57 protein-coding genes (1 of these 57 running past the window's edge) are annotated in these 56,255 nt (G+C 67.2%); 33 read left to right on the plus strand and 24 right to left on the minus strand.

All coding sequences use genetic code 11. The features are described 5' to 3' along the window. Positions 1-77: 77 nt before the first annotated feature. A complete protein-coding gene (locus A5758_RS06880) occupies positions 78-686 on the plus strand; it encodes a hypothetical protein (protein WP_067738380.1) in 609 nt (202 codons plus the stop codon). An 11-nt stretch (positions 687-697) separates the two neighbouring features. Here A5758_RS06880 and car read toward each other — a convergent pair whose 3' ends face one another. Beyond that, complete coding sequence (gene car / locus A5758_RS06885) at positions 698-4,288, minus strand: carboxylic acid reductase (RefSeq protein WP_082939609.1); 3,591 nt, start codon at positions 4,286-4,288, stop codon at positions 698-700. A gap of 116 nt (positions 4,289-4,404) precedes the next feature. Next, a complete protein-coding gene (locus A5758_RS06890; protein WP_067738093.1) occupies positions 4,405-5,160 on the minus strand; it encodes a L,D-transpeptidase in 756 nt (251 codons plus the stop codon). A 333-nt stretch (positions 5,161-5,493) separates the two neighbouring features. Here A5758_RS06890 and A5758_RS06895 point away from each other — a divergent pair, with 333 nt between their 5' ends. Beyond that, on the plus strand, positions 5,494-6,426 hold the full coding sequence (locus A5758_RS06895) for a LysR family transcriptional regulator (RefSeq protein WP_067738385.1): 933 nt from the start codon (positions 5,494-5,496) through the stop codon (positions 6,424-6,426). On the opposite strand, the gene oxc is transcribed toward A5758_RS06895, so the two are convergent. After that, on the minus strand, positions 6,410-8,143 hold the full coding sequence (gene oxc / locus A5758_RS06900; protein ID WP_067738096.1) for an oxalyl-CoA decarboxylase: 1,734 nt from the start codon (positions 8,141-8,143) through the stop codon (positions 6,410-6,412). The two genes, A5758_RS06895 and oxc, sit on opposite strands and share 17 nt — an antisense overlap. Before the next feature lie 251 nt (positions 8,144-8,394). Between oxc and A5758_RS06905 the strand changes: the two genes are divergently transcribed. Then, a complete protein-coding gene (locus tag A5758_RS06905) occupies positions 8,395-9,960 on the plus strand; it encodes a FadD7 family fatty acid--CoA ligase (RefSeq protein WP_067738388.1) in 1,566 nt (521 codons plus the stop codon). Between the two features lie 12 nt (positions 9,961-9,972). Here A5758_RS06905 and A5758_RS06910 read toward each other — a convergent pair whose 3' ends face one another. Both A5758_RS06910 and A5758_RS06915 read right to left on the minus strand, forming a co-directional pair. Further along, complete coding sequence (locus tag A5758_RS06910) at positions 9,973-12,132, minus strand: elongation factor G-like protein EF-G2 (RefSeq protein ID WP_067738100.1); 2,160 nt, start codon at positions 12,130-12,132, stop codon at positions 9,973-9,975. 154 nt (positions 12,133-12,286) lie between these two features. Beyond that, positions 12,287-12,703: a TIGR03668 family PPOX class F420-dependent oxidoreductase gene (locus A5758_RS06915; RefSeq protein WP_067738103.1), complete on the minus strand. Its 417-nt coding sequence runs from the start codon at positions 12,701-12,703 to the stop codon at positions 12,287-12,289. 139 nt (positions 12,704-12,842) lie between these two features. Between A5758_RS06915 and A5758_RS06920 the strand changes: the two genes are divergently transcribed. From A5758_RS06920 to A5758_RS06935, 4 genes are all read left to right on the plus strand, one after another. After that, positions 12,843-13,892, plus strand: a complete 1,050-nt coding sequence (locus A5758_RS06920) for a S1C family serine protease (RefSeq protein ID WP_067738106.1) — start codon at positions 12,843-12,845, stop codon at positions 13,890-13,892. Positions 13,893-14,013: 121 nt separating this feature from the next. Continuing rightward, positions 14,014-15,798 carry a maltose alpha-D-glucosyltransferase gene (treS, locus tag A5758_RS06925; protein ID WP_067205040.1) on the plus strand — a complete coding sequence of 595 codons (1,785 nt, stop codon included), beginning with the start codon at positions 14,014-14,016 and terminating at the stop codon, positions 15,796-15,798. Beyond that, positions 15,795-17,144 carry a maltokinase gene (locus A5758_RS06930; protein ID WP_067204891.1) on the plus strand — a complete coding sequence of 450 codons (1,350 nt, stop codon included), beginning with the start codon at positions 15,795-15,797 and terminating at the stop codon, positions 17,142-17,144. Before treS ends, A5758_RS06930 begins: the two co-directional genes overlap by 4 nt. A gap of 45 nt (positions 17,145-17,189) precedes the next feature. Then, positions 17,190-17,891 carry a YoaK family protein gene (locus tag A5758_RS06935; protein WP_067738108.1) on the plus strand — a complete coding sequence of 234 codons (702 nt, stop codon included), beginning with the start codon at positions 17,190-17,192 and terminating at the stop codon, positions 17,889-17,891. 37 nt (positions 17,892-17,928) lie between these two features. Here the strand turns inward: A5758_RS06935 and ag85C are convergent, their stop codons facing one another. The 7 genes from ag85C to A5758_RS06970 all read right to left on the minus strand — a co-directional run bounded on the left by ag85C (position 17,929) and on the right by A5758_RS06970 (position 25,206). Next, positions 17,929-18,960, minus strand: a complete 1,032-nt coding sequence (gene ag85C / locus A5758_RS06940; protein WP_067738111.1) for a diacylglycerol acyltransferase/mycolyltransferase Ag85C — start codon at positions 18,958-18,960, stop codon at positions 17,929-17,931. A gap of 235 nt (positions 18,961-19,195) precedes the next feature. Further along, positions 19,196-20,014 carry an ABC transporter permease gene (locus A5758_RS06945; RefSeq protein WP_067738391.1) on the minus strand — a complete coding sequence of 273 codons (819 nt, stop codon included), beginning with the start codon at positions 20,012-20,014 and terminating at the stop codon, positions 19,196-19,198. Then, complete coding sequence (locus A5758_RS06950; protein WP_067738114.1) at positions 20,004-20,819, minus strand: ATP-binding cassette domain-containing protein; 816 nt, start codon at positions 20,817-20,819, stop codon at positions 20,004-20,006. The genes A5758_RS06945 and A5758_RS06950 overlap by 11 nt, the downstream gene beginning before the upstream one ends. Then, positions 20,816-21,277, minus strand: coding sequence for a MarR family winged helix-turn-helix transcriptional regulator (locus tag A5758_RS06955; RefSeq protein WP_067738117.1), 462 nt, complete (start codon positions 21,275-21,277; stop codon positions 20,816-20,818). The genes A5758_RS06950 and A5758_RS06955 overlap by 4 nt, the downstream gene beginning before the upstream one ends. A gap of 60 nt (positions 21,278-21,337) precedes the next feature. Further along, positions 21,338-21,832 carry a metallophosphoesterase gene (locus A5758_RS06960; protein WP_067738120.1) on the minus strand — a complete coding sequence of 165 codons (495 nt, stop codon included), beginning with the start codon at positions 21,830-21,832 and terminating at the stop codon, positions 21,338-21,340. 27 nt (positions 21,833-21,859) lie between these two features. Continuing rightward, positions 21,860-24,778, minus strand: a complete 2,919-nt coding sequence (locus A5758_RS06965) for an RND family transporter (protein ID WP_067738123.1) — start codon at positions 24,776-24,778, stop codon at positions 21,860-21,862. Further along, positions 24,775-25,206 carry an MmpS family transport accessory protein gene (locus A5758_RS06970; protein WP_067204868.1) on the minus strand — a complete coding sequence of 144 codons (432 nt, stop codon included), beginning with the start codon at positions 25,204-25,206 and terminating at the stop codon, positions 24,775-24,777. The genes A5758_RS06965 and A5758_RS06970 overlap by 4 nt, the downstream gene beginning before the upstream one ends. A 233-nt stretch (positions 25,207-25,439) precedes the next feature. Here A5758_RS06970 and A5758_RS06975 point away from each other — a divergent pair, with 233 nt between their 5' ends. The 4 genes from A5758_RS06975 to A5758_RS06990 all read left to right on the plus strand — a co-directional run bounded on the left by A5758_RS06975 (position 25,440) and on the right by A5758_RS06990 (position 27,647). After that, positions 25,440-25,724, plus strand: a complete 285-nt coding sequence (locus A5758_RS06975; RefSeq protein WP_067204865.1) for a metal-sensitive transcriptional regulator — start codon at positions 25,440-25,442, stop codon at positions 25,722-25,724. A gap of 29 nt (positions 25,725-25,753) precedes the next feature. Next, positions 25,754-26,368: a DsbA family protein gene (locus A5758_RS06980; protein ID WP_067738129.1), complete on the plus strand. Its 615-nt coding sequence runs from the start codon at positions 25,754-25,756 to the stop codon at positions 26,366-26,368. Between the two features lie 73 nt (positions 26,369-26,441). Next, positions 26,442-26,840: a DUF302 domain-containing protein gene (locus tag A5758_RS06985; protein ID WP_067204860.1), complete on the plus strand. Its 399-nt coding sequence runs from the start codon at positions 26,442-26,444 to the stop codon at positions 26,838-26,840. Between the two features lie 351 nt (positions 26,841-27,191). Next, positions 27,192-27,647 (plus strand): MaoC family dehydratase, encoded by a 456-nt coding sequence (locus tag A5758_RS06990; protein ID WP_067738132.1) that lies wholly within the window; start codon positions 27,192-27,194, stop codon positions 27,645-27,647. Positions 27,648-27,736: 89 nt separating this feature from the next. Here the strand turns inward: A5758_RS06990 and A5758_RS06995 are convergent, their stop codons facing one another. Both A5758_RS06995 and A5758_RS07000 read right to left on the minus strand, forming a co-directional pair. Next, the gene (locus A5758_RS06995) at positions 27,737-29,074 is read right to left on the minus strand and encodes an acyl-CoA dehydrogenase family protein (RefSeq protein WP_067738134.1); all 1,338 of its coding nucleotides are present in this window, start codon (positions 29,072-29,074) and stop codon (positions 27,737-27,739) included. A 39-nt stretch (positions 29,075-29,113) separates the two neighbouring features. Continuing rightward, complete coding sequence (locus A5758_RS07000; protein WP_067738394.1) at positions 29,114-29,812, minus strand: GAF and ANTAR domain-containing protein; 699 nt, start codon at positions 29,810-29,812, stop codon at positions 29,114-29,116. A gap of 103 nt (positions 29,813-29,915) precedes the next feature. Here A5758_RS07000 and A5758_RS07005 point away from each other — a divergent pair, with 103 nt between their 5' ends. Continuing rightward, the gene (locus A5758_RS07005) at positions 29,916-30,356 is read left to right on the plus strand and encodes a hypothetical protein (RefSeq protein ID WP_197503794.1); all 441 of its coding nucleotides are present in this window, start codon (positions 29,916-29,918) and stop codon (positions 30,354-30,356) included. Here A5758_RS07005 and A5758_RS07010 read toward each other — a convergent pair. After that, positions 30,353-31,450, minus strand: a complete 1,098-nt coding sequence (locus A5758_RS07010; protein WP_067738137.1) for a F420-dependent hydroxymycolic acid dehydrogenase — start codon at positions 31,448-31,450, stop codon at positions 30,353-30,355. The genes A5758_RS07005 and A5758_RS07010 overlap by 4 nt on opposite strands. Before the next feature lie 66 nt (positions 31,451-31,516). On the opposite strand from A5758_RS07010, the gene A5758_RS07015 reads away from it, so the two are divergent. Both A5758_RS07015 and A5758_RS07020 read left to right on the plus strand, forming a co-directional pair. Further along, entirely contained in the window at positions 31,517-32,122 is a 606-nt protein-coding gene (locus A5758_RS07015; protein ID WP_067738140.1) for a GNAT family N-acetyltransferase, read from the plus strand. A 47-nt stretch (positions 32,123-32,169) separates the two neighbouring features. After that, positions 32,170-32,574, plus strand: coding sequence for a hypothetical protein (locus A5758_RS07020; RefSeq protein WP_067738397.1), 405 nt, complete (start codon positions 32,170-32,172; stop codon positions 32,572-32,574). A gap of 40 nt (positions 32,575-32,614) precedes the next feature. Here A5758_RS07020 and A5758_RS07025 read toward each other — a convergent pair whose 3' ends face one another. Continuing rightward, complete coding sequence (locus tag A5758_RS07025; RefSeq protein WP_197503788.1) at positions 32,615-33,262, minus strand: TetR family transcriptional regulator; 648 nt, start codon at positions 33,260-33,262, stop codon at positions 32,615-32,617. 96 nt (positions 33,263-33,358) lie between these two features. On the opposite strand from A5758_RS07025, the gene A5758_RS07030 reads away from it, so the two are divergent. Genes A5758_RS07030 through A5758_RS07045 form a run of 4 tightly spaced genes read left to right on the plus strand, consistent with a single transcriptional unit; the run spans position 33,359 to position 37,226 of the window. Continuing rightward, the gene (locus A5758_RS07030; protein ID WP_067738143.1) at positions 33,359-34,462 is read left to right on the plus strand and encodes a ferredoxin reductase; all 1,104 of its coding nucleotides are present in this window, start codon (positions 33,359-33,361) and stop codon (positions 34,460-34,462) included. Positions 34,463-34,488: 26 nt separating this feature from the next. Continuing rightward, the gene (locus A5758_RS07035) at positions 34,489-35,595 is read left to right on the plus strand and encodes an acyl-CoA desaturase (RefSeq protein WP_067738145.1); all 1,107 of its coding nucleotides are present in this window, start codon (positions 34,489-34,491) and stop codon (positions 35,593-35,595) included. A gap of 51 nt (positions 35,596-35,646) precedes the next feature. Beyond that, positions 35,647-36,171, plus strand: a complete 525-nt coding sequence (locus tag A5758_RS07040) for an SRPBCC family protein (RefSeq protein ID WP_197503796.1) — start codon at positions 35,647-35,649, stop codon at positions 36,169-36,171. Then, positions 36,171-37,226: an LLM class flavin-dependent oxidoreductase gene (locus tag A5758_RS07045; RefSeq protein ID WP_067738149.1), complete on the plus strand. Its 1,056-nt coding sequence runs from the start codon at positions 36,171-36,173 to the stop codon at positions 37,224-37,226. Before A5758_RS07040 ends, A5758_RS07045 begins: the two co-directional genes overlap by 1 nt. Here the strand turns inward: A5758_RS07045 and A5758_RS07050 are convergent. Both A5758_RS07050 and A5758_RS07055 read right to left on the minus strand, forming a co-directional pair. After that, entirely contained in the window at positions 37,223-38,335 is a 1,113-nt protein-coding gene (locus A5758_RS07050; protein WP_067738152.1) for a DUF1214 domain-containing protein, read from the minus strand. The genes A5758_RS07045 and A5758_RS07050 overlap by 4 nt on opposite strands. Continuing rightward, positions 38,332-38,907, minus strand: coding sequence for a TetR/AcrR family transcriptional regulator (locus A5758_RS07055; protein WP_067738155.1), 576 nt, complete (start codon positions 38,905-38,907; stop codon positions 38,332-38,334). Before A5758_RS07055 ends, A5758_RS07050 begins: the two co-directional genes overlap by 4 nt. A 28-nt stretch (positions 38,908-38,935) precedes the next feature. Here A5758_RS07055 and A5758_RS07060 point away from each other — a divergent pair, with 28 nt between their 5' ends. Together A5758_RS07060 and A5758_RS07065 are read left to right on the plus strand one after the other, a co-directional pair. Beyond that, complete coding sequence (locus tag A5758_RS07060) at positions 38,936-40,171, plus strand: sulfotransferase (protein WP_067738157.1); 1,236 nt, start codon at positions 38,936-38,938, stop codon at positions 40,169-40,171. Between the two features lie 29 nt (positions 40,172-40,200). After that, positions 40,201-41,091, plus strand: coding sequence for an alpha/beta fold hydrolase (locus A5758_RS07065; protein ID WP_067738160.1), 891 nt, complete (start codon positions 40,201-40,203; stop codon positions 41,089-41,091). A gap of 62 nt (positions 41,092-41,153) precedes the next feature. Here the strand turns inward: A5758_RS07065 and A5758_RS07070 are convergent, their stop codons facing one another. The 3 genes from A5758_RS07070 to A5758_RS07080 all read right to left on the minus strand — a co-directional run bounded on the left by A5758_RS07070 (position 41,154) and on the right by A5758_RS07080 (position 43,122). Next, positions 41,154-42,197, minus strand: coding sequence for a zinc-binding dehydrogenase (locus A5758_RS07070; RefSeq protein ID WP_067738163.1), 1,044 nt, complete (start codon positions 42,195-42,197; stop codon positions 41,154-41,156). Between the two features lie 4 nt (positions 42,198-42,201). After that, positions 42,202-42,414, minus strand: a complete 213-nt coding sequence (locus A5758_RS07075; RefSeq protein WP_066949331.1) for a molybdopterin-binding protein — start codon at positions 42,412-42,414, stop codon at positions 42,202-42,204. 96 nt (positions 42,415-42,510) lie between these two features. After that, on the minus strand, positions 42,511-43,122 hold the full coding sequence (locus A5758_RS07080) for a TetR/AcrR family transcriptional regulator (protein WP_067738403.1): 612 nt from the start codon (positions 43,120-43,122) through the stop codon (positions 42,511-42,513). A 130-nt stretch (positions 43,123-43,252) separates the two neighbouring features. On the opposite strand from A5758_RS07080, the gene A5758_RS07085 reads away from it, so the two are divergent. Beyond that, on the plus strand, positions 43,253-44,578 hold the full coding sequence (locus tag A5758_RS07085) for a cytochrome P450 (protein WP_067738166.1): 1,326 nt from the start codon (positions 43,253-43,255) through the stop codon (positions 44,576-44,578). A gap of 11 nt (positions 44,579-44,589) precedes the next feature. Here the strand turns inward: A5758_RS07085 and msrA are convergent, their stop codons facing one another. Continuing rightward, positions 44,590-45,102, minus strand: coding sequence for a peptide-methionine (S)-S-oxide reductase MsrA (gene msrA, locus A5758_RS07090; protein ID WP_046185495.1), 513 nt, complete (start codon positions 45,100-45,102; stop codon positions 44,590-44,592). Positions 45,103-45,174: 72 nt separating this feature from the next. Here msrA and A5758_RS07095 point away from each other — a divergent pair, with 72 nt between their 5' ends. Genes A5758_RS07095 through A5758_RS07110 form a run of 4 tightly spaced genes read left to right on the plus strand, consistent with a single transcriptional unit; the run spans position 45,175 to position 47,979 of the window. Continuing rightward, entirely contained in the window at positions 45,175-45,681 is a 507-nt protein-coding gene (locus A5758_RS07095; RefSeq protein ID WP_067205020.1) for a nuclear transport factor 2 family protein, read from the plus strand. After that, entirely contained in the window at positions 45,651-46,703 is a 1,053-nt protein-coding gene (locus tag A5758_RS07100) for an NAD-dependent epimerase/dehydratase family protein (protein WP_197503798.1), read from the plus strand. The genes A5758_RS07095 and A5758_RS07100 overlap by 31 nt, the downstream gene beginning before the upstream one ends. Positions 46,704-46,723: 20 nt before the next feature. After that, positions 46,724-47,539: a class I SAM-dependent methyltransferase gene (locus tag A5758_RS07105; RefSeq protein ID WP_067205016.1), complete on the plus strand. Its 816-nt coding sequence runs from the start codon at positions 46,724-46,726 to the stop codon at positions 47,537-47,539. 59 nt (positions 47,540-47,598) lie between these two features. Further along, complete coding sequence (locus A5758_RS07110; protein WP_067738172.1) at positions 47,599-47,979, plus strand: DUF427 domain-containing protein; 381 nt, start codon at positions 47,599-47,601, stop codon at positions 47,977-47,979. On the opposite strand, the gene A5758_RS07115 is transcribed toward A5758_RS07110, so the two are convergent. Continuing rightward, positions 47,976-48,374: a nuclear transport factor 2 family protein gene (locus A5758_RS07115; RefSeq protein ID WP_067738175.1), complete on the minus strand. Its 399-nt coding sequence runs from the start codon at positions 48,372-48,374 to the stop codon at positions 47,976-47,978. The genes A5758_RS07110 and A5758_RS07115 overlap by 4 nt on opposite strands. 51 nt (positions 48,375-48,425) lie before the next feature. Here A5758_RS07115 and A5758_RS07120 point away from each other — a divergent pair, with 51 nt between their 5' ends. Next, positions 48,426-49,337 carry a DNA-3-methyladenine glycosylase gene (locus A5758_RS07120; protein WP_067738179.1) on the plus strand — a complete coding sequence of 304 codons (912 nt, stop codon included), beginning with the start codon at positions 48,426-48,428 and terminating at the stop codon, positions 49,335-49,337. A 94-nt stretch (positions 49,338-49,431) separates the two neighbouring features. After that, the gene (locus A5758_RS07125) at positions 49,432-49,977 is read left to right on the plus strand and encodes a Dps family protein (protein WP_067738182.1); all 546 of its coding nucleotides are present in this window, start codon (positions 49,432-49,434) and stop codon (positions 49,975-49,977) included. Here the strand turns inward: A5758_RS07125 and A5758_RS07130 are convergent. Next, on the minus strand, positions 49,974-51,392 hold the full coding sequence (locus tag A5758_RS07130) for a chloride channel protein (RefSeq protein ID WP_067738406.1): 1,419 nt from the start codon (positions 51,390-51,392) through the stop codon (positions 49,974-49,976). The genes A5758_RS07125 and A5758_RS07130 overlap by 4 nt on opposite strands. Positions 51,393-51,563: 171 nt before the next feature. On the opposite strand from A5758_RS07130, the gene A5758_RS07135 reads away from it, so the two are divergent. The 6 genes from A5758_RS07135 to A5758_RS07160 form a co-directional block, all read left to right on the plus strand. Further along, positions 51,564-52,547 carry a pirin family protein gene (locus tag A5758_RS07135; RefSeq protein ID WP_067204802.1) on the plus strand — a complete coding sequence of 328 codons (984 nt, stop codon included), beginning with the start codon at positions 51,564-51,566 and terminating at the stop codon, positions 52,545-52,547. Positions 52,548-52,549: 2 nt separating this feature from the next. Then, entirely contained in the window at positions 52,550-53,185 is a 636-nt protein-coding gene (locus tag A5758_RS07140; RefSeq protein WP_067204798.1) for a TetR/AcrR family transcriptional regulator, read from the plus strand. A 74-nt stretch (positions 53,186-53,259) separates the two neighbouring features. Next, positions 53,260-54,201, plus strand: coding sequence for a class I SAM-dependent methyltransferase (locus A5758_RS07145; RefSeq protein ID WP_067738185.1), 942 nt, complete (start codon positions 53,260-53,262; stop codon positions 54,199-54,201). Positions 54,202-54,239: 38 nt separating this feature from the next. Continuing rightward, positions 54,240-55,172: a class I SAM-dependent methyltransferase gene (locus tag A5758_RS07150; RefSeq protein ID WP_156622527.1), complete on the plus strand. Its 933-nt coding sequence runs from the start codon at positions 54,240-54,242 to the stop codon at positions 55,170-55,172. Further along, positions 55,172-56,098, plus strand: a complete 927-nt coding sequence (locus A5758_RS07155) for a class I SAM-dependent methyltransferase (protein WP_067204789.1) — start codon at positions 55,172-55,174, stop codon at positions 56,096-56,098. Before A5758_RS07150 ends, A5758_RS07155 begins: the two co-directional genes overlap by 1 nt. Before the next feature lie 131 nt (positions 56,099-56,229). Beyond that, positions 56,230-56,255: the 5' end (the start) of an aldehyde dehydrogenase family protein gene (locus A5758_RS07160; protein WP_067738194.1), read on the plus strand. Its footprint extends 1,402 nt past the window's final position; only the first 26 of its 1,428 coding nucleotides appear in the window; its start codon is at positions 56,230-56,232; the stop codon falls past the right edge of the window.

Genomic DNA, 56,255 nt, shown 5'->3' on the forward strand with positions numbered 1-56,255 from the left:
GGAAAACGGGTACCCAGTGGCCGTCGCGCGTGCGTATGTTCGAGTGCGCCGCCGGCTAGGACCTGGAAGGAATGGCCATGGAGGTTGCTCGCATCGGTGTCGCCGGATGGGCGATCGCCACCGTCGTGGCCGGCGCGGCGCTTACCGGCTGCGGGGGCAGCAACAACGCGTCCCCGACTGACTCGAGTTCCGCTGCGCCCTCGACAAGTTCCAGCGTCGCCAGCCCGTCGCCGGGACAACCCACGGATTACAGCGCACTACTGATCAAGCCGGCCGACATCGGCGGCGATCTCACCGCCCCGCAGCCGCCGGTGCTGAACCCCAACAATGCGCCCGGGGTGGCTCAGCTGTTCGCGAGCGCCGATAACAGCCGGCGAATCGGCGACAGCATCCTGATTGTCGCCGATCCCGCGACGGCGGCGGCCGGAATCGCCAGGACCAGGGCCAATTACGGCGGCAAGGTCAACGGCACGTGGCAGCCGATCGACGTCGGCTCCAACGGGACCATGATCTCCGGTACGTCGCCCGACACCGCACGAGCGGTGACGGTGTTGCTGTTCAGCGAGGGCAGGGCCCTGATTAATCTCGAATTCCACAGCGCGCCCGGCGATCCGATCGATCCGGCCATGGCCGCCGATATCGGGCGCAAGCAGGACGCCGTCATCAAGAAGGCTCTGCCCGGCTAGGCCCGCCTCATCTACAGCAGGCCGAGCAACCGCAGATCGAAAACATACTTGGCGATCAAGTCCGCCGATAGATGCGGAATGTCTTTATCCGCACCGAGTTTGGCGGCCTGGACCGCTCCGCGGAAGACTTCCGTCGGGGCCGGCGCGCCACGCAGTGGCCTCTCCGGCTTCCGGTACGCGTCCAGCAACGGCAGCACGGACTGTTGGCGCTGTTTGTCCGGGAGGGCTCGAAGCGCGGTGCCGAAGCGACCGAGCCACTCGTCGTAGTTGTCGATGCGCCGGATATCGTGGCGGTCGGCGATCAGCCAGTCCACGAACACGTCCAGGGAGATCCCGTCGTCGTGCGGGTTCATCACGTCATAGGAGCGAAACACCCCGGCGGATCCCGCATCGTCGGCGCCGGTCGCGATCTGCTCGCCGAGCGCGGTCACCGCTTCGGCCACGAAGTCGGCGGGCAGCCCGTCGTAATGTGCGACTGGCCGGCCACCGCCGTCGGTGGTTTCGTAGAACGACGACGGCGCGATGCCGGTGACGAGCAAGCTGAAGATCAGCCGCGTGAAGGCGTCCGGCACGTTCAGCTGTCCGGCGTAGCGGCTGTGGGCGAGGATCATGTCGGACCGGAAGACGGCGACGGGCAGCTCGCACAGGTCGTGTGCCTCGCGCAGCAGCACCTCGCCGGCCCACTTGCTGTTGGCGTACCCGTTGGCGTAGCTGCCCTCGACCGGCCGGACCGGGCTGATCGTGCGGATGTCGCCGTCCTCTTTGAAGTCGGCCGGGTCAACTGACATGGCCACCGCGACCGTCGACAGGTAGGTCACCGGCTTGATGCGGGTGGTGATCGCCAGGCGGATAATCTCGGCGGTGCCAACGACATTGGGCCCGAACAGCTGGTCGTAGGGCAGGATGTGGTTGACCAGCGCCGCCGGGTGGACGATCAAGTCCACGGTGCGGGCCAGCCCGTCCCACGTCGCCTGGTCCAGCCCCAGATTCGGCTCACCGATATCGCCGGCGATGACCTCGAGATGATCGGCCGCGAGCTCGCGGAACCGCTCGAGCAGGTGCGGATCGCCGCTGCGGTAGACATCCTCGAGCCGCTTGGCGGCGGCCGCGGCGTCGGTGCCGCGCACGATGCAGACCAGTTTTCCGCCCGTCTCGGCGAGCCGCTCCAGCCATTCCAGGCACAGGAAGCGGCCCAGATAGCCGTTGGCACCGGTCAACAGGACGGTGTGCGGCGTGCCGGTGGCTCGCGGCAGGACCGGGGCGCCGGCCAACGTTTTCGCGTCGATGAACTTGTCAAGGGTGAGGTCGGCGGCGCGGACCTCGGTGGCGTCCCGCCCGTGCACCGACCCGAATGTCGTTCGCCTGGATGCCGTTCGGCGTTCGACCTCAACGTATTCCGCAAGCTGACCCAAATCGGTGGCCGGGCCGATGATCATGCCCACCGGCACCTCGACGTCGAAGATGTCCTGCAACAGGTTGGAGAAGGTCAAGGCCGACAGGGAATCTCCGCCGAGTTCGATGAACAGGGCATCGGGTTCGGGCGGGCCGCCGGCCAGGCCGAGCAGCGCTTCGGCGGCGCGGGCCAGCGTGTCGATGACCGGGCGGTCGGCCGCCCCCTCGCGCAGCGCGCGGAGCTCGGTCACCCGGTTGGCGGCCAGCTCCGCATACAGCTGCTCGAGCCGGTCGCCGTAGTGCTCCTTGAGCTTCGGCCGGAGCAACTTGCCCACGCCGGACAGCAGCCCGTTGTCCTCGCTGAACGGCTCGGCCTCGACGAGAAAGTCGACGGGCACCTCGTAGGACTGCAGCTCGGCGAGTTTGCCTGACTGGCGCAGTGATTCGCGCAGGGCAGCCTTGAGCCCGTCGGGGTCGCCGGCGAACCTGTCCAGCGCGTCGGCGGTCGGCACCACGACGGCCAACAGATACGGGCGTTCGCTGTTGCCGTAGATGAAGATCTGGCGGACCAGGGCCGCGCTGCTGAACACGGCCTCCAGGCGCGCGACGGCGACGAATTCGCCTTGGGCGAGCTTCAATACGTTGTTGCGCCGGTCGACGTAGGTGAGCCGACCCGGCTCCAGCTCGGCCATCACGTCCCCGGTCCGGTAATAGCCTTGTTCGTCGAAGGCATTGGCGGTGACATCCGGGCGCTTGAAGTATCCGGGCGTCGCCGTCAGCGACTTGACCAGCAGCTCGCCCCGCGGGAACGGTTTGTCGGTAAGGAAATAACCCAGTTCGGGGACGTCGATGAGCTTGTATCCCAGAACCGGCGGCGCGGCGATCCGGCCGTCCTTGGTCACCATCCCGACCTCCGTCAGCCCGTAGCCGTCGAGGACGTGCACGTCCAGGCAGGTCTCCACAAAGCTGCGCATCTCCGCCGCAAGCGGCGCGGTGCCACAGAACGCGGTGATGATGCGTCCGCCCAGAACCTCCTCGCGCAACTCAGCCCGCGCCTCGGCCTCGGCGAATGCCGGGTCGGTCCCCTGGAAGACCCGCCGGTCGACGGCGCTTTGGTAGCGCTGGTACAGCATCTCCGCCACCCGCGGCACCAGCCCCATTTCGGTGGGGCGCACCAGGTTCCAATCTTCGAAGAGTGTGGACAGGTCACTTTCGGGAACGAAGTAACTGGTGCCGCCCGCTTGGAACGCGGTCGACAACGGTATCCGGCCACCGAGGTGATTGAGCGGCATGAAGTTGACGTTGAGCACGGGCGTGTCCGCGAAGTCGGGCATCAGCTCGTTGGTCCACAGCTTGCACAGCATGCGCTCGGTGTACATGGCGCCCTTGGGCAGTCCGGTGCTCCCCGATGTGTACATGATCATGGCCAGACGCTGGTCGGTGTCGCCGGTGTACCCCGGCTCGGGCGGCAGGGCGCGACCCCGCTCGATCAACTCGTCGAACGTCTCGATCGTCACCGCCATCCCGGCCGCCGACAGCTTCGCGCGAGCGCGCTCCAAAGCCTCGCGCTGATCGTCGATTTGGGGGGAGTAGTCGAAAACCACCAACCGCCGCAACGACGTGCTGCCCAGCGCTGCCTCGACAGCCAGGTCCAGGTAGCCGGCGCCAGCCGCGAGCACCCGTGGCTCCACCTCGGCGACGATCGGCTGCAACCGTGAGGCCGCCGCGTTGTGCTGCAGCGGCACCGCCACCAGGCCGAGATAGGCGCACACCAGATCGAGGGTCAGGTACTCCGCGCTGGCGAAACCGACTGTGGCGACGAAGTCTCCAGGTGTCACAGGATCGGCCGCGTCGTGCCGCCAAGCGCTGGCGATCGCGCCCACGTTGGCCCACAGGTCGCGGTAGCTGATGGTGTCGAACCGGGGGAGTAGCTGCGCGGTGATGCGGCCGGTCGCCGGATCGGTGACGAGCGACCGCGCCCGCCAACCCAGCGCCGGACGATCGGCATAGCCCTCGACGAAGGTCTGCAGGATCTGTGTCAGGCGAAGCTCCGGTTCGCGGGCCGCTCGTTGCAGTGCGGCATTCGGTTTGGTGCTGCGGAACTGTTCGTCCGTCGCGTCCAGTCGGCGAATGCGTTCGGCAACCCGCTTCCGCGCCGGACCAATCGAACCCGCGATGGTGGATTCTTGTTGTTCCGCATCACCGGTCATGGCCAGCCTCCCGTTCGGATCCTCGTCTACCGGGAACCCACCGGTACGGGCCAGTCTTCCGTTCAATGGTTGTGACGGTTGTCACACCAGCGAGCGGAGGGGTGCGGGCAGCGCCCCTATGCCACGACCTGGATGGGGTCGCCCACGTTCACCTGGTTGAAATACCAGGCGGCGTTATCAGGGCTGAGGTTGATGCAGCCATGGCTCACGTTGGCGTAACCCTGTGAGTCAACCGACCAGGGGGCCGAGTGCACGTAGACGCCGCTCCAGGTGACGCGAACCGCATAACTGGCGGTGATCTTGTACCCCTCGGGCGAGCTGAGCGGGATGCCGATGGTCCGTGAGTCCATGACCACGGTGCGCTGCTTTTCCAGGGCGGTGAAGCTGCCGATCGGTGTGGGCCGGCTGGGCTTGCCCATCGACGCCGGCATGGTGCGCAGCACTTCTCCGTTCCGGCTGACGGTGAAGGTGTGCGCGGAGATGCTGGCGACACCGAGTAACGCGTCACCGGTGTCGAATCCCGTGGTCAGGGCCTGAATGCCCACCGAGACGTGGGTGTGGGCGGGCCAGTACTGGTTCGGAACCCACTGCACGACGTTGTTCTCTACCCACTCGAAGTGTCCGGGCGTGTTGCTCGGTGACATGACGTGGATGGACCGCTCGGCGGCGTCTCGATCCCTGATCGGCGCGGTGAACGTCACCACGACCGGGTGCGCCACGCCCACGACCGAGCCGTCAGCCGGCAAAACCGAGGCAACCGCCGGGGCGGGCGGCGGTACCGGGACGGACGCGTGGCTGCGGCCGATCGGTCCGATCAAACCCAACGCCGTGATCGCGACCATAACAAATAGATAACGAACACCTCGACGCATAGCGCCCGCCCTTCGAGATGGTGCGATTAACACGACTGTATTCTACCGGCTGCTCCCGCACTGCCGCTTTCAGCAAACTTTTGCGGGTGCGCCGGTCGCCACGATAACGATCCGGCCGCCGTTTCGGTTCGACGGTGTTGCGAAGCCGGCGCCGAATTGCGCCGGACGGGCGCGATCACCAGCGCCTTGCCGGCGGTTCGATGCCCGCACAGGCGCTTTGGCGGCCGCGGGCGATCCGCGATGGCATGTCGGTCGCGCATCGAGGCTCCGGATTGGCCGGCGCGCCGGCGACGCGTTAGCCTCAGCAACAATCCGGGGGCAGAGGAGGTGCGGGTGCTCTTCCGTCAGCTGGAGTACTTCGTCGCGGTCGCGCAGGAGCGCCACTTCGCTCGTGCTGCCGAGAAGTGCTATGTATCCCAACCCGCGCTGTCCGCCGCGATCGCCAAGCTGGAACGGGAACTGAACGTCACGCTGATCAATCGCGGGCACAGCTTCCAGGGTCTCACGCCTGAGGGTGAGCGGTTGGTGGTGTGGGCCAAGCGGATTCTGGCCGAGCACGACGCCTTCAAGTCCGAGGTGCATGCCGTCCGGTCGGGCATCACCGGCATGCTGCGGCTGGGCACGGTCCCCACCGCCTCGACGACCGCCTCCCTGGTGCTCTCGGCGTTCTGTTCGGCGCACCCGTTGGCAAAGGTACACATCCTTTCCCGGCTGTCCGGCACCGAACTGTACCGGCGGCTACGCGAATTCGAACTGGACGCCGCGATCGTGCACGCGGCGCCCGACGAGGCCCACGACGTGCACCTGGTGCCGCTGTATGAGGAGCACTATGTGTTGTTGTCGCCCGCGGACATGCTGGGATCCGCCGGCTCGACGATGACCTGGCCGGAGGCCGCGCAGTTGCCGCTGGCGTTGCTCACGCCCGAGATGCGGGACCGCCAGATCATCGACAAGGCCTTCGCCGACCACGCCATCGAAGTGGCCCCGCAGGTCGAAACCGACTCCGTTGCTTCGCTGTTCGCGCAGGTCGCCGCGGGGAACTGGGCATGCATCGTGCCGCACACCTGGTTGTGGACCTCGCCGCTGGGGCGGGAAGTCCGCGCGGTGGAGATGGTCGACCCGGTGCTCAAGGCCGACGTCGCGCTGGCCACCAGTTCCGCCGGCCCGGGGTCGCCCATCGCCCGCGCGCTCGCCACCTCCGCGGCTCAGCTGTCGCTGAACGAGTTCTTCGACGCGCAGTTATCGCGAATCACGCACGGGCGCTGACCGCTACCGCGCTGGTCGGGTTCAGGCTCGCCAGATGCCCGCTTTCCACCCCGGCCGCCCGGTCGAGCTCGCAGTCGATGATCGACGGCGTCCGGGAGCCGATCGACTCGGACAGCGCCGACTGCAGCTCCGCCGGGGTGATGACGTGATATCCCTTGCCGCCGAAGGCTTCCGCGAGTAACTCGTGATGGGCCCGCGCGTTAAGGACGGTGGGCGCCGGATCCGATCCCTGCGCTGCTTCGTCGCCGCGGTAGACGCCGCCGTTGTTGAGAATGACGACGGTCACCGGAAGCCGGTAGCGGCAAATGGTCTCGATTTCCATTCCGCTGAAGCCGAAAGCACTATCACCCTCGATCGCGACCACGGGGTCACCGGTTTCGACGGCGGCCGCGATGGCGTAGCCCATACCGATGCCCATGACGCCCCATGTTCCCGTGTCGAGCCGGTGCCGCGGCACCTCCATGCCGATGACGTTGCGGGCCAGGTCCAGCGCGTTGGCTCCCTCGTTGACCACGTAAGCGTCCGGGTTTTCCTGCAGCACAGCGCGGATCGCGCCCAGCGCGTTGTAAAAGCGCATGGGATGGGGGTTTTCGGTCAGGCGTTCGCGCATCTTGGCGTCGTTGCGTACGGTGCGCTCGGCCAGCTCACTGGTCCATTCGGCGGGCACCGTGAGGGGGTGGGCGACCAGGCCGTCACGCAGCGCCGACATCACCGAGCCGATGTCGCCGACCAGTGGCGCGGCGATAGGCTGGTTGCTGTCGAACTCCGACGGGGCGATATCGACCTGGACGAACTTGGCGCCGGCGGACCATTGCGGCGAGTCCCCGTGGCCGAGTAGCCAGTTCAGCCGGGCGCCGACCAGCAACACGACGTCCGCGCGCGCGACCGCGAGCGAGCGTGCGGCCGCGGCGGACTGCGGGTGGGAGTCCGGGAGCAGACCCTTGGCCATCGACATGGGCAGGAAAGGAATGCCGCTGGCCTCGACAAACTCGCGAATCACGTTGTCGACCTGGGCATATGCCGCACCCTTGCCGAGCACGATCAAGGGTCGCCGCGCCTTCGCCAGCACTCGCAGCGCGCGCTCGACCGCGTCGGGCGCCGGCAGCTGCCGGGGCGCGGGGTCGACGATCCGCCAGACCGTCTCCGCACCGGCCACCGCGTCCATGGCTTGCCCCAACACGTCGCCGGGGATGTCGAGGTAAACGCCACCGGGACGGCCGGAGATCGCGGTGCGGATGGCACGCGCGACGCCGCGCCCGATGTCCTCGACCCGGCTGATCCGATAGGCCGCCTTTGCGAAGGGCCGTGCGGCGTTGAGCTGGTCGATGTCCTGGTAATCACCGCGTTGCAAATCGACCAGCGCCCGGTTGCTGGAGCCCGAGATCTGGATCATCGGGAAGCAGTTCGCCGTGGCGTTGGCGAGCGCCGGCAACCCGTTGAGGAAACCGGGCCCCGATGTCGTAAGGCACACGCCGGGTCGGCGGGTCAGGAATCCGGCGGCGGCGGCGGCGTTGCCGGCCGACGTCTCCTGCCGGAAACCGATGTAGCGGATTCCGGACGCCTGCGCGACGCGGGCGAGGTCGGTGATCGGGATGCCGACGATCCCGTAGATGGTGTCCACGTCGTTGGCCTTGAGCGCTTCCACCACCAGGTGGAAGCCGTCGATCAAGCGCGTGGACTCGTGCTCCTGGCCGGGAGACGCCGAAACTGCGGTCATGGTGCCGACTCCTCGTGTGTGGTCGGAGGTGAAGTAGAGCCTCAGCCCATACTCTGGCGCGGCCGCCCCGCGGGTGTCCAAGACCAAGCCGCTATGCCGCGATTCACGCCGTCTATCGGCGCTGGCCAACCGGGTTCCGCGACGTCGATAGCCAACGGTTATCGGTCGTGAGTGAATCGATATTGGACGCGCCGGACGGCCACCCGGCATGGTTCGAGCAGGTGGACGACGAAGACAGAAGGAGCGCGGCGATGAAATCTGAGGCGATCATCGGCGGCCATGCCACGGCGGAGATGCCGGGCCCACGCATCGCCGATCTGGTCGAGGAGGCGGCACGCCGCTCTCCAGGGGTGCCCGCGTTGGTCGCCACCTCCGACCGGGTACCGGTCAGCTACCACGATCTGCTCCGGCTGGTGGACGACCTGGCCGCGCAGCTGAAGCGGGCCGGGCTGCGGCCCGGCGATCGCGTCGCGCTGCGCTCCGGGAGCAACGCGGAATTCGTCGTCGGACTGTTGGCGGCCTCGCGGGCCGACCTGGTCGCGGTCCCGCTGGACCCGGCCCTTCCCGTCGGCGAACAGCGCGCCCGCAGCGAGGCGGTGGGCGCCCGGGCGGTGCTCATCGACGGCGAAGCGCCCGTCGATCAGGGAGAACCGGGCCTGCCGTGGTGGCCACTCGCGGTGACGGTCGGCGCCCCAACGGTGCGCTTGGACGTGACCGGGGCTCCCGCACAACACTTTTCGACGCCGGAGGGGCTGCGCGACGACGACGCCGTGATCATGTTCACCGGCGGCACCACCGGGGTGCCGAAGATGGTCCCCTGGACTCGCGGCAACATCGCCGCCTCGGTGCGGGCCATCATCGCCGGTTACGGGCTCGGCCCCAGGGACGCCACGGTGGCGGTGATGCCGCTCTACCACGGGCACGGGCTACTCGCCGCGCTGCTGGGGACCCTGGTGTCCGGGGGAGCGGTGTTGCTGCCCGCGCGGGGACGGTTCTCGGCCCACACCTTCTGGGACGACGTCGGCGCCGTCCGCGCCACCTGGTACACGGCGGTCCCGACGATTCACCAGATCCTGTTGGAGCGGGCCGAAACCGACCGACCGGGCGACGCCGGACTGCGGTTCATCCGCAGCTGCAGCGCCCCCCTCACCGCCGAGACGGCGCAGGCACTGCAGGACACGTTCTCGGCCCCCGTGGTGTGCGCCTTCGGCATGACCGAAGCCACCCACCAGGTCGCCACTACCGAAATCGGCCACACCGAAAACCCTGCTGCCACACCGGGTCTCGTCGGCCGCTCGACCGGGCCGGAAATCAGCATCGTCGGGCCCGACGGCCGGCCCATGCCCATGGGAGAGGTCGGTGAGGTGTGGCTGCACGGACCCACCGTGGTCCGGGGCTACCTCGGCGACCCGGCGATCACCGCAGCCAATTTCACCGACGGGTGGTTGCGCACCGGTGACCTGGGAACGCTGTCGGCGGCGGGCGAACTGATCATCCGTGGGCGGATCAAGGAGCTCATCAACCGGGGTGGAGAGAAGATCTCCCCGGAACGCGTCGAGGGCGTGCTGGGCAGCCACCCCGGCGTGCTGGAGGTGGCCGTCTTCGGGATGCCCGACAAGCTGTACGGCGAGACGGTGGCGGCGGTGATCGTTCCCCGCGGACCGGCCGCACCGACCGCGGACGAACTCGCCGCCTTCGCCCGCGACCGGCTGGCCCCCTTCGAGGTACCGGGCAGCTTCCGGCAGGCGGCGGAGCTGCCGCACACCGCTAAAGGATCACTGGATCGCCGCGCCGTCGCCCAGCGATTCGGGGCGTAGCGACTTATCCGTTCAGACGGTGGCCTTCACCCGAGTGGCCGCGGTTTCCGGCATCGGTTCGTAGCGGGCGAAGGTCCGGGTGAACGACGCCGCCCCGTGGGCAAGTGAGCGCAAGTCGATCGCGTAGCGCGTCAACTCCACCTGCGGCACCTCGGCTTTGACCAAGGTGCGTTCGTGGTCGGCGGTCTCGGTACCGAGCACGCGACCGCGACGGCCCGACAGGTCGCCCATCACCGCACCCACGAAATCGTCGGGCACCAGCACCGAGATCTCATCGATGGGCTCGAGCAGGCTCACCTTGGTCGCCGCGGCCGCCTCGCGCAGCGCCAGGGAGCCCGCCATCTGGAACGCGAAATCCGAGGAGTCGACGCTGTGTGCCTTGCCGTCGAGCAGTGTGACCCGAATGTCGACCACCGGGTAACCGGCGTGCACGCCCTTCTCCATCTGCGCGCGAACGCCCTTCTCCACGCTCGGGATGAATTGCCGCGGCACCGCCCCGCCGACCACCCTGTCGAGGAATTCGAATCCGGAGCCCCCGGGCAGCGGCTCCACTTCGATGTCGCACACCGCGTATTGACCGTGGCCGCCCGACTGCTTGACGTGGCGGCCATGGCCTTTTGCCTTGCCGCTGAACGTTTCTCGCAGCGGAACCCGGAGCTCGACGGTGTCGACCGTGACGCCGTACCGGTTGGCCAGCGCGTCGAGGACCACACCGGCGTGGGCTTCGCCCATGCACCACAACACGATTTGGTGGGTCTCCTGGTGCTGCTCGATCCGCAATGTCGGGTCCTCGGCGGCCAGCCGTCCCAGCCCGACCGACAGCTTGTCCTCGTCGGTCTTGGCGTGCGCCTGGATCGCCACCGGCAGCAGGGGTTCGGGCATCGTCCACGGTTTCAGCACGAGCGGCTCCGCCTTGTCCGAGAGCGTGTCGCCGGTTTCGGCCCGGCTCAGCTTGCCGATGGCGCAGATGTCACCCGCCACCACGGCCGGTGCCGGGCGCTGCTGCTTGCCGAGCGGGAAGGACAGGACTCCGACGCGCTCGTCTTCGTCGTGGTCGGGGTGCGTGCTGCCGTTCCCGTTGACCGCCCCGAAGAACGACGCAAAATGGCCCGACACATGAACCGTCGTGTCGGGCCTGATGGTCCCGGAAAACACCCGGACCAGGCTGACCCTTCCGACGTAGGGGTCCGACGTCGTCTTCACCACCTCCGCGAGCAGGGGTGCGTCCGCGTCGCAGGTCAGCGTCGCGTGCGGGGCGCCCTGCGGCGTAAACACCTCCGGGAGTGGGTGTTCCATCGGGGACGGGAATCCGCGCGTGGCGACCTCCAGCAGTTCCAGGGTGCCGACGCCGGTGCTGCTGCATACGGGGATCACCGGGAAGAACGACCCCCGGGCGACGGCCCGCTCCAGGTCCTCGATGAGCACCGCCTCGTCGATGGACTCACCGCCGAGGTAGCGATCCATCAGCGATTCGTCCTCGGATTCCTCGATGATGCCTTCGATGAGGGTCCCGCGCGCCTCCTCGATCTTCTCCGCGTCGGAGGGATCGGGCGGTTGCATGGTCCGCTTGCCGTCGGCGTATTGGTAGCGGGTCTGCGACAGTAACCCGATCAAGCCTTCGCAAGACGGCAGGCCGGTCGGCAGGTACAGCGGTAACACCTTGTCGCCGAACGCGTTCTGCGCGGCGGCCAACGCCTCGGAGTAGTTCGCCCGGGCGTGGTCGAGCTTGGTGATCACCACGGCGCGGGGCATGCCGACCTGATCGCATTCCTGCCACAGCGATTTGGTGGGTTCGTCGACGCCCTCGTTGGCCGCGATCACGAACAGCGCGCAGTCCGCGGCGCGTAAGCCGGCCCGCAACTCGCCGACGAAATCGGCGTATCCCGGGGTGTCGACCAGATTGATCTTGATGCCGTCGTGCGCGAGGGAGGCGACGGCAACGCCGACGGACCGCTGCTGGCGGATCTCGGCGTCGTCGTAGTCGCATACCGTGCTGCCGTCGGTGACGGAACCCGCTCTGTTCAGCACCCCGCCGGCGACCAACAGCGCCTCGACCAGGGTGGTCTTGCCGCCACCCGAGGGCCCGACGAGGACGATGTTGCGCACATTGCCGGGACCGTTCGCGGTGGGGGCGGCCGCCGCTCCCTGGGAGGCATTCGCCTTGTCCGCCATGTCCTTCCTCCAGTTCTCCCCCGGTGGGTGCGTCCAGCGTGGTGTGTCCTGGCTCACAGGGTCTAGAGGCAACTTTTCCCCCAACCGCGGCCCAACACAAGGCCACGGGCGGGCCACATTTGCGCCGGCCGGGCCGGGAAGGGAGTGTCGGCCGTCAGGCGTGCCAGCTCGACCAGCGGCGCACCGCGATCGCGATCACCGGCCCGTCCAACGGAACGGATTGGTACTGAGGGTATTTGGCGCGCAGCAGCCGGCATGCGGACTCCATCGCCGCTCCGTCGGCATGGATGCTGGCGGTGCCGTCGACCCGCACCCACCACAGCCGCGTCCAATCGTCGGCGTAATGGTCGACGAGCAGGCTCACGTGGGGGTTCTCTTCAATGTTGGCCAGTCGTCGCAGCCGCCGCGTCGTCTTGGGCTTCGCGTCGACGGCGGTGTACACCACGTCGGGAGCGTCATCAGCGACCGCGAATACCACCGGCACCAGGTGGGGGAAGCCGTCGGGCGCGATCGTGGCCAGCCGGGCCACCGGGGATCGGGTGAAGCTGGCCTTGGGGTCGAATTCGCCCACCGTGTCAGCCTAGGCGGATCGGAACCTTGCCACTGCCATGAATAGCTACCTGCATTACGGTTATATACACATCATTGTGCCGCCCAGAACCGCAAGGCCGGGACAGTTCGGTGTTACCGCAAAGCAGGAAGGGTGACGGATGAGCAAATCGCACCACCGCTCGGTCTCGTGGTCATGGTTGGTCAGCGTGCTGGCTGTGGTCGGATTGGGCCTCGGTCTGGGCACCGTGCCGGCGGTCGCAGCGCCATTCACCCAGCCGCAGGCGCCCCTCGACCCGGCGGCATTGGTCGGCCAGGTGGGGCCGCAGGTGGTCAACATCAGCACCAAGTTCGGCTACAACAACGCGGTGGGCGCCGGAACCGGCATTGTCATCGACCCCAACGGCGTCGTGCTGACCAACAATCACGTGATCTCCGGCGCGACCGATATCAGCGCGTTCGACGTCGGCGACGGGCAGACATACGCCGTCGACGTGGTCGGTTATGACCGCACCCAGGACATCGCGGTGCTGCAACTCCGCGGCGGGGCCGGCCTTCCGACCGCCGCGATCGGCGGCGGCGTGACGGTGGGCGAGCCGGTCGTCGCGATGGGCAACGCCGGCGGCCAGGGCGGAACGCCCAGCGCGGTGTCCGGCAAGGTCATCGCGCTGAACCAGTCCGTGTCGGCGACCGACACGCTGACCGGCGCCAACGAGTCGCTGGGTGGGCTGATCCAGGCCGACACACCGATCCGCCCCGGCGACTCCGGCGGTCCGCTGGTCAACAACGCCGGGCAGGTAGTCGGTGTGAACACCGCCGCCACCGATAACTACAAGATGTCGGGCGGCGGGCAGGGCTTCGCCATCCCGATCGGCAGGGCGATGGGCGTGGCGGGGCAGATCAGGTCGGGCGCCGGCTCGAACACCGTGCACATCGGCCCGACCGCGTTCCTCGGGCTGGGTGTGACCGACAGCAACGGCAACGGCGCGCGCGTCGAGCGCGTGGTCACCGGCGGCCCCGCGGCGGCGGCCGGGATTTCCCCCGGCGACGTCATCACCGGGGTTGACAACGTCGTGATCACGGGGGCCACGTCGATGACCGAGGTGCTCGTCCCGCACCACCCCGGCGACAACATCACGGTGCGCTACCGCTCCGCCGGCGGCGGCGACCGCACCACGAACGTGACGCTGGCGGACGGACCTCCGGCCTGATCCCCATGTCGACGAGGCCCGGTGGGCGGCCAATTCTCTTGGCGCCGAGTGTTTTTCGTCGCATGTCAGTGGGCGTGATTCCGAATGTCGCGCCTCGGGTACCCGTGGCATCGTGGATTTGATGAACGACGCACGAGAAGCTGTCGAGCACCATCCCGGAGGGGGCAGTCACGTCCAGGACGGTGTCGTCGAGCACCCCGAGTCCTATGACTTCGACAATGCCGCCGCGCTGCCCACCGACCCGACATGGTTCAAGCACGCCGTTTTCTACGAGGTGCTGGTGCGGGCGTTCTTCGACGCCAATGCGGACGGGTCGGGCGACCTGCGCGGACTCCTGGGGCGCCTGGACTACCTGCAGTGGCTGGGCATCGACTGCATCTGGCTGCCGCCGTTCTACGACTCGCCGCTGCGTGATGGTGGTTACGACATCCGGGACTTTTACAAGGTGCTGCCCGAGTTCGGCACGGTCGAGGATTTCGTCGCGCTGCTCAACGCCGCGCACGAGCGGGGCATCCGGGTCATCACCGACCTGGTCATGAACCACACCTCGGATTCGCACCCCTGGTTCCAGGAGTCGCGGCACGACCCGGACGGCCCGTACGGCGACTTCTACGTGTGGAGCGACACCAGCGAGAAGTACACCGATGCCCGGATCATCTTCGTCGACACCGAGGAGTCCAACTGGACCTTCGACCCGGTGCGCAAACAGTTCTACTGGCACCGGTTCTTCTCGCATCAGCCGGACCTGAACTACGAGAACCCGGCCGTACAGGAAGCCATGATCGACGTCCTGCGCTTCTGGCTCGGCCTGGGCATCGACGGGTTCCGCCTGGACGCGGTGCCCTACCTGTTCGAACGGGAGGGCACCAACTGCGAGAACCTGCCCGAGACGCACGCCTTCCTCAGGCGCGTCCGTAAGGTCATCGACGACGAGTTCCCGGGCCGCGTGCTGCTGGCCGAGGCCAACCAGTGGCCGGCCGACGTGGTCGAGTACTTCGGCGACACCAGCACCGGCGGCGACGAATGCCACATGGCGTTCCACTTCCCGCTGATGCCGCGCATTTTCATGGCGGTTCGCCGGGAGTCGCGGATTCCGATCTCGGAGATCCTGGCGCAGACGCCGGAAATCCCCGACATGGCGCAATGGGGAATCTTCCTGCGTAACCACGACGAGTTGACGCTGGAGATGGTCACGGACGAGGAACGTGACTACATGTACTCCGAGTACGCCAAGGATCCTCGGATGAAGGCGAACGTCGGAATCCGGCGCCGGCTGGCGCCGCTGCTCGACAACGACCGCAACCAGATCGAGCTGTTCACCGCGCTGCTCCTGTCGCTGCCCGGCTCGCCGGTGCTGTACTACGGCGACGAGATCGGCATGGGCGACGTCATCTGGTTGGGTGATCGCGACGGCGTGCGCACCCCGATGCAGTGGACACCGGACCGCAACGCCGGGTTCTCCAAGGCCAACCCGGGCCGGCTCTACCTGCCGGCCAGCCAGGACTCGGTCTATGGCTATCAGGCCGTCAACGTGGAGGCCCAACGCGACACGTCCACGTCGCTGCTGAACTTCACCCGCGTGATGTTGGCAGTGCGGCGCCGCCACGAGGCTTTCGCGATCGGCACATTCGAGGAGCTGGGGGGCTCCAACCCGTCGGTGCTGGCGTTCGTGCGCCAGGCGCCCGACGGGGGCGACACGGTGTTGTGCGTCAACAACCTGTCGCGGTTCCCTCAGCCGATCGAACTGAATCTGCAGCACTGGAGCGGTTGCACGCCGGTGGAACTGACCGGGCACGTCGAATTTCCGCGGATCGGGCACCTGCCCTACCTGCTGACGTTGCCTGGGCACGGGTTCTACTGGTTCCAGCTGACCGCATGTGGGGATGAAGAGGAGCGGCGCACATGACTGAGCCAGCCAAGTTGCCCTGGTCGGACTGGCTCCCACAGCAACGGTGGTACGCCGGGCGCAATCGAGAACTGACCTCCGCCGAGGCCGCCGTGGTCGTCCCGCTGCGGGAGGACCTCGACCTGGTACTGGTCGACGCCCAGTACGCCGACGGCTCGTCCGAGCGTTACCAGGTGATCGTGCGGTGGGATATCGCGCCGGTCTCCGAGTACAGCACCGTGGCCACCATCGGTGCGGCCGGTGACCGCACCGGTTTTGACGGCCTGTACGACACCGAGGCGCCGCAGTTCCTGCTGTCTTTGATCGATTCGTCGGACGTTCGAACCGCGTCGGGCACCGAAGTGAGGTTCGTCAAGGAACCCGACGCGGTGCTGCCGCTGGAGGCGATGCCGCACGTCTCCGACGCCGAACAGAGCAATACCAGCGTGATCTTCGATCGCGACGCGATCTTCAAGGCGTTCCGCCGCGTCAGCAGCGGCATCAACCCGGACATCGAACTGAACCGGGTGCTGGGCCGCGCGGGTAACCCGCACGTGGCCCGGCTGCTCGGCACCTACGACATGGCCGCCCCGGACGGAACGGCCGATGAGGCGTGGCCGCTCGGCATGGTGACGGAGTTCGCATCCAACGCCGCCGAAGGGTGGGCGATGGCCACCGCCAGCGTTCGCGACCTGTTCGCGGAAGGTGACCTGTATGCCCACGAAGTCGGTGGTGACTTCGCCGGCGAATCCTGCCGGCTCGGCGAGGCCGTGGCGTCCGTGCACGCCACGCTGGCCGAGTTCCTCGGAACGGCGCAGTCGGCCTTCCCGGTCGACACCGTGCTGGGGCGCCTGTCGTCGACCGTGGCGAAGGTGCCCGAGCTGCAGGAGCACGCGGCAACCATCGAGGAGCGATTCGCCAAACTCGCCGGCCAGGCGATCACCGTCCAGCGGGTACACGGGGACCTGCACCTCGGGCAGGTGCTGCGCACGCCCGAAAGCTGGTTGCTCATCGACTTCGAGGGCGAACCGGGGCAGCCGCTCGACGAGCGCCGGGCGCCGGACTCACCGCTGCGCGACGTGGCAGGCGTGCTGCGGTCCTTCGAATACGCCGCGTACGGACCGCTGGTGGACCAGGCGGCCGACAAGCAACTGGCGGCCCGCGCCCGGGAGTGGGTCGAGCGCAACCGGACCGCGTTCTGCGAGGGCTACGCCGCCGCGTCGGGCACCGACCCGCGCGATTCAGCCGAGCTGCTGGCCGCCTACGAGCTGGACAAGGCCGTTTATGAGGCCGGCTACGAGGCGCGGCACCGGCCCGGTTGGCTGCCGATCCCGCTGCGCTCCATTGCCCGGCTCACCGCCTCATAGCAACTCTGATCTGCGAGTGACACGGGCTTCTGGAACCATGTCCGTGTGACGAAGGAGATCTTTGACAGCGAGGCGCGGCTGTCCTGGGTGCTGGCAGCGCTGGCCGGTGTGTTGGGGGCCACGGCTTTCACACACTCCGCCGGATACTTCGTGACCTTCATGACCGGAAATGCCCAGCGCGCCGCGCTCGGATACTTCCGGGGCGATGTCTTGCTCTCCGTCAGCGCGGGACTGCTGATCGTGTGCTTCGTCGGGGGCGTAGTCGTCGCATCGGTGTGCCGGCGGCATTTCTGGGTGGCGCACCCCCACGGCCCGACAGTGCTCACCACCTTGAGCCTGATCGCCGCGACCGTGGTGGACGTCTTCGACGAAGGATGGGAAGAGAATTTTCTTGACTTCGCGCCGATCACGTTGGTGGCGTTCGGCATTGGCACATTGAACACGTCATTCGTCAAAGACGGCGAGGTGTCGGTTCCGCTGAGCTACGTGACCGGAACGCTGGTCAAGATGGGCCAGGGCATCGAACGTCACATCGCCGGTGGAACGGTGGCCGACTGGCTGGGCTACTTTCTGCTGTTCGCCAGCTTCGTCCTGGGCGCCACGGTCGGCGGCTTGATCAGCATAGTGGTCAATGGGACGTGGATGCTGGTGGTCGCTTCGTCGGTGTGCGCGTTGACAACTGGCTATACGTACTTTCACCAGGATCGCCGCGCCCTGCTGGACGGAACCCAAAAGCATCGGCAGTAGCGCTGACCGGTGCGCTACTGCCGATGCTGGTTCGGGGTTAGGCGGCCGGCTGCGCCGGTTGTGCCGGCTGGGCCGTGGTGTTGCTGGCCAGCAGCACCTGCTGGATGTCGGGCTTCATCGCGACCAACTGCTGGTTCCAGTAGGGCCACGAGTGCGTCCCGTTGGCCGGGAAGTTGAACGTCCCGTTGCGCCCGCCGGCGGCGGCGTAGGTGTTCTGGAACTGCTGGTTGGTGCGCAGCGTGAGGCCTTCCAGGAACTTGGCCGGCATGTTGTCACCGCCCAGGTCACTGGGTGTGCCATTGCCGCAGTACACCCAGATGCGGGTGTTGTTGGCGACCAGGCGCGGGATCTGGACCATCGGGTCGTTGCGCTTCCACGCCGGGTCGGTGGACGGACCCCACATGCTGTTGGCGCTGTAGCCGCCCGAGTCGCTCATCGCCAGGCCGATCAGCGTCGGCCACCAGCCATCGGAGGGGTTGAGGAAGCCCGACAGCGATGCGGCGTAGGGGAACTGCTCCGGGTAGTACGAGGCCAGGATCAGGGCGGAGCCGCCGGACATCGACAGGCCCACCACGGCGTTGCCGGCCGGCGAGATCTGCTTGTTGGCCTGCAGCCACAGCGGCATTTCCTGGGTCAGGAACGTCTCCCACTTGTAGGTGTAGTTCTGGCCATTGCTCGACGACGGCTGGTACCAGTTGCTGTAGAAGCTGGACTGGCCTCCGACCGGCATCACCACCGACAGGCCGGACTGGTAGAACTCCTCGAAGGCCGGGGTGTTGATATCCCAGCCGTTGTAGTCGTCCTGGGCCCGCAAACCGTCGAGCAGGTACACCGCGTGCGGTCCGCCGCCCTCGAACTGGACCTTGATGTTGCGGCCCATCGACGGTGACGGCACCTCCAGGTACTCCACCGGCAGCCCCGGCTTCGAGAACGCCCCCGCGGTGGCCGCGCCGCCGGCGGCAGTGACGAGCCCAGACACCAGGGCAGCCCCCACAGCCGCGACCGCCAGTTGGCGCGGCATGGTCGCCGCGGCGCCACGCAACTTCCGCAACTCTTCGAAGAACTTCATAGCTCTCTACCCATCCCAACTTTCATCTGCCGTGTGCGGCGGTCGAATCTGTTCGCTGGGCAGTCAAACACGTGGGGAGGGCTCATTTCGCCTGTCACGGCCGAAGCTTCACATCGCGGTTGGTTAACGATTGGGAATCAGCCCGGAATCGTCACCGTTGGATCACGATTGGCTATCGGAACCGCACGCCGGCCTTCCCAACGGCCGGCGCATCGGCTAACGCCGCCCGCCGCCCCTAGGCGACGAGTCGGCGCAATAACGTTGACGCCGCGGCGATTCCGAGCACCGCGGCCACCACCAGCACGACGATGTCCATCGGGTTGAAGGGCGTGCCGATGAGCAGTCCCCGCAGGGCGTTGACCTCGTAGCTGAGCGGGTTGACCCTGCTCAACACGTGCAGCCACGTCGGCATCACGTCGACCGGGTACAGCGCGTTGGAGGCGAAGAACAGCGGCATCGTGATCGCCTGGCCTATTCCCATCAGGCGATCGCGATTGCGCACCAGGCCGGCCAGCGTCATCGACAGGCAGGCGAAGAACGCGGCGCCGAGCATGACGACGGCCATCGCCGCCAGAATTCGCAGCGGGTTGACCGTCAGGCCGACATTCATCAGATACGCCAATGCCATCACGCCGACCACCTGGGCCACCGAGCGGACCCCGGCCGCAAACGCCTTGCCCGTGATCAGTGCCGACGCGGGCGCCGGCGTCACCATCAGCTTGGCCAGGACACCGGCGTCTCGATCCCAAATGATCTGTATCCCATAGAAAATCGAGATGAACAGCGCCGACTGGGCAATGATCCCCGGCGCCAGGAAGGCCAGGTAGGACACCGACCCGGTCTGGATGACGTGCAGATGGCTGAAGGTGGTTCCGAAGATCAACAGCCACAGCGCCGGCTGCACCATCCGGGTGACGAGCTCGGTCCTGTCGTGCTGCAACTTCTGCAGTTCGACGATCGCGAACGCGCCGATCCGGCTCAACACGGCGCCGACCCGTTGCCATCCGCGCGGCGCGCGGACCAGGGTCCCCGGCATGGCGCTGTCAACCGACACGGCGCGCAACCTTTCTGGCAGAACGGATTTCGCGGAACGATCCCGCCGAATCGCCCTCCAGGCCCGAGGCGGCATAGTGGCGGAACACGTCCTCGAGGGTTGCGCGCGGCGACACCGTCGACTTCAACTTGGCGGGCGTGCCCACCGCGCGCAACTCACCCTGGTGCATCAGTGCGACGCGATCGCACAACGCGTCGGCCTCTTCCATGTAGTGGGTGGTCAGCAGCACGGTCATCCCGAACTGCGCCTGCATCTTCTGCACCTGTGTCCAGACGCCGTCGCGCGCGATCGGGTCCAGCCCGACGGTCGGTTCGTCGAGAACCAGCAGTGACGGCCGGTTCACCAGCGCCTGCGCCACCTCGAGACGGCGGACCATGCCGCCGGAGTAGGCGGAGGCCAGCCGGTCGGCAACGTCAAGCAGGTCCATGGCCGCCAGCGCCTGCCCGACCCGGTCGGATCGCTCGGCCCGGGGCACCCCGTAGAGTCGCGCGAACCATTCGACGTTTTGTCGGCCCGTCAATGCGGGCTCGATCGAGAGTTGTTGCGGCACATAGCCGATGTTGCTGCGAATGTCGGTGGTTTGACGGCGGGCGTCCAGCCCGAAGACGCGCAATTCGCCCTGTTGCACCGGCGCCAGCGTGGTGAGCATCCGGACCATGGTCGTCTTCCCGGCGCCGTTCGGACCGAGCAGGCCCATGGTTTCGCCCGGCCGCACCTGCAACGTCACGTCGTTGACGGCGGTGAACTGGCCGTACCGATAGGTCAGGTGCCTGGCATCGATCGCCATCGGCAGTGATGCGCTCATGGCCGTCGCTCCTGCAGTGTCTGGGTCATCAATTCAATAACCTCCAATCCTCTTGTCAAAGACTCGATTTGGTCGTCGTCAAGTTCGGCGAGCACCTCGGCCAGCACTGCTCGCCGCGCGGCCCGGGACGCGTCGACGATCTGCTGGGCGGGCTCGGCGAGGTGTAACCGGCCGACCCTGCGGTCCGTGTCCGCGACGGTGCGCATCAGCAAACCGCCGGATACCAGCTTGGACACCAGGGTGGAGGCGGTGTTGGGGGCCAGCCCGAGCTCGGCGGCAGCGGCGTTGACCGAGATGCCCGGCCGCCGGCCCACCAGCCACAGCAGCTCGGACTGTGACTCGGTCAGCCGCGACGAATCGAAGCCGCGGCCGGCCGACCGCCGGAGTTGCCGGCGAAATCTGCCGACGACGCGAAACACCTCGGTGACAACGTCGGTACTTGACTTCACCTGTTCCATAATACCTCTGTAGCCGAGCTATATATGTGTAGAAGCTGTGCAGAAGGTATGTACCCGCCACTACGGGAGGCGATGCAGGACCACGTCGGCGAGCGTCCCGTCGGCGACGTCGGCGGTCATGTAGGTGCAGAACGGTTGTCGGCGCCGGTCCGTCGGCGAGCCCGGATTGAGCAGGCGCAGGCCGGTGTCGGTGCGGGTGTCCCAGGGGATGTGGCTGTGCCCGAACACCAGGACCTGGGTGTCGGGATACAACCGCGACATCCGGGCTTCGCGGCCCGTCGCCGCGCCGGTCTCGTGCACCACCGTGAATCGCACGCCCGCCAGGGTCACGTCCGCCCGTTCCGGCAGCCTGGCCCGCAGTGCCGGCCCGTCGTTGTTGCCCCAGCAGGCGACCAGCCGGGCCGACCTGGCTTCGAGTTCCTCGAGCAGCTCGGGCACCACCCAGTCGCCGGCATGCACGACGACGTCGGCCGCGTCCACCTCATCCCAAATTCGTGCGGGCAGGTCGCGGGCGCGCTTGGGGACGTGGGTATCGGAAATCATCAGCAGCCGCACAACCCCATCTTGCCGCGCCCCTGGTCTTTACCTCGCCGTCGACGCCATCGCTTGTTCGGGCTTGGTGATCGGCGCGTCGGCCTCCTCGCCGAGCAGGAGGGAACGAACGAGGCGACGGGGTCCGAAGGGCCGCAGCATGGCGCTGGCGGGGCGGGGCCGCACGCGCATCGGCCACCAGAACCAACGCCCCAGCAGCGCCGCGATCGACGGCGTCATCAACGAGCGCACGATCAACGTGTCGAACAGCAGGCCGAGACCGATCGTGCTGCCGGCCTGGCCGATTGAGCGCAGGTCGCTGGCGACCATCGACATCATGGTGAAGGCGAAGACCAGACCCGCCGAGGTGACCACGCCACCCGTCCCGCCCATGGAGCGGATGATGCCGGTCTTCAGTCCCGCTCCGATCTCCTCCTGGAACCGGGAAACCAGCAGCAGGTTGTAGTCGGATCCGACCGCCAGCAGGATGATCAGCCCGAATACCGGTGCGATCCAGTTCAATTCCAGCCCCAACAGGTGTTGCCAGACCAACACCGAGAGCCCGAAGGCGGCACCCAGCGAGAGCAGCACCGTGCCGACGATCATTAGGGATGCGACCAGCGCACGCGTGATGATCAGCATCACGACGAAGATCAACGTCAGCGCGGCGAGCCCCACGATCAGCAGGTCGTAGTGGGAGCCCGACTGAATGTCGCGGTAGATGGCCGCCGTGCCCGCGAGGTAGAACTTGGCGCCCGTCAGGGTCGTACCCTTCACCGCTTGATGTGCGGCGGCCAATTCCGGCATGACCGCGGAGATGCCCGCCGGCGTTGCCGGGTCCGCGTCGTGGGTGATGATGAAGCGGGCGGCCTTGCCGTCCGGCGACAAGAACAGCTTAAGCCCGCGCTGAAAGTCGGGATTCTGGAACGCTTCTGGCGGCAGGTAGAAGTAGTCGCCACTGCGGGAAGCGTCGAAGGCCTGACCCATCGCGCTCGCCGTGTCCGTCATCTGCGCCATTTGGGTGACCAGACCGGAGAAGCTGCTGTGCATGGTGAGCAGAGTCCCCTGCATCGACTGTGCGACGGCGATGATCGGTGGGAATTCGGCGAGCATCTGGGGCAATATCGCGTCGACGTTGTTCACGTCATTGATCAGCGTGCTCATGTTCTCGCTGAACTTGTCCACACCATCGATCGCCTCGAACACCGACCTCGCAGCCCAGCACACCGGGATGTTGAAACAGTGCTGTTCCCAATACAGATAGCTGCGGAACGGCCGAGCGAAATCGTCGAAATCCGCAAGGTGGTCGCGCATCTCGTCCAGCGTGGCCTGCATCTCGTGCATGTCGCCGACCATGTGATGGGTGGCGCCGCTCATCTGCCCGACCAAGCCCTGCATCCGCTGCATCGAGACGATCATGGCGCCGAGGTCGTCGCTCATCTTGAGCATGTCGTCGGTGCGGTCCCGCATGAATTGCAGGTTCTGCTGGATCGGGATCGATTGGGCGCTGATCTGGAAGGGTATCGAGGTGTGCTCGATGGGGCCGCCCAGCGGCCGGGTGATGCTCTGCACCATCGCGATTCCGGGCGAGCGAAAGATGTCTTTGGCAAGCCTGTCGAGGATGATCATGTCGCCGCTGTTCCGCATGTCATGATCGCTTTCGATCATCAAGATGTCGGGATTCATTGTGGCGGCGCTGAAATGGCGCTCCGCGGCCGCATACCCGACGCTCGACGGGAGGCCGCGGGGTATGTAGAAGCGGTCGTTGTAGCTGACCTTCATGCTCGGCATGATGAGAATGCCGACGATCGCGATGACCAGCGAGGCCGCGAAAACCGGGCCGGGCCAGCGCACGGTGGCGGTGCCGATGCGCCGCCAACCGCGCGTCTTGATCATCCGTCTCGGGTCGAGCAGGCCGAACCGGGTTGCCACCGCGACGACGGCGGGGGCCGCGGTCATCGCTCCCGCCACGACGACGAGCAGGCCCAAGGCGGACGGAATGCCCAGCGCCTTGAAGTACGACAGGCGCGCCAGGTGCAGGCAGAACGTGGCACCGGCGATCGTCAATCCCGAGCCCAAGATGATGTGCGAGGTACCGCGAAACATCGTGTAGTAGGCGGTTTCTCGGTCTTGACCGGCCTGGCGCGCCTCCTGGTAACGCCCGATGAGGAAGATCGCGTAGTCCGTGCCCGCCGCGATCGCCAACGAGGACAGCATCGCAACGACGAACGTTGAGAATCCCAACAGCTCATTGTTTCCAAGCAGCGCGACAAGCCCCCTGGCCGTGCCCATCTCGAAGCCGACCATGACCAGGACCAGAAGAACCGTGCTGACGGAACGATAGGCGATGAAAAGCATGATCATGATGACGACACCCGTGACGCCCATCATCTTGAACATGCTCTTGTCGGCGGCCTCGTTCATGTCCGTGGTCAGGGGGCCCGGACCGGTGACGTAGACCTTGAGTCCCTTGGGGGGCTCTGACTTGTCGACGATCTTCCGCACCGCGTCGACGGACTGGTTGCCCATGGTGCTGCCCTGATTACCGGCCAGGTTCAGTTGGACGTAGGCGGCCTTGCCGTCGCGGCTCTGGACACCCGCGGCGGTGAGTGGATCTCCCCACACGTTCTGGACGTGCTGGACGTGCTTGGGGTCGGCCTGCAGCTTGCGCACCAAGGCGTCGTAGTAGCGGTGCGCCTCGTCGCCGAGCTGCTTATCGCTCTCCAAGACGATCATCCCGGTGCTGTCGGAGTCCGACTCGTGAAAGGTTGCGCCGATGCGCTTGGCGGCGATCATCGCCGGAGCGTCCTGGGGCGACATCGTCACCGCGTGGTTCCTTGCGACCGACTCGATCGGCGGCACAAGCACGTTCAGGGCGACGGTGAGTAATAGCCAGCCGATGATGATGGGCCACGCGAACCTGCGGACGAATCGCATGAATTTCGGACGGGCGTCGGTGTCGGTGTTCATGCGGCCTTCACCAGACAGGAGGTTTGGGCGTGGCGCCCGGCCGAGGAACGCTGGTCCTTGACCACACCGTTGACGGTGATGCGGCACCCGATGTCGTCGCTGTTGCCTTGCGCCACCACGCTGGCGATCACGGCGGGCACCGTGGTGGTGACCGTGAAGGTCCACGGCAGCGTGGTGAAGTCCACCTGTTCCGGCTGCGCGTTGTTGTCGAGGTAGCTCACGGTTCCCGTTGTGCCGCTGGGGCCGTAGACCTCGTAGGTCACTTGCTTGATGTGTGAGGGTTCGAGTGGTTCGGCGCTACGGCCCGTCGCGGTAAAAATCGCGTCGGACCCGAAGACGCCGCGGAGCCGCTCGACGGCGATGCCGCCGAGGGCGACTGCCACCACGACGACCAGCGGCACCCACGCCCGTCTGAGAAACGTGGACACTGACGTTCCTTCCCTCGTGACCGGGTCGTTCTGGTACGGAGTCTCAGCCCGCATCGCCCCCGCGAATAGGGCCGTTTGGCCCGCACCTGAGGGCCAGCGGGCACACGTTGCACGTGATCGCGTGCCTGGTACCCACGAGTCGCGGCATGAACCGTAGCTCAATTCGTACCATACCCCCCCGGGTATTATCAATCGGTCTCGGTATACCCCCGTGGGTATGGTATGAAGGAGTCATGGCAAACGAAGTTCACGACCCCGGCGACATGGACGCCGTCCTGGCCCGGTTGCGTCGGGCGCACGGTCAGCTCGGCGGCGTCATCGCGATGATCGAGCAGCGCCGCAGCTGTAAGGACGTCGTTACCCAACTGGCCGCGGTATCACGGGCGCTGGATCGCGCCGGCTTCAAGATCATTGCCTCGGGGCTGCGCGACTGCATCGCCCGACCGGAGGGTAGTCCCACCGACGGGCCGGCCGTGTCGATCGATGAGCTGGAAAAACTGTTCCTGAGCCTGGCCTGACGGGCCGGTGCCGACGAAAGGGAAGCGCAATGAACCCCGCTGAAAGCGGTCGAGCCGGATCGGCGGTCACACTCTGGTTGGACCCGGTGTGCCCGTTTTCGTGGAACACCGCACGGTGGCTCCGCGCCGTTGCCGAGAAGACCGGCATGGCTGTCGATTGGCAGCTGATGAGTTTGGCGGTGCTCAACGAGGGGCGAGAACTCCCGGCCCCTCAGCAGGCCCGCATGCGCGACTCGCAAAAAGTTGGCCGGCTGATGGCCGCCATCGCGCGCGAAAACGGCGCCGCCGGGTGGACCGCCGCGTACTTGGCGTTTGGTGAACGGTACTTCGACGGCTCCGAACCCCTTGACGACAGTCTCGTCGCCCACGTTTTGACCGCGGCCGGTGCGCGAGACACCACCGCCGCGGTCACCTCGGACGCATCGCTGGACGAAGTCGTGCGACGCGGACACCAGGCGGCGCAAGCCGCGCTCGGCGAAACCGGGGGGAGCCCGATCCTACGGATCGACGGGCATGCGTTCTTCGGGCCGGTCCTGACCGCGTTGCCCGACGCCGCGGACTCGATCGCGCTGTTCGATGCGGTCGCCACCTTGGGTGCGGTTCCTCAGTTCACCCAGCTGCAACGCCCGCGCACCGCGGGTTAGTTGTGACCAGCCAGCTGCGAATTACCTTAGCGTCGAACGAAATTCCGGGTAGATCGAAACCGAGGAGGAAGAAATGACATCAGGATTGACCGCCACGTTGCACACCTCGTTTGAGGAAGCGGTGGAGCAGACCACCAAAGCTCTGGCCGAACAGGGTTTCGGAGTGCTGACCACGATCGACGTCAAAGCCACGCTGAAAAACAAGCTCGGGGAGGACATGGAGGACTATGTGATCCTCGGTGCCTGCAACCCGGTGCTGGCGCATCGCGCGCTGGGCATCCACCGCCAGATCGGCCAGTTACTGCCGTGCAATGTCGTGGTGCGGACCGATCCCGCCGAAAACGATGCGGTTCTCGTCGAAGCGATGGATCCGCAACTCATGGTGAAGGTGACAGGCGAGCAGGGGGCCCTGCAGGAGGTCGCGGATCAGGCCACCACCAAATTGCAGGCCGCGATAGGCGCACTTCGGTAGCCGATCCGCCGAGGTGCAGGGGAGTCAGCCTTGCTGGCTCCGCGCTTCGGCACCCGTTTCCCCGGCATCGAAAGAATCGTCGGAACCAGCCGCTCCCACGTAGGAGCCGTCGGCCTCTCCGGCCGCGGCGCGTGACCGAGACTCGTGAGCCTCCGGTTCGACGTCGGACTCTGTCTTGTGGCCCTTCGGCTCTCCCATTTGCTCCCCTCCGGTGCGGGTCTTGACTTCCGACGGGGTTCCCCGTGCATGCGCCGCCAAACCAGATCGTGCGTGCTGCGGTGGCCGGGATGGCTGATCCGGCACGAGGACCTCGGCGCTATTCTTAGCGCCCGGAGTCAAGGAGGAACCTCAATGCGCACCTTCGAATCAGTAGCCGAGCTCACGGCCGCTACCGGCGAAACCATCGGCCACAGCGACTGGGTCACCATCACCCAGGAAGATGTCAATCTGTTCGCCAACGCGACCGGCGATCACCAGTGGATCCACGTCGACCCGGAACGCGCCGCCGCCGGTCCCTTCGGCGGGACGATCGCCCACGGTTTCATGACCCTGGCCCTGTTGCCGCGCCTGCAGCACCAGATCTACACGGTCAACGGCATCAAGCTCGCAATCAACTACGGCCTCAACAAGGTTCGCTTCCCCGCCCCGGTGCCGGTCGGCTCCCGGGTGCGCGCGCAGACGTCACTGGTCAGCGTCGACGACGTCGGAAACGGCGCCGTGCAGGCGACCATGTCGACCACCGTCGAGATCGAGGGCGCGCCCAAGCCGGCGTGTGTGGCCGAGAGCATCGTCCGCTACGTGTCGTGACCTACTACCGCGAAACCTAAACCACGGCGGCCCTTTACGGCGTGTCGTCGCCAAGGTTTACGTGTCGTGAGGCGCCCAGGCGAGCCGGGTCAGAACTCCGCGACGGAATGCTCGAGCCGCTCGGCCAGCCGCGCCTGGGCTTCCGCGCGCCGGGTGGGTATGTGCGCGGACGGGAATGGCGTTGTAACCGGCTGGTATTCGCGCAAGGTGCGGCGGGCCACCGTCATCTTGTGCAGTTCGGTGGCGCCGTCGGCGATGCCCAGCGACTCGGCCGCCACCATCATCTTGACGAACGGCATCTCGTCGGAGACGCCGAGCGCACCGTGCAGGTGCATGGCCCGTTGCACGACGTCGTGCAGCACCTGGGGCATGGCCACCTTGACCGCCGCGATGTCGCGGCGCACCTTCTGGTAGTCGTGGTGCTTGTCGATCAACCACGCGGTGCGCAACACGAGCAGCCGGAACTGTTCGATCTGAATCCAGCTGTCCGCGATCTTCTCCTGGGTCATCTGAAAATCGGACAGTCGCCCGTGCCGCGTCTTTCGGGACACGGCACGCTCGCACATCATGTCAAAAGCGCTGCGCGCCAACGCGATCGTGCGCATCGCGTGGTGAATGCGCCCACCACCGAGCCGGGTCTGCGCGATCATGAACGCATGACCCTCACCGCCCAGCACGTGATCGGCCGGGACGCGCACGTCGGTGTAGCGGACATACCCGTGGCTGGCGCGCGCCGACGATTCTGCTCCCACGCCCACGTTGCGGACGATCTCGATGCCCGGTGTGTCGGCCGGGACGATGAAAAGGGACATCTTGTCGTACGTGCGCGACTCGGGGTTCGTCACCGCCATGACGATGAAGAACGAGGCGTGCTTGGCGTTGGTGGAGAACCACTTCTCCCCGTTGATCACCCAGTAGTCGCCGTCGCGGGTAGCGGCGGTGACGAACTGTCCGGGATCGGAACCGCCCTGCGGCTCGGTCATCGAATAGCACGAGGTGATCTCGCCGTCGAGCAGCGGCTGCAGGTAGCGGGCCTTCTGTTCGTCGGTCCCGAACATCGCCAGGATCTCGGCGTTGCCCGAATCGGGCGCCTGGCAGCCGAACACCGACGGCGCCCAGCGGGAACGGCCGAGGATCTCGTTGAGCAGCGCGAGCTTGACCTGGCCGAAGCCCTGGCCGCCGAGCTCTGGCCGCAGATGCGCGGCCCACAGGCCCTGATCCTTCACCTGCTGCTGCAACGGCCGCAGGATCGCCATCATCTCGGCGTTCTTCTTGTCGTAGGGGTCGAGAGCGACCAGATCGAGCGGTTCGAGCTCGTCGACCATGAACTTTTCGACCCAGTCGAGCTTTGCCTGATATTCCGGGTCTGTTTCGAAATCCCACACGGTGGCCACCCGTTCCCCGGCGCCGCGTCGCGCCGGACTCATCGATGAAGCCACCCCATCGTAAATGGCGGCGGCGGGGAATCAGTCGTCGCTGCGAGTATCGATGACGCGCTGCGCAACGTCGACGAGCTTGGCCTGGCTCTCCTGGGACAGGCGGCGCAGTAGGTCGAAGGCGCGCAGCTCGTCCACGCCGTAGCGCTCCATGATGATGCCCTTGGCCTGACCGATCCGGTCTCGCGTCGACAGCGCCGATTGCATCTGCTGCCCGTGGCGCCCGGCCATGATCGCGGAGGCGGCGTGTGCGGCGAAGACGATGCCGATGGTCTCGGCCTCGGTATCCCATGCGCCCGGCCGGAAGCTGAACAGGTTCAGCGCGCCGGCCGTGCGCTCCGCGGTGTACAGCTTGAACGAGAGGCTGCTCAGCACACCGCGTTCCACGGCCGCCGGCGCATAACGGGGCCAGCGTGGTTCCTCGCGGAGGTCGTCGGTGCGCACGATCGTTTCCTTCAGCGCGGCGTCGTGACAGGGACCCTCACTGAAGTCGTGCTGCAGCTTGTCGAGCTGCGCAACCAGGCTGTCGGTGTCCGCGACCGACTCGAAATCTCCGCCCCCCTTGATCAGCAGCACGCCGGCAATGTCGGCGCCCGGTATCAGCTCCACCGCGGCGGTGGTCACGTCGGTGAGCACCTGACCGAGGTCGCGTGGTGCGGCGATGTCGCGGGCCAGTTCGGCCATGCGCCTCGCCAGCTCGTGCTGGGAACTCGGGTCCGATAGGTCCATAGGCGGGATTGTCCATGATGTACCCCGTTGCGTCACGCGGGCATCCTCCCGCGGCGCCCGTCGGCCGGCGTTCATCCGGAATTCGCGCATCCCGGAGCCGCCCGTGGTGCTGCTCGAAGACAGCGCCGCGCTGCTCGGTCTCGGCGTAGCGTTTGCGGGCGTGACACTCACGGCGGTCACGGGAAACCCGTTGTGGGACGCGGTCAGCACGCTGGGTATCGGGGTGCTGCTGGCCGTGGTCGCCGTGGTTTTGATCGTCGAGACGCACAGCCTGTTGATCGGCGAGGGGGCAACGACCAACCAGTGCAAGATGATTCGGTCGGCCCTGCAGCGGGCCGAGCACGTCGACAACGTCCTTGACCTGCGCACCCAGTACCTCGCCCCGGACCAGATGGTGGTGGCCGCCAAGGTCGTGTTCGGCCCCGAGCGGGAATTCGCGGTCGCGGCCGATGTGATCAGAAACGCGGAGGCGCGCATTCGGGAGGCGGTGCCCGCGGTGCGCGTCGTCTACATCCAGCCCGAGGTCGAGCCCAGGTCCGTCTAGTGCAACTTGGGCAAGACGTTGGTGCGGTAGAAGTCGATGGCCGTCAGCGGATTGCTCTGGGGGAAATGCAGAAACGGCACGGCGCCGGCGTCCAGGACCGCTTGCACCGCCTTGATGTGGGGGGCGGGGTCGGTGCCGACGGTCCAATTGGCCAGCACCTTGTCGATGGGATTGACCGCCGCGGCGCGCTGTATTTCGACCGGATTCGGCTGGTCGACGGCGCCGGCGGTGAAGCGCCATAGGCTGGCGGCCGTCGTCGCCTCGGTGTTATCGCCGACGACAGCGAACAGCTCCGCGCGCTTGCCCAGGCTGCCCGGGTCGCGGCCGGCGGCCTCCGCGCCGGCGCTGAATGCGGCCACGAGTGCGGGGTTCGTGACATCCCGGGCCTGACCGATCCAGCCGTCACCGTATTGACCGGCCACAGCCGCGCTCTTGGGTCCGCTGGCCGCCACGAAGATCGGTGGCGGTGTGGACGGTGTGTCGTAGAGCTTCAGCGCGTTGGTCTGAAAGTACCGGCCGGTGAACGAGGTTCGCGATCCGCTCCACAACTGGCGGATCAGGTTGATCGCCTCGACCAGTCGGTCGTGGCGCTCGGCGTATTTGCCGAATGTGTTGGTGGTCGCCTGTTCGTTGAGCCGTTCCCCGGTGCCGACCCCCAGGAATACCCGGCCGGGGGTGAGGATCGCCAGCGAGGCGAACGCCTGTGCCACCACTGCCGGGTGATAACGGTACGTGGGGCAGGTGACCCCGGTGCCGAACGCGATGCGACTGGTGGCGTTGCCCACCAGCGCCAGCGTCAGCCACGGGAACATCGAATGGCCCTCGTTGTCCTGCCAGGGCTGGATGTGGTCGCTGGCCCAGACATACTGAAAGCCGGCCTGTTCGGCCGCCTGCGCTTGCGCCACCAGTTGGTCGGTGCGGAACTGTTCGTGCGAGAGGACCACGCCCACCCGCTTGACCGCGGGCGCTGGCGGGGCGGCGGGGCCGGCGTGGTCATTACCCGGGCGCCCACAGCCGGCGGGTAGCCCGGCTGTGCCGAGCATGCCCGCACCGGCGGCCATCCGCCCGAATGCGCGACGCGAAACGCCGGTCACCGCCCTAACGTACCCGCCGCTCCGGTCATGACACCCGGACGTGGCTCACCCGCTAGCCTGACTCGGGTGACTCCCCAGCCACGCCCGGCGCGCAAGGCCGATGTCCGCGAGCTGTCGCGCACCCTGGGCCGGGCCTTTTACGACGACCCGGTGACGACCTGGCTGCTGCCCGACCCGAAGGACCGGGCCGCCAACCTGCACCGGTTGTTCGCAACGATGACCCGCCACCACCATTTGGGCTGCGGCGGCGTCGAGGTGGCCTGCGACGGCCCGGACATCGGCGCGGCGGCCCTGTGGGATCCGCCGAATCAGTGGCGCGAGACTCGCCGGGGCGAACTGGCGATGATTCCGACGTTTCTGCGGGTGTTCGGCCTTCGTGCCGCGAGGGCGCGCGGCCTGCAGGAGCTCATGAAGCGCATGCATCCCGAAGAGCCGCATTGGTATCTCGCCGTGATCGGGAGCGACCCCTCGGTCCGCGGGCGGGGCTTCGGGCAGGCGTTGATGCGGTCGCGGCTGGATCGCTGCGACGCCGAATACTGTCCGGCCTACCTCGAGTCGAGCAAGCCCGAAAACGTGCCGTATTACGAACGTTTCGGCTTCGCGGTGACCCGCGAGATCGTGGTCGCCGACGGCGGTCCCACCATGTGGGCGATGTGGCGGTCGCCGCGCTAGGGGCGGGTCGCGTTTCGCCCCCCGATCCGGCGGGCAACCGTTCCCGCATGAGCGAAGACCCCCAAGCCGACGAGCTGGTGGACCCCGCGGACTTCCCCGAGGAGGGCGGCCCCGGTGACACGTTGAACGCGAGCGAAGGCACCGACTCCGACGAGTTGCACAACGACGACGGCGACATCGTCGTCGACCCGCCCGAGGGCTGGAGCGAAGCGAACCGGTTCGGCATGACCGCGCGGGAAGAGCGCGAGGGCGAATCTCTGGATGCCCGGCTGGCGGAAGAGGAGCCGGACATCTCGCCCGATTCCCCCGGGGAAGGTGGGGACGCGCTCGCCGACGGCCCTCCCGGACGCGCTCATCGGGGCCAGATCGATGGCGCGCCCGAAGACGGCCAGTCGCTGTATGAGGTGGTCGATGAGAACGGGGCGCCGGACTTCAGCCAGACGACGGAGTGAGGTAGCCAGTGTCCGACTGTTCACTCCGGGTGCGGTGCGGCTAAGGCTTGCTCTTCCAGCCGGCGATGCCGATGGCGATCATCCGCAACTGCTTGACGGCGAGCCGCCGAATGTCTTCCAGCGTTTCGGCGCTCTGCGAATCCTCGATCGCCTCCGCGATGACGATCATCGCGTTGACGAACAGGGTCGCGAGCACGTTGAGATCCTCGGTGGTCCACTCGTGCAGCCGTGGAAAGCGCGCCAGGTCGGTGGCCAACTCGGACGTGATCAACCGGATCTCGGTGCGGATGGCATAGCGCAGCACGCTGAGCCCGCTGTTGCGTTCACGAGCAATGAATCGCCAATGTTCCCGCCGCTGCGCCACACTGGCGACCAGGATTTCGACGGATGATTCGATCACCCGGTTCGGGTCGAGCTTGCCGGCACGCGCGTCACGTAGGGTGTCGCGCAAACTTCGGAATGACTCGTCGATCAAGACCAGCCCAAGGGCCTCCATCGACTCGAAGTGGCGATAGAAGGCGGCCGGCACGATCCCGACCTCACGGGTCACCTCGCGCAGGCTGAGACTGGAAAAGCTGCGGTCCTGCAGCAGCTTGAGTGCCGCGGCGATGATTGCGCGACGGGTCGCCTCCTTGCGCTCCTCACGCGACCGACTTTCGCGCGAGCGCTCGCGACCAGAACCGCGCACCCGTGAGCTAGGAGTACGGCTGTTCACTGTGTGAAGCCTACCACAGACCTGCGGAAACCCTTGACTGACCGGGGGGTATGGCCCCACGGTGTACATATGTTCACTCAAACCGCTCAGACTTCGGGTCGAGCCCTCGCTCGGACTTTTCGGAAGCGAGTCTTGGGTTCAGACCTTCTCGACCTGCTCACCGGCCCGCACGGCGTCGACCGGTACACCGAGCTGGTGGCGCCGACCTGGACGCTGGGGGAGGCCCGCGCCAAGGTGATCGACGTGCGCCGCACCACCGCGCGCAGCGTCACCCTCACCCTCGCTCCGAACGACAGCTTCACATCCGCCCATACCGTCAAAGCCGGGCAGTACGTCAACCTTGCCGTCGAGATCGACGGCCGCCGGCACAGCCGCTGCTATTCCCCGGCCAATGCCGAGGGGACCGCCCACCTCGAGCTGACGATCGGGCAGCACGACGGCGGGCTGGTTTCGAACCACCTGTACGAACACGCCCGCCCCGGCATGGTGTTCGGTTTGGCCGGCGTCGGCGGCGACTTCGTGTTGCCGGAGCCGGGCCCGCAAAGACCGCGCCGGATCTTGTTCGTTTCCGGTGGAAGCGGCATCACCCCGGTGATGGCCATGGTGCGCACCCTGGTCGCCGAGGGGCACCCCGGCGAGATCGCGTTCATCCATTACGCCCGCAACGCGGGCGAGGCGTGCTACCGCGACGAGCTCGCGACGCTGCCCGGGGTCCGGGTGCTGCATGGCTACACCCGAGCCGAGGGCGGCGACCTCGCCGGCCGATTCGGCGCCGCGCATCTGGCCGCCGCGATGCCATCACCCGATGCGGTGTTCGTCTGCGGGCCAACGCCTCTGGTCGATGCCGTCCGAAACCACTGCGACAACGTCTACACCGAGAGCTTCGTACCACCATCCTTCGAAGTGCCGGCCAATCCCTCGGGCGGGCGGGTTACGTTCTCCGACAGCGGGGTCGATGTCGTCGACGACGGACGTCCCCTGCTGGAACAGGCGGAATCGGCCGGCCTGTCACCCGAGAACGGCTGCCGGATGGGCATCTGCCACACCTGCACACGGCGGAAGACCACCGGCACGGTGCGCAACCTGATCACCGGCGCGGTCTCTACCGGCCCCGACGAGGACGTGCAGATCTGTGTGTCCGTCCCGGTCGGCGATGTGGACCTGTCGCTTTAGTCCCAACCAATACTGGAGGAAAAGCCATGACACAGAACAAGATCAACCTGACCCCGGAACAGGCCGACGCATTCGGCCGCGAACTGGATGCCATCAGGGAACGCGTGATGGCCAGCCTCGGCGCGGAGGACGCCGACTACATCCGCCGCGTCATCAAGGCCCAGCGCGCGCTGGAAGTCGGCGGCCGCGCGCTGCTGTTCCTGCCGCCCGCCTGGCTGCTGGGAACCACGATGCTGGGGTTGTCGAAAATCCTGGACAACATGGAGATCGGCCACAACATCATGCACGGCCAATACGACTGGATGCGTGACCCGAACATCTCCGGCCGGTCCTTCGAGTGGGACACCGCGTGCCCGGCCGATCAGTGGCGCCATTCGCACAACTACATGCACCACACCCACACCAACATCGTGGGGATGGACCGCGACATCGGCTACGGCATCCTGCGGATGAGCGAAGACCAGCGCTGGCAGCCGTACTTCCTGGGCAACCCGCTCTACGCCTTCTTGTTGATGGTGCTGTTCCAGTACGGCGTCGCGCTGCACGAACTGGAAACCGAGCGAATCCGCTCCGGCGAAATCGAGCTGGCCGACAAACGTGAGGTGCTGCGCGCGATCTGGAAGAAGACGCGGCGGCAAACGCTCAAGGACTACGTGGCCTTCCCGTTGCTGGCCGGTCCCTTCGCGCCGTTCGTCTTCGCGGGCAACCTGTCGGCCAACCTGATGCGCAACGTCTGGTCCTACATGATCATCTTCTGCGGCCACTTCCCGGACGGCACCCAGGAGTTCACCGTCGAGGAGACCAAAGACGAGTCGCGCGGCCAGTGGTACTTCCGCCAGGTCCTCGGTTCGGCAAACCTCACCGGTGGCAGGCTCTTTCATCTGCTGTCCGGCAACCTGTCCCACCAGATCGAGCACCACCTGTTCCCGGACATGCCGGCGCGGCGTTACGCCGAGATCGCGCCCGAGGTGCAAGCGATCTGCGAGCGCTACGCAATCCCCTACAACCGCGGCCCGCTGCTGCGTCAGTTCGGCACCGTCGTCCGCAAGATCGTCCGGCTCACCTTCCCGGACTCGGTCCTGCGCAAGGCCGGCCCCGACCGGTCGGCCGATCAGGTGACCGCGGCCGCCTGACAGCCGCCCACGACCCCGCACGTGATCCGAGTATTCACGTGCGGGGGCACAATGGGCTGCGTGGAGTGGACCGGCGCGCGGTATGCGGACAAACCGACGGTGGAGGCATCGACGTGGATCGATGCCGATCCGGTCCGGGTGTGGAGCCTGGTCTCCGACATCAAGCTCATGCCGACGCTCAGCAACGAGCTGCAGGCGGTGGAGTGGGCCGACGGTGCCGACGGCCCGCGCGTGGGCGCCCGCTTCGTCGGACACAACGAGCACGACGCGTTCGGGCGATGGACCACCACCTCGCAAATCGTCGCGTGTGACGAGCCGCGCGAATTCGCCTGGGCCGTCGGGGAACCCGACAACCCCGCGGCGATGTGGCGGTTCCGGCTGAACTCCCGCGATGGCGGCACGGCGCTGAGCTACTGGATGCAGATGGGCCCGGGACGTTCGGGGTTGTCGGCGGCCATCGAATCGATGCCCGACAAGGAACAGAAGATCGTGTTCGTGCGGATGCGCGAGTTCGAGGCGGCGATCGGCAAGACGCTCGCGGCGATCAAGAGACTGGCCGAGCACGGGGTGCGCTGATGCGCACCGCCACCACGGTCGAGTTGTCGAGCGCCGGCCGGGACACCGCAACCTTCGTCGTCGAGGCGGAGAAGCTGGGCCTCGATGTGTGCTGGGTGGCCGAGGCCTGGGGCTCCGACGCACCGTCGGCCCTGGGTTACCTCGCGGCACGGACCGAACGCATCCTGCTGGGCTCGGGCATCCTGCAGGTCGGCGTTCGATCGCCCGTGATGGTCGCGCAGACTGCCATCACGCTGTCCAACCTGTCGGGCGGGCGTTTCCTGCTCGGGCTGGGCGCGTCCGGCCCGCAGGTGATCGAGGGCTTGCACGGCGTCTCGTTCAGCGCGCCCCTGGCCCGCATCTCCGAAACCGTCGACATTGTGCGGCAGGTGTGCACCGGAGACAAACTCGCATACTCGGGCAAGCAGTTTCAGATCCCGCTCCCCGGCGGCGAAGGGCTGCCGATGCGGTTGTCGACCCGGCCGGAGCATCCCATTCCGATCTATCTGGCCGCGCTGTCTCCGGCGATGCTGCGGCTGACGGGCCGGGTCGCCGACGGGTGGCTGGGCACCAGCTTCGTCCCGGAGGGTGCCGGCGCCGCCTACTTCTCGCATCTCGACGAGGGCCTGGCCGCCGCCGGCCGCGCGCGCGCCGACGTCGACATCTGCCAGGGCGCCGAAGTCGCGTTCGCCTCGGACGAGGACGAACTGCGCGCCATGGTCGCCGGCCGCAAGAAGGAGCTCGCGTTCAGCCTGGGCGGGATGGGGTCGTCGAGCACGAACTACTACAACCAGGCCTACAGCCGGCAGGGCTGGGCCGGCATCGCCGCCGAGGTGCGCGAGCGCTGGCAGCGGGGCGACCGCGACGGCGCGGCCGCGTTGGTCACCGACGAAATGGTGTTGGCCACCACGCTGATCGGCACCGAGGAGATGGTCCGCGCGCGGCTTGCGGTGTGGCGCGACGCTGGCGTGAACACCGTGCGGCTCTACCCGGCCGGCGACACGCTGGAGGCGAAGCTTCGCACGCTCGGCCGGGCCGTCGAGTTGGTTCGCGAAATCGAAGTGCCGGCGGGCTAGCTGGTAACGGTGGGCGCCTGTGTCGCCTTCACCAGTTCCACCTCCGGCCGCGGCGGTACCCCGTCGGCGAGGAACCACCGGAAGGCGAGGTTGCCGCGCGGATAGCCCAGTGTGGTCAGTGAATTCGGGTGGCCGGTTCTATCGCGGGACAAGACGATCGTCACCGAGCCGTCGCTGTTGACCGCGGCGCTGTGGCCGTTGATCGAACAGCGGGCGTCCGGGCCCTCGGAGGCGCCGAAGGTGGCCATGAATTGGTTCCACACCACCAGGTTCCAGAACCGGCATGCGGGCGGCCGGTGCGTGATGATCAGCGCTTCGTCGTCAGCGAGCACAAAGCTGCCGTATGAGTAGCAGGCGTCGCGCGCCGACCAGCCGAAGTTTGCGTCGGGAACCTGATAGGGATCGGCGAATTGATTTGCCGCGTGCGTGGTTTCGTGCCCCAAGGCATGGCCGTCGTCGACGCGCGTCCCTACCGCCAGCGGCACGATGGCGAACATGGTGCGCAACCAGGTCGCGACCGCCCGTAGGCTCGCGGCGGTCTCGGCGTCGCCGTGCCGGATCGGCTCCGGATCGTCGAGCGCCTCGATCCGCCAGGTGACGGGGCGGCCGGTCAGCGGGTCGGCCTGATAGTCGCGGGTCATCAGCACAGCGGCGTCGGGGGTGGGGCCGAGTTCGAAGGCGAAGTTGCCGTCGGCGCCCACGTCGAGATCGCTGTCGCGGACGATTGCGACCACCCGGTCCGACCACGCGCCCGGTGACGGCTCGTTGTAGGCGGTCACCGAAAAGTACACGCTGTCACCGCGATTGCCACTGATGCGGTAGCGGCGCTTCGGGTCGACCGGACACATGAAGTAGTAGGCGTCGGTGTTGTCGCCACCCCAGCGGCGGTCGCGGCGGAACGGCGTGTTCACCGCGACGAACTGGGGCCGGCCGGGCTCGGGGAACAGGTAGGCGTCGAAGGCCACGCCGAGCGTGCTGGCGAGCATGCGGTAGCCGTCGGCTATGTGGCGGTCGTCGGTCACCGCCCGGTCGCCCTCCAGGAAGGAGCGGTCCAGGGTTCCCAGGGTGGCGAGCAGTTCCTGCCACGCGGCCGTCGTTTCGTGCGTCATGCGCGGATTCCCTTCAGGAGCAACGTCGTTGTGCGATCGACCCAGGCGTCATCGAGTTCACCGACACGGGTGAGCAAGCCCATCAGGGTGATGCCGGCGATGGCGTCGGTGAGTTCGGTGGCGGTCACGTCGGGCCGGACCTCGCCGCGGCCCGCAGCCCGCTCCAGCAACTCGGTCAGGCCGCCGCCGATGACGCCGGCGAATCGCTCCAGCAGCGCCGAGTGCAGGGTCGGGTCCGCGGCCATCTCGCCCACCAGGCCCGGCAAGGCCGCCCTCGCGGCCGGCGTCGTCAGGAAAGCCATTGAGCGACGGACCATTTCGTGTAGGTCCCCGGGCAGTGAGCCGGTATCGGGTAGCTCGGTCGCGATACCGATGGGGAACACCGCCTCATGGACCAGGTGCGCCTTGCTCGGCCAGCGTCGGTAGATCGCGGGCTTGCTGGTGCCGGCGCGTTCCGCGATCGCGGAGACCAAGAGCCCGGCATAGCCGGTTTTGGCGAGCAGCTCGACCGTCGCGCTCAGCACCGCGCCGTCGATGCGTGGGTCACGGGGCCGGCCAAAATCCACTACCATTACGAAACTGAGAGTAACATAAGTCGCCGTGACCGACGCCGTTCGCCTCGATGACCTCGCCGCGCCTCGCTTCACCGCCGAGGCGCAACAACTGCTCGACATGATGGCCTCGCTGGCGCCGGACTGCCCGCTGGATGCCGTGGCGTTGCATGCGAGGGCCGCCGCGGACACCGGCCTGGACGACTTCGGTGCGGACGACTATCGCGAACGGCTCGAGGTCTACCTCGCGGCGCTGCGCGACATCGACGGGCTACACGAGGCCGGGGTGGTGAACTTCTTCGGGCAGCTGTTGCAGTTGCTCAAGAACCGGCTGCTGTTGACCGACCTGGTGCGCAGGCATCCGGAAATCGACGACATCGAGCTGCAACCGCCGGTGGTCATCGCCGGCCTGCCGCGCACCGGCACCACCCATCTGCACAACCTGCTGGCGGCGCCGCCCACCTTTCGCACCATGCCGTACTGGGAAAGCGTCGAACCGTTTCCCTTGCCGTCCGAGGCCGGGGTCGAGCCGGATCCCCGCCGGGCTCGGATGGACGTCGCGGTCGGGCTGATCAACACGGTGATGCCCCACTTCCCGCTGATGCACGAGATGACCACCGAGCACGTCCACGAAGAGATCCAACTGCTCGCCAACGATTTGTCGACCATGCTCTTCGAGACGCTGGCCGACGTGCCCCGCTGGCGCGACTACTACCAGGCCCACGACCAGACGCCGCACTACGCCTACCTCGCCCGCCAACTCAAGGCCATGCAGTTCTTGCGGGGCGGACGGCGCTGGTTGCTCAAGTCGCCCCAGCATCTCGAGCAGGTGCCGGTGCTCGATCGGGTTTTCCCCGGCGGCATCGTCGTTTTCACGCACCGTGACCCGGTGCCGGTGGCGCTGTCGATGATCGCGATGATCACCTACTCCGCACGCATGCACCGGTCACCGGTGCCCGTTCAGGAGATCGCGGCGTCGTGGATCGACCGCTTGGACGACATGCTTTCCGCCCTCGTGCGCGACCGCGACACCATCGGCCCGGAACGCTCGATCGACATCCGCTTCGACGACTTCATGGCCGACGAAACCGGCGTCGCCGAGCGGGTGTACGCCCTGGCCGGCGAACCGTTCACCGACGAAGTTCGAACGGCGATCGACGAGTACCTGGCCAGGCACCAGCGCGGCCGGTTGGGCAACGTCGCGACCTCCTGCGAGATGTTCGGCCTGGACGAGGCCGACCTGCGTCGCCGCTTCGCGCCGTACGTCGAGCGGTTCCTGGCCTAACCCGCGGCAGGCGGCTACGTTCTCACTTCATGGTCACTATGCCCGCGCTGGACGGTGTCGAACACAGGTACGTCGATCTCGGAAGCGGTGTGACGATCCATGTCGCCGACGCGGGACCGGCCGACGGGCCGGCGGTGATGCTGGTGCACGGCTTCCCCCAGAACTGGTGGGAATGGCACAACCTGATCGGGCCGCTGGCCGCCGACGGCTATCGCGTGCTGTGCCCCGACCTGCGCGGCGCCGGCTGGAGCTCGGCGCCCCGCTCGAGTTACACCAAGACCGAGCTGGCCGACGACCTGGCGGCCGTCCTGGATCGCCTCAACGTCCAGACGGTCAAGCTCGTCGCACACGACTGGGGTGGGCCGGCCGCGTTCATCATGATGCTGCGTCACCCGCAAAAGGTGACCGGCTTCTTCGGGGTGAACACGGTGGCGCCGTGGGTGAAGCGCGACCTGCGGGCGGTGCGCAACATCTGGCGGCTGTGGTATCAGATCCCGATCTCGTTGCCGGTCATCGGGCCGCGGATGATCAGCAATGTCAACTCGAGGGCGAGCCGTGTGCTCGGGTCCTGGGTGGGTGGCGGCTACGCGCTGCCCGAGGAGGACCTCCGCCTCTACACCGAATGCATGCGTCAGCCCGGCCACGCGGAGGCGGGTTCGCGGTGGTATCGCAGCTTCCAGACCGGGGAGATGCTGCGCTGGATGCGCGGCGAGTACGCCGACGCCCGCGTCGAGGTGCCGGTCCGCTGGCTGACCGGCACCGAAGACCCGGTGATCACACCCGACCTGACCGACGGATATGCCGACCACATCAGCGATTTCAAGGTGGAGCTGGTCGACGGCGTCGGCCATTGGATCGTCGACCAGCGTCCGGAGCTGGTGCTCGACCGGGTGCGCGCCTTCCTGCGCGGCCAAAGATAAACTGCTGCGCGCCGTTTCGCCGTGTCGTCGCAACTGGTTATGTGTCGCGGGAGAACGGCGCCTCAGGGCTGGACGAGGATACGGATGGGGTTGCCTTGTTGACGTTCGAGCATCTCGATGCCGTGCGCCACGTCTTCCAGGGCGACGATCTCGCTGATCGACCGTGAAAGGTCAAGGCGCCCAGCCGAAACCAGCTTCGCGAGGGTCTCGATGTCGACGTTCTGATAGCCCAGGTGGCCGAGCACCTGCTTGCGGGTCAAACCGAACAGGGAGGTGGGCCCGATGGTCGGCGCCTGCGCGCTCATGCCGACGCCCACCAGGCGGCCGCCCGGGGTGAGGCAATCGAGCCCCTGCTCGAACGTCGCCTTCAGCCCGACGGCGTCGAAGGCCACATCCAGCAGCCGGCCGCCGGTAACCTCGGCGATCTTGTCCCTGAGCCCGTCGTCGCGGGAGTCGAACGCGTAGTCCGCGCCCACGGCCAGGGCACGCTCCAGGACCGCGGGGTTGACGTCGACGGCGACGATCGGCACGGCGCCGACCAACCGCGCCAGCTGGACGATGTGGGTGCCGAGGCCGCCGACGCCCCACACGCCGACCGACTCGCCGACCGCCACCTTTCCGGTCCGGACGACCGCGCCGAACGGTGTGGACACCGCGTCGGCCAGGATCGCGGCCTGCTCCAGCGGAACGTTGTCCGGTACCCGGGTCAGGCCCGCCGCCTGCGCCAGGGTGTACTCGGCCCACGCTCCGTCGTAAGCGAACGCCATCAATTGGATCCGCAGGCAATTCACCACATCGCCGCGCCTGCAGTTCGCGCATTTCTGGCAGGGCCGGCCGGCGGCAACCACAACGCGGTCGCCCTCGGCCCAGCCGGTCACCTCGGGGCCCAGCTTCGCGATGGTGCCCGACGCTTCGTGGCCCTGGATCACCACGGGGCGCTGCGCCGGGAAGGTGCCGTTGATAAGGCTCAGGTCGGAATGGCAGATGCCGCAGAAGGCGACCTTGACCAGGACTTCACCGGGACCGGGCTCCGGTATTGGAACGTCTTCGAGCGCAACCCTTTTGGTGTCCGCGTAGAAGCGCTCGGCGCGCATCGTCGTCGTCATGGGGTTAGTCGACGCCGATGGTGACTTCCGTGGACTTGATGAACACGGTTGCGGGCTGCCCGACCTTCAGGCCGAGATCGGTCGCGGCGTCCTTGGTGACGGAGGAGGTGACGACCTGGTCGCCGCCGTCGAGCTTCACCTTCACGATTGCCATCACGGTCCCGAGATCGACCTCGGTGATGGTTCCTTTGAGCTGGTTTCGGGTTGATAGCCGCATCGCGAGGTCCTCCGTCTGGGTTAGGCGTCTGCGGTTGACCCTAGCCCGGTGACGATGCAGGCCGGAACGGCCTGCGGTGGAGGCGGGCGATTCAGGTCAGTGTCGCGGGCCGAGCAGGGCTATGGAGGCGTCGACGGCCGGCTCGACGATTTCCCGCACCGGCTTTCCGTCCTCGACGGCAAGGGCGGTGAGTTCGCGCAAACCGCCCAGCAAGATGACCGCCAGCGCCGCGGTCAGCGGGGGCAGCTCGGCCCGCTGGAACCCGGGGCTGGCGCTGAGGTCGATCAGCAGGCTGGACAGCAGCTGTAGCCCGCGGCGCTGCACCGGGCGGGCGGCGGCACCGAGCGACGGAAGCTCCCGGATCCAGCTCAGCGTGATGGCCGGCCGGGACTCGATGTAGCCGACGTATGCCTCGACGGCCTGACGAATCTGCTGATGCCAATCGGCCTCGGGGTCGACCGCTGCCGCGATGAACGCGCCGAGCTTTTCGTTGTCGGACCCGAGCAACTCCAGGAAGCACTCTTCCTTGCTCGCGAACTGGTCGTAGAAGGTGCGCTTGGATGTCCGGGCGTGACGAACGACGTCGGCGACGGTGCTGGCGCGGTAGCCGCGCTCGGCGATCGAGGTGGCGAGGCCGTCGAGCAACCGGAGCCGGAACGGGTCGCCGAGAACCGCTTCGTCAGCCGTTGCTGTCGCCGCTGATGTCACCGCCGGCACCCCTTTCGGTCGGTACGGCACCCTTGTCAGGTCTGGTACCACAGAGTACCGTATGTTCGAAAGCATTGGTACACCGCGGTACCACCCCGATGCTCGGGGCAGATACGGGGAGCAGTCCGCTATGAGTGAAGTAGTCACCGCCTCGCCGGCCACCACCGCCCTCAGGTCGCCTCCCGCAACCCGGCTGCCGAAGCTGTTGCAGGGGCTGGGTTTTGCCGTATCACGGCGGGGGATGATTCAACGGCTGGCTCGTCGGCACGGCGATGCCTTCACCCTGAACCTGCCCATCTACGGCCGGGTCGTGGTGGTCGCCGACCCGCAGCTGGCCAAGCAGATCTTCACCACCAGCCCTGACGAGCTCGGCAACATCCAGCCCAACCTGAGCCGGCTGTTCGGCTCCGGCTCCGTCTTCGCGCTCGACGGGGAGGACCACCGCCGGCGACGGCGGTTGCTCGCGCCGCCGTTTCACGGCAAGAGCATGAAGAAGTACGAGGCGATCATCGAAGAAGAGACCTTGCGCGAGACCGCCGGCTGGCCGGAGGGTGAGGCCTTCCCGACGCTGCCGTCGATGATGCGTATCACGCTCAACGCCATCCTGCGCGCCGTCTTCGGGGCCGAAGGCGCCGAACTCGACGAGCTGCGCCGGCTCATCCCGCCGTGGGTCACGCTGGGCTCACGGATGGCGACAATGCCGAAACCGCAACGCAATTACGGGCGCTTCACCCCGTGGGGGCGGCTCGACGAGTGGCGCCGCCAGTACGACACCATCATCGACAGGCTGATCGAGATCGAGCGGGCCGATCCCAACTTCGACGAGCGCTCCGACGTGCTCGCACTGATGCTGCGCAGCACCTACGACGACGGTTCGGCGATGTCGCGCAAGGACATTGGCGACGAGCTGCTCACGCTGCTGGCCGCCGGCCACGAAACGACCGCCTCCACGCTGGGCTGGGCGTTCGAACGGCTGACGCGGCATCCGGATGTGTTGGCCGCCCTGGTCGAGGAGGCCGACAATGGCGGCCAGGAGCTGCGACAGGCGACCATCCTGGAAGTCCAGCGGGCCCGGACGGTCATCGATTTCGCGGCCCGGCGCGTCTACCCGCCGCGTTATCAACTCGGGGAGTGGGTCATTCCCCGCGGCGAATCAATCCTGGTGAGCATCGCGCGGATTCACGAAAATCCCGACGTGTTCCCGAATCCGGAGCGCTTCGACCCGCAACGGTACGTCGGGACCAAGCCGTCGGCGTTCGCGTGGATCCCGTTCGGCGGCGGCACCCGCCGCTGCGTGGGGGCAGCGTTCGCCAACATGGAGATGGACGTCGTGCTGCGAACGGTGTTGCGCCACTTCACCCTTGAGACCACGACGGCGCCGGGGGAGCGGTGGCACGGCCGGGGCGTTGCCTACACGCCGAAGGATGGCGGCCGGGTCGTCGTGCACCGGCGCTGAGCCGGAGCTGCCTACTGGTCCGCGGTGGCCCGCCGCGGCAGTTTCCAGCCCGGGCGGATGTAGTGACAGGTGTACCCGTTCGGGTAGTGCTGCAGGTAGTCCTGATGCTCGGGCTCGGCTTCCCAGAAGTCTCCGGCGGGGCTGACCTCGGTCACCACCTTGCCGGGCCATAACCCGGACGCCTCGACATCGGCGATGGTGTCAAGCGCGATCCGCTTCTGCTCCTCATCGAGGTAGAAGATGGCCGACCGGTAACTGGGCCCACGGTCGTTGCCCTGGCGGTCTTTCGTTGTCGGATCGTGGATCTGGAAGAAGAACTCCAGCATGGTGCGGTAGTCGGTGACGGCCGGGTCGTAGACGATCTCGATGGCCTCGGCGTGCGTGCCGTGATTGCGGTAGGTCGCATTCGGGACGTCGCCGCCGGTGTAACCGACCCGGGTCGAAACCACACCCGGCTGCTTGCGGATGAGTTCTTGCATCCCCCAGAAACAGCCGCCGGCCAGGATCGCTTTTTGGGTTGCCATTGCTCGTCCTCCTCACGGGCCACGATGCCGCCCAGGCTACACTCCGCCGATGAGCTGCAACGGTGCCGCGAAGTGACTCCCCGTTCGTTCTCCCGCACCGAACTGGCCGCAGCTTTCGAGAGGTTCGAGGAGACGGTGGCCCGGGCCGCCGAGACGCGCGACTGGGACGCCTGGGTCGAGCAGTACACGCCCGACGTCGAGTACGTCGAGCATGCGGCGGGCACGATGCGCGGCCGCGACGAGGTGCGCGAGTGGATCAAGCAAACGATGACGACCTTCCCCGGCAGCCACATGGTCGCGTTCCCCACGCTGTGGTCGGTGATCGACGAGCCCACCGGGCGGGTCATCCTCGAACTGGACAACCCGATGCGCGACCCTGGCGACGGCAGCGTCATCAGCGCTACCAACATCACGATCATCACGTACGCCGGTGACGGCCAGTGGAGCCGTGAAGAAGACATCTACAACCCGCTGCGTTTCCTCAAGGCCGGGATGAAGTGGTGTCGCAAGGCCCAGGCGCTGGGCACGCTCGACGAAGACGCCGAGAGATGGATGCAGCAATACGGAGGATCTCAGTGAGCACCAAACCCAAATTGGTCATCGGCGCCAACGGCTTTCTGGGTTCGCACGTCACCCGCCAACTCGTCGCGGACGGCTTCCAGGTCCGGGCGATGGTGCGCCCGAATGCCAACACCCGCTCCATCGATGACCTCGAGCTCACCCGTTTTCATGGCGACGTTTTCGATGACGCCACGTTGCGCGAGGCGATGGACGGTGTCGACGACGTCTACTACTGCGTGGTGGACACCCGCGCATGGTTGCGTGACCCCGCGCCGCTGTTTCGCACCAACGTCGACGGCCTGCGCAACGTTCTCGATATCGCCGTCAGCCAACCCGACCTGCGCAGGTTCATCTTCACGAGCACCTACGCGACGGTGGGCCGGCGGCACGGCCACGTGGCGACCGAAGACGACGTGATCAGCCCGCGGGGACAGACCCCGTACGTCCAGTCGCGGGTGCAGGCCGAAGAACTGGTGATGCGGTACGTGGCCGAGGCGGGGTTGCCCGCCATCGCGATGTGCGTGTCGACGACCTACGGCGGCGGTGACTGGGGCGGCACGCCACACGGTGCCTTCATCGCCGGCGCCGTCTTCGGCAAGCTGCCCTTCGGAATGAACGGCATCCAGCTGGAAGTCGTCGGCGTCGACGATGCCGCGCGGGCCATGATCCTGGCCGCCGAGCGCGGCCGCATCGGTGAGCGATACCTGGTCTCCGAGCGGATGATCGCGTTGAACGACGTCGTACGCATCGCGGCCGACGAGGCCGGGGTGCCGGCGCCGCAACGCTCGATTTCGGTCCCGATGCTGTACGCCCTTTCCGCGCTGGGCAGCCTGAAGGCCCGGCTCACCGGCAAGGACTCCGAACTCAGCCTCGCGTCGGTGCGCATGATGCGCGCCGAGGCCAACGTGGACAGCGGCAAGGCCAAGCGCGAATTGGGTTGGGAGCCGCGCCCGGTCGAGGAGTCGATCCGCGAGGCCGCCCGGTTCTGGGCCGCGATGCGCAATCCGCGAAAGACCAGCCCGGCCGCACAGTCCGAATAGGCGCCCGGCCCGTGGACCGAATACGCGTCGATCTCGAGGGGCCGCCGCAGACGATGCTGGCGACGCTGTATGCAAAGGCGATCGACGCTGACCTGCCGAACCCGATTCTGGGCGACCGTTATGCCAAGGAGGTCGTCGAGCGGATCGAGTACGACTGGACGAAGACCACTATCACCGCCCGCAATTCATCGTCGGTGACGACTCGCGCCGCGCACTTCGACATGTGGGCTCGCCAATTTCTCGACGCGCATCCGAGCGCCGTTGTCCTGCACTTGGGCGGCGGACTGGACGGCCGATATTTCAGGCTCCAGCCGAGCCCGCTGGTGGAGTGGTACGACGTCGACTACCCCGACGTCGCCGAACTGCGCACCCGGCTCTACCCCGCTGCCCCGCACTGCCACGTCGTCGCTGCGTCGGTAACCGATCCGGCCTGGCTGGCGGAGATACCCGACGACCGGCCCGCGCTGATGCTCGCCGAAGGCCTGACCATGTATCTGCGCGAACAGGACGGCATAGCGCTGCTGCAACGGGTCGTCGATCGCTTCGAACACGGCGAGCTGCAATTCGACGCGTTCAACCGGACGGGTATCAAGTCGCAATGGATGAACCCGGTGGTGCGCCGGTCCGGATCGAAGTTGAGCTGGGGCATCGACGGGCCGGACGAGATCCTCCAGGCGGTGCACGGCACTCGACTACTTTCCTGGGTGCGGTGGTTCGAATCCGAGACCTTCGAGCGACTTCCGCGGGTCTACCACGTGCTGGGCCGGGCCATGTCCTTGGTTCCGGCCATGGCCAATATGTCCCAATATCACCGCTACGCATTCGGGCCGCCCTGATCGGGAAGTGTCGGGCGCCGGCTCGTGTTGAATCCTTTATCGGCGTCTAGGAGGAGACCATGAGCCATCCCGAAATCAAAGAACCCAGTGCCGGCCACCCGATCACCATCGAGCCGACGAAGGGGCGGGTACAGGTGCGCGTCAACGGCGAGGTGGTCGCCGACACGGCGGCCGCGCTCGAATTGCGTGAAGCCACTTTGCCTGCGGTGCAATACATTCCGATGAGCGACGTGGTGCAGGACCGGCTGATCCGCACGGACACCAGCACGTATTGTCCCTTCAAGGGCGAGGCCAGCTATTACAGCGTGACCACCTCGGCCGGTGACACCGTGGAGGACGTGATCTGGACCTACGAGCAGCCCTATCCGGCGGTCGCGGCGATCGCCGGGCATGTCGCGTTCTACCCGAACAAGGCCGAAATCAGCGTTTCTGCGTCCTAGAAGATCCACCCCGGCAGCGCGGCCTCATGGGCCCGGGTGTCGCTGTACATCCGCATCGAGACGATCAAGCCGTCGCGGGTGTCGAAGATGCAGACGAATGGGCTGTCGTATTCGACGCCGCCGGTGGTGGTGCCGCTGGCGTGCGCCTCGACCACCACGGTCTCGCCCTCGTTCACACACCGCACCAGGTCGATGGTCAGCTCGAGGTCCCGTTTGCGCCGCTCGATGGCTTGCCGGAACGCTTCCTTGTCGCACGAAGCCCGCGTGACGAGCGACCAGTAGGTGAAGTCGTCGCTGAGCAGTGAAAAACCCTCGTCGAGGTCGCCCCCGTCGCTCGTACTTTGCAGGAACATCCAAGCCAGTTCGCCCTGCGGGTCATCGAACGGCGTCATCACACCGCAATATTGACTTGGCACATCGTTAACGGTCAATCGGAGATTTGGTCGGTGGAAAGCGCGCGCACTGTCACGTTCCCCGGGGCGGTCAGCTTCGGGCACACGTTGGCGCCCCTTCGCCGAGGTCGCGGGGATCCGTGTTTTCAGGCTTCCGGTGACGGCACGATCTGGCGGACCAGCCTGCTGCCGACCGGACCCGTCGCCGCGCGGATCGGCCGGGTGGCCGCGAACGCCGCGCACTGTGTGGCGTGGGGTAGCGGCGCACCGGAGTTCGTCGAACGGTTGCCCGCGCTGCTCGGCCACGAGGACGACGCTTCCGATTTCGTGCCCCGGGACCCGATAGTTGCCGCCGCGCAGCGGCGGGTGCCGCACTTGCGGCTCGGCCGTACAGGCCTGGTGCTGGAGGCGCTGATCCCCGCGATCATCGAGCAGCGGGTGCCCGGCGCCGATGCGTTTCGGTCGTGGCGCCTGCTGGTGTCCAAGTACGGGTCGCCGGCGCCGGGGCCGGCGCCGGCGCGACTGCGGGTGCCGCCGTCGGCCGACGAGTGGCGGCACATCCCCTCGTGGGAGTTCCATCGAGCCAACGTCGACCCGGGACGTGCGCGGACCGTGGTGACCTGTGCGCGACGGGCCGCCGCGCTGGAACGGCTGGCGTCCCGTCCGCCCGCGCAGGCGCGCGAGGCGATGATGTCGTTGCCGGGGGTGGGGGAGTGGACCGCCGCGGAGACCGCGCAACGGGCGTTCGGTGACGCGGACGCGCTCTCGGTCGGCGACTATCACATCCCGAAGATGATCGGCTGGACGCTGGCGGGCCGCCCGGTCGACGACGCGGGCATGCTCGAGCTGCTTGAGCCGATGCGACCACACCGCTACCGAGTGGTCCGGTTGCTCGAGGCCAGCGGGCTGGCATACGAACCGCGGCGCGGCGCCCGGCTACCGGTGCAGCACATCAGCGACCTCTAAACGTGGTCATGGCCTCGTTGGCGCCGCGTTTTCGGCAACGGTCACGGGGTAACCAACGTCAAAGACGTGACCGTGTGCGAAACGGAGGAAATCGATGACACCGTTCACCATCCCGGGGCTCACCGACAAACAGGGAGCGCGCCTGACCGAACTGCTGCAAAAGCAACTGAGCACTTACAACGATCTTCACCTGACGCTCAAGCATGTCCACTGGAATGTGGTGGGGCCCAACTTTATTGGTGTGCATGAGATGATCGACCCGCAGGTCGAGGCGGTCCGCGGTTTCGCCGACGACGTTGCCGAGCGCATTGCGGCCCTGGGCGGATCACCGCAGGGTACGCCGGGAGCCATCATCAAAGACCGCACCTGGGACGACTACTCCGTCGGCCGCGACACCGTTCAGGCTCACCTGGCCGCGCTCGACCTTGTCTACACCGGCGTCATCGAGGACACCCGCAAGTACATCGAGGAGACCGAGGAGCTCGACCCGGTCACCCAGGATCTGTTGATCGATCAGGCCGGGAACCTGGAGAAGTTCCAGTGGTTCGTCCGGGCGCACCTGGAGAGCGCGGGCGGGCAGTTGACCCATGAGGGCACGACCACCGAGAAGGACGCCGCCAGCAGCGCGCGCCGTTCCTAGCGGTCGTCCTCGGCCCGACCTTCGCGCTCGGCCGCGGCGGTCTCGCGGTTCAGGCGCTGTGATTCGTAGATCGTGACGTTGGTGCGCGACATCAGCAGTGCCGCGATGCCGACGGAGAGGATCGCTCCGGGCACGACCGAGAACGAGCCGGTCATCTCGGCGACCATGATCATGATCGCGAGCGGCGCCCGCGCGACGCTGCCGAAGCACGTCATCATGCCGACCACGACGAAGATCCCGGGCTCGTGCGGCACCCCGGGCAGCCCGGACAGCTCGCCCAGCCGCCACACCGCCGCCCCGACGAAGGCGCCGATCACGATTCCCGGCCCGAAAAGTCCGCCGGATCCGCCGGTGCCGATCGACAGCGACGTGGCGACGATCTTGGCGATCGGTAGCACGACTACGATCCACAACGGGATGCCCAGCAGCGTCCCACGGTCGGCCGCCAGCTGCGCCCAGCCGTAGCCGCTGCTGAGGATCTGGGGAATCAGCAACCCCAGCAATCCGACGAGGAGGCCGCCGACCGCCGGCTTGAGCACCGGGCCGCCCGGGAGCCGGCGGGTGAGCCGCACCGCGGCGTGGAAGGTGCGGGCGTACAGGTAGCCGACCGCGAAAGCGACCAGTCCGATGACCACGAACCACAGCAGCGGCCATGCCTTCTCGAAGCGGTACTCGGCGTCGATGTAGCCGAACAGCGGGTCGAAGCCCAGGAACGCGCCGAGCACCGCATAGGCCGTGCCAGAGGTGATGAACCCGGGCAGCAGGCAGCGGTAATCGAAATCGTCGCGGTAGGTGATCGATGCGGCGAGCACCGCACCGCCGAGCGGCGCGGCGAAGATCGCCCCGATTCCGGCGCCGATGCCCAGCGCCACCGCGGTCCGGCCGTCCTCATCGGGCAGGTCGAGCCGTCGTGCGAGCAACGAGCAGAAGCCCGCCGAAATCTGCGCCGTCGGACCCTCCCGCCCGGCCGAACCGCCCGACCCTATCGTCAGCGCGCTGGCGATCATCTTCACCAGCACCGCCCGGAAACGGATGGCGCGTGGGTCCCCGTGCACGGCCTCGATGGCCTGGTCGGTCCCATGGCCGGTGGCCTCCGGGGCGAGCTTGGCGACGATGAAGGCCGAGATCAGCGCTCCTGCCGTCGTCACCAACGGGATCGCCCACGCGCGGTGAAAACCGGGATCGCCGCGACCGCCGCCGCCCTCTCCCAGCGGCGTCGGGATGTGGTAGCCCCCGAGATAACCGAGCAGGAACTCGCCGGTGTACCTGAGCGCCAGGTAGAAGACGACGGCTCCCAGACCGGCGACGACGCCGATCGTGACGCCGAACAGCAACCACTTCTGCAGGTAGCCGGACTTCCTGATCGACGCCCCGAACCGCCCGCCGGCGCCGGACACCGAGCCCGCTGGGGCCACCGCGGGCCGGGGCTCGTCGTCCGTCTGTTCGGTCACGGCGCGGGCTTCACGCGCGGTCGTGGCTCCGGTCCCCCAAGCATCCGGTCATCCTATGCAGCGCAACGTCGGCGCACCGGGGAATAACTGGACCGCGGTCCGGTTATTCGGGGTAGTTCTCATTACGGAGGTCACATGCCCGCTATCACCGCCAACACGTTGACGTTGCCCCGCGTCGGTGTCGCCGCACCCGCCGACACCGAGCGCCCGGTCCGGTCGATCACCACCGGGCCGCGCGGCTACGAGGGCGAGGGCTTTCCCGTCGTCCGCGCCTTCGCCGGGGTGAGTGCGGCCGCTCTGGACCCCTTCGTGCACATGGACGAGATGGGCGCGGTGGAGTACGAGCCCGGCGAGCCGAGGGGCACGGACTGGCACCCACACCGCGGGTTCGAAACGGTCACCTACATGGTCGACGGCAAGTTCGCCCACCAGGACTCCCACGGCGGTGGCGGGCTGATCACCGACGGCGCGACGCAGTGGATGACCGCCGGATCGGGGATCCTGCACATCGAGACGCCGCCCGCGGAACTGGTCGACAGTGGCGGCCTCTTTCATGGCATCCAGTTGTGGGTGAATCTGCCGAAGAGAGACAAGTTCGCGCCGCCTCGGTATCAGGCCATCGAGGGTGGCGACGTGCAGTTGATCTCGTCCGACGACGGCGGGGCGCTGGTCCGCATCATCGCGGGCGAAGTCGACGGTCACCGGGGCCCCGGGATCACTCACACGCCGATCACGCTCGCCCACGCCACGATCGAAACCGGCGCCCGCCTCAACATGCCGTGGCGGCGCGATTTCAATGCGCTCGTGTATGTGTTGTCCGGCAGCGGATATGTCGGCCCGGTTGCTCACCCGATTCGCGAGAGTCAATTGGCGGTGCTGGGCCCCGGAGATCGGATCACGGTGGGTGCCGATCCGGCGCAGGAATCGGCGCGCAAGACCGCGATGGATGTGCTGATTCTGGGCGGCCGACCCATTCGTGAGCCGGTATTCCACTACGGGCCTTTCGTAATGAACTCGCGCGCGGAATTGGTCGAGGCGGTGCAGGACTACCAGGCCGGGAAGTTCGGCAGCATTCCGCCAAATGCGCTAATGCCGCACCGGGGCGGTGGCACACTTTAACGATGTCTTCAGGGGTGGGTCGCAGGCCTGGACGCCCCCCTGCCGCAAAGGCGGATGAGACGCGTCAGCGAATCATGCGGGCCGCCCGCCTGGTGTTCAGTGAACGCGGTTACGACGGCGCCACGTTCCAGGCGATCGCGGCCCGCGCCGATCTGACCCGTCCCGCCATCAACCATTACTTCTCCAGCAAGCGCGTCTTGTATCGCGAGGTATTGGAGCAAACCAACGAAGCCATCATCGGAACCGGCATCAAAGTGGCCAGCCGCGAGACCACTATGGCGGCGCAGCTGACGGCGTTCATCACCTCCGCGGTGCAAGCGAATTCGGAGAATCCCGCCGGATCGGCGCTGATAATTTCCGGGGTGCTCGAGTCGCAGCGGCACCCGGAATGGAACAAGACCGAAAACGAGTCAGTCCGGGCCGTCCGGGAATTTCTGGATCGAGTCGTCAAGGACGCGATCGAGCGCGGCGAGGTCGCCGCCGACGTCGACGCGTCGGCGCTGATCGAGTCGCTGGTCGTCATCATGTGCGGCGTCGGCCTGTACGCGGGCTGGGTGGAGAGCCCCCAGCAGATGCTGGCCGTGACCGGAATGCTGCGGCAGTTGATGGAAGGCGCGCTCTGGCGGCCGGAGGCCTAGCCCATCGCGTGGGCAGTGAAGTTGCGCACAAAGCGTATAGGCTAACTAACTTATCCCGGTAATATGGCCCCGTCATGACTGATGTGGACGCGTCGTTACCGCCTTCCCTGAGATCTGCCGGCGACAGCTGGGCCATCACCGAACTCGTCGGTGCCACCGCGCTGGGCGTCGCCGCGTCGCGCGCGGCGGAAACCGCCGGGAGCAACCCGTTGATCCGCGACGAGTTCGCCCGCGTTTTGGTCTCGTCGGCCGGCCCGGCATGGGCCCGGCTCACCGATCCCGAATTGGCGTGGCTCGACGGCGACGAGCAGGGCCGTCGCGCGCATCGGATCGGCATCGACTACCAGGCCGTGCGCACCCACTTCTTCGACGAGTACTTCGCCGACGCCGTGCAGGCCGGGATTCGGCAGGCGGTCATCCTGGCCGCCGGCTTGGACTCGAGGGCCTACCGCCTGCATTGGCCGGACGGCACCGCGGTCTACGAGATCGACCAGCCCAAGGTGCTGGAATACAAGACCTCAATCCTGCAGCAGCACGGCGCCGCCCCCGTCGCGAGCCGCCGCCCTGTCCCCGTTGACCTGCGCGACGACTGGCCCGCGGCGTTGGCCGCGGCGGGCTTCGACCGCACGCGACCGACCGCCTGGCTCGCGGAGGGCTTGCTCCCGTACCTGCCAAGCGACGCGCAAGACCGTCTGTTCGAGATGTTCACCGCTCTCAGCGCCCCGGGCAGCCGGGTCGCCATCGAGGCGTTCGGCCTGAACTCGCGGAGCAATTCGCAGCGCTGGCTGCGGATGCGGGAGCGGCTCGGCCTGGACGTCAACGTGCAAGCGCTGACCTATCACGAGCCGGACCGTTCGGACGCGGCCCAGTGGCTGACCGACCACGGCTGGCAGGTGCGGGCCGTGGACAACCGCGAGGAAATGGCCCGACTGGGCCGCCCGATACCCGAAGACCTGGCCGAAGACGCCGTGCGCAGCGTGCTGCTGCGGGCGCACCTCGGCGAGCCGACCGCCTGACTTCCGCCCGAGGATCAAGGAGCAACTCAATGAGCTCACTGCGCACCCACGACGACACCTGGGACATCAAGACCAGCGTCGGCAGTACCGCGGTGATGGTCGCCGCCGCCCGGGCCGTCGAAACCGAACGGACCGACGCCCTCATCCGCGACCCGTACGCCAAACTTCTGGTCACCAACGCCGGTGCCGGGGTGTTGTGGGAGCACATGCTCGACCCCGACGTCGCGGCCAAGATCGAATCCCTCGACGCCGACTCCGCGGCGCAGCTCGAGCACATGCGCGGCTATCAGGCGGTGCGCACCCACTTCTTCGACACCTACTTCAACGACGCCGTCGCCGCCGGAATCCGGCAGGTGGTAATCCTGGCGTCGGGCCTGGATTCCCGCGCCTACCGCCTCGACTGGCCCGCCGGCACGGTGGTGTACGAGATCGACCAGCCCCAGGTCTTGGAGTACAAGTCCGCGACGCTGGCGGAAAACGGCGTGACGCCGTCGGCCGAGCGCCGCGCGGTGGCCATCGACCTGCGGCAGGACTGGCCGGCCGCGCTGCGCGACGCCGGGTTCGACCCGACGGCGAGGACCGCATGGCTGGCCGAGGGCCTGCTGATGTACCTGCCGGCCGAGGCGCAGGACCGGTTGTTCACCCAGATCGGCGAACTGAGCCCGGCCGGAAGCCGGGTCTCGGCGGAAACCGCGCCCGCGCACGCCGACGAGCGCCGGCAGCAGATGCGCGAGCGGTTCAGGAAGGTCGCCGACGAGCTGGGCATCGAAGAGACCGTCGACGTCGGCGAGCTGATGTACCGCGACGACCACCGGGCGAACGTCACCGACTGGCTGAACAACCACGGCTGGCGTGCTCAGGCGCAGCGCTCGACGGACGAGATGCGCCGGCTGGGCCGCTGGATTGAGAACGTCCCGCTGTCAGACGACAAGGACGCCTTCTCCGACTTCGTCATCGCCGAACGGCTGTAATGCCCCGCTCGCTGGACGACTCCTGGGACATCGCCACCAGCGTCGGCGCCACCGCGGTGATGGTCGCCCTGGCCCGCGCCGCCGAGACCTCCAGCGACTCACCGCTCATCCGCGACCAGTTCGCCGAGCCGCTGGTCTCCACGCCCGAGCTGGCCGGAGTCCGCGAGCAGGTGGCGGCCTGGTGGGCGGGCGAGCCGGACGACGACTCCGGTGGTGACGCCCCGGACCCCAACCACATGATCAACTACCAGGCGGTGCGCACCCACTTCTTCGATGCGTACTTCGCCGACGCCGTGGCAGCCGGTATCCGGCAGGTCGTGCTCGTGGCCGCCGGCCTGGATTCGCGTGCCTACCGGCTGGACTGGCCGGCCGGCACCGTGGTGTACGAGATCGATCTGCCCAAGGTGCTCCAGTACAAGACCGAGACGCTGGCGAGCCACGGCGCCGAGCCCACCGCCGACCGCCGGCCCGTGCCCGTGGACTTGCGCCATGATTGGCCAAAGGCCTTGCGCGACGCCGGTTTTGACGCGGACCGGCCGACGGCGTGGCTGGCCGAGGGGCTGCTGCCATTCCTGCCCGCGGCGGCGCAGGAGGCGCTGTTCGCCTCCATCGATGCGCTGAGCGGATCGGGCACCCGGGTGGCGGTGGAGAACTTCGGAGTCGACGAGGAGAAGCGCCGCGAGGCCGAGCAGAGGTGGCAGGAACTGCGGGCCAAGCGCGAAGCACGCGGCCAAGACACCTCGTTCAACCCCTTCGACCTCTGGTTCTCCGATGAGGGCCGGCCCGACTGCGCCGAGTGGTTCGCCGGGCACGGCTGGACCACGAGCATGGTGAGCGCGCGCGACGAGGGCGAGCGGCTGGGCCGTGCGCCGCAACCGGAAGACCGGCCGTTCGCGAACAGCTTCGTGACGGCATCCAAACCCTGAGCCGGTTCGCTGGGTCAGATCCTTTCTACTGCTCTCCCAACCGGATGGTTAGGATCGCGGTTATCACCCATGAGCGCTCGTGCGACGAGCAGCGGGCGCATCGGGATGACCGAAGCAGGGGAAGGACAACGATGACCACCGAATCGGTTACACCCAC

The sequence above is a fragment of the Mycobacterium sp. 852014-50255_SCH5639931 genome (genome assembly GCF_001665605.1).
GTDB classification, from domain to species: Bacteria; Actinomycetota; Actinomycetes; order Mycobacteriales; family Mycobacteriaceae; genus Mycobacterium; species Mycobacterium paraffinicum.

Bases quoted from the DNA above. Each gene is read 5' to 3' on its own strand.
- A5758_RS06880 (WP_067738380.1), top strand. From the start codon at position 78: ATGGAGGTTGCTCGCATCGGTGTCGCCGGATGGGCGATCGCCACCGTC.
- car (WP_082939609.1), bottom strand. From the start codon at position 4,288: ATGACCGGTGATGCGGAACAACAAGAATCCACCATCGCGGGTTCGATT.
- A5758_RS06890 (WP_067738093.1), bottom strand. From the start codon at position 5,160: ATGCGTCGAGGTGTTCGTTATCTATTTGTTATGGTCGCGATCACGGCG.
- oxc (WP_067738096.1), bottom strand. From the start codon at position 8,143: ATGACCGCAGTTTCGGCGTCTCCCGGCCAGGAGCACGAGTCCACGCGC.
- A5758_RS06905 (WP_067738388.1), top strand. From the start codon at position 8,395: ATGAAATCTGAGGCGATCATCGGCGGCCATGCCACGGCGGAGATGCCG.
- A5758_RS06910 (WP_067738100.1), bottom strand. From the start codon at position 12,132: ATGGCGGACAAGGCGAATGCCTCCCAGGGAGCGGCGGCCGCCCCCACC.
- A5758_RS06920 (WP_067738106.1), top strand. From the start codon at position 12,843: ATGAGCAAATCGCACCACCGCTCGGTCTCGTGGTCATGGTTGGTCAGC.
- treS (WP_067205040.1), top strand. From the start codon at position 14,014: ATGAACGACGCACGAGAAGCTGTCGAGCACCATCCCGGAGGGGGCAGT.
- A5758_RS06930 (WP_067204891.1), top strand. From the start codon at position 15,795: ATGACTGAGCCAGCCAAGTTGCCCTGGTCGGACTGGCTCCCACAGCAA.
- ag85C (WP_067738111.1), bottom strand. From the start codon at position 18,960: ATGAAGTTCTTCGAAGAGTTGCGGAAGTTGCGTGGCGCCGCGGCGACC.
- A5758_RS06950 (WP_067738114.1), bottom strand. From the start codon at position 20,819: ATGAGCGCATCACTGCCGATGGCGATCGATGCCAGGCACCTGACCTAT.
- A5758_RS06955 (WP_067738117.1), bottom strand. From the start codon at position 21,277: ATGGAACAGGTGAAGTCAAGTACCGACGTTGTCACCGAGGTGTTTCGC.
- A5758_RS06965 (WP_067738123.1), bottom strand. From the start codon at position 24,778: ATGAACACCGACACCGACGCCCGTCCGAAATTCATGCGATTCGTCCGC.
- A5758_RS06975 (WP_067204865.1), top strand. From the start codon at position 25,440: ATGGCAAACGAAGTTCACGACCCCGGCGACATGGACGCCGTCCTGGCC.
- A5758_RS06980 (WP_067738129.1), top strand. From the start codon at position 25,754: ATGAACCCCGCTGAAAGCGGTCGAGCCGGATCGGCGGTCACACTCTGG.
- A5758_RS06985 (WP_067204860.1), top strand. From the start codon at position 26,442: ATGACATCAGGATTGACCGCCACGTTGCACACCTCGTTTGAGGAAGCG.
- A5758_RS06990 (WP_067738132.1), top strand. From the start codon at position 27,192: ATGCGCACCTTCGAATCAGTAGCCGAGCTCACGGCCGCTACCGGCGAA.
- A5758_RS06995 (WP_067738134.1), bottom strand. From the start codon at position 29,074: ATGAGTCCGGCGCGACGCGGCGCCGGGGAACGGGTGGCCACCGTGTGG.
- A5758_RS07000 (WP_067738394.1), bottom strand. From the start codon at position 29,812: ATGGACCTATCGGACCCGAGTTCCCAGCACGAGCTGGCGAGGCGCATG.
- A5758_RS07020 (WP_067738397.1), top strand. From the start codon at position 32,170: ATGAGCGAAGACCCCCAAGCCGACGAGCTGGTGGACCCCGCGGACTTC.
- A5758_RS07030 (WP_067738143.1), top strand. From the start codon at position 33,359: ATGTTCACTCAAACCGCTCAGACTTCGGGTCGAGCCCTCGCTCGGACT.
- A5758_RS07035 (WP_067738145.1), top strand. From the start codon at position 34,489: ATGACACAGAACAAGATCAACCTGACCCCGGAACAGGCCGACGCATTC.
- A5758_RS07040 (WP_197503796.1), top strand. From the start codon at position 35,647: ATGGGCTGCGTGGAGTGGACCGGCGCGCGGTATGCGGACAAACCGACG.
- A5758_RS07045 (WP_067738149.1), top strand. From the start codon at position 36,171: ATGCGCACCGCCACCACGGTCGAGTTGTCGAGCGCCGGCCGGGACACC.
- A5758_RS07050 (WP_067738152.1), bottom strand. From the start codon at position 38,335: ATGACGCACGAAACGACGGCCGCGTGGCAGGAACTGCTCGCCACCCTG.
- A5758_RS07055 (WP_067738155.1), bottom strand. From the start codon at position 38,907: ATGGTAGTGGATTTTGGCCGGCCCCGTGACCCACGCATCGACGGCGCG.
- A5758_RS07065 (WP_067738160.1), top strand. From the start codon at position 40,201: ATGGTCACTATGCCCGCGCTGGACGGTGTCGAACACAGGTACGTCGAT.
- A5758_RS07070 (WP_067738163.1), bottom strand. From the start codon at position 42,197: ATGACGACGACGATGCGCGCCGAGCGCTTCTACGCGGACACCAAAAGG.
- A5758_RS07075 (WP_066949331.1), bottom strand. From the start codon at position 42,414: ATGCGGCTATCAACCCGAAACCAGCTCAAAGGAACCATCACCGAGGTC.
- A5758_RS07085 (WP_067738166.1), top strand. From the start codon at position 43,253: ATGAGTGAAGTAGTCACCGCCTCGCCGGCCACCACCGCCCTCAGGTCG.
- msrA (WP_046185495.1), bottom strand. From the start codon at position 45,102: ATGGCAACCCAAAAAGCGATCCTGGCCGGCGGCTGTTTCTGGGGGATG.
- A5758_RS07100 (WP_197503798.1), top strand. From the start codon at position 45,651: ATGGATGCAGCAATACGGAGGATCTCAGTGAGCACCAAACCCAAATTG.
- A5758_RS07110 (WP_067738172.1), top strand. From the start codon at position 47,599: ATGAGCCATCCCGAAATCAAAGAACCCAGTGCCGGCCACCCGATCACC.
- A5758_RS07125 (WP_067738182.1), top strand. From the start codon at position 49,432: ATGACACCGTTCACCATCCCGGGGCTCACCGACAAACAGGGAGCGCGC.
- A5758_RS07135 (WP_067204802.1), top strand. From the start codon at position 51,564: ATGCCCGCTATCACCGCCAACACGTTGACGTTGCCCCGCGTCGGTGTC.
- A5758_RS07140 (WP_067204798.1), top strand. From the start codon at position 52,550: ATGTCTTCAGGGGTGGGTCGCAGGCCTGGACGCCCCCCTGCCGCAAAG.
- A5758_RS07145 (WP_067738185.1), top strand. From the start codon at position 53,260: ATGACTGATGTGGACGCGTCGTTACCGCCTTCCCTGAGATCTGCCGGC.
- A5758_RS07155 (WP_067204789.1), top strand. From the start codon at position 55,172: ATGCCCCGCTCGCTGGACGACTCCTGGGACATCGCCACCAGCGTCGGC.